Below are 57,671 nucleotides of genomic sequence, written 5' to 3'. Positions count from 1 at the left end.
GAAATGATGCCGAAAGCTTTTTTGATAAATTTCTGTATTAACAAGTGTATGAAACATATGAATAATTTGAAAATGGAATCTAATACAAAAATTTTATTTGTATCCCAACGTTTATCTGATTTTGTCGAAATGCGCCGGGCGGCTGTTGGTTTAAAAAAATACGGATATAAGTGCATCATGCTTTTTTGTGGTGTCGGATCTCAGGTTCATGATGATATTGTGATTCATGAAATAGAAAAGAGCATTGGTGCTGGAGAGTTTGATGATAAAATAATTTATAACGAGATTTCTGTTAATTCCAACACACTTGTTCAGAAAGCAATACGTTACATCACTTTTAATAAAGTAGAGTCTGAACCGATCTGCTTATCTACAGTAAAGTCCAATCTCCAAGGCGCAACAGATACAGGAATACAAATTAACGCAGTTAATATTAAACCGTTGAGATGGTATAAAAAACTTAAGGTAGTTCGATTTTTAGATCGCATTTGGGATAATTCTTTTAAGCCATTTATAAAGTCCTGTATTAATTTCTGTTTCAATATTTTTAATTCTAATTTCAAACCCTTGAAATCTGTTTACAGAATTCTGAATCACTACAAAGCAAAAATAATAATACAAATAAAATTGAGAATAATGAAAACGATTTATGCTCTGAATCGATTATTTTTATCCTCTTTTTATTTAATTCCACTCAGCTATAAAGTGAATTATAAACGGTTTTGTAAAATCCTGACCAAGCATCAGATTAATTTAATTATATTACCCGAAGATGTTGTGGGAAAAATAAGCCCTGTGCTTATAAGAGCTGGCCATAACGAAAAAATTCCAAGTATGGTTCTGCCCTATACCATTTGTAATCAGACCGAGGCATTTCAGGCTTTAAAATCACGAAATGAATTGAGCATTCATAGTACATTGATCAATAAAGTTCTGGGTATTCTTTTTAAATCCTGGGTTATGAAAGACGAACAACATGCAGTGCTTCGTATGCCCGCTGAGCATGTTCTTGGTCATATTTTCGTTCGAAGTTCTCCGCCTGATCCCTGGATGATGAACAGTGGTTACGCTAATGTTATAGCAATTGAAAATGAACAAATGTATGACTATTATCGAAAAAGTGGTATCCCAGCTTCTAAAATGAAAATCACCGGTGCATGTTATGATGACAATCTGGCCAGCTATTATCTGGATAAGGAACATCAACGAGCTGAATTGTATAAGCAGCTCAATATTCATAGTGACAAGCCCTTGTTTTTAATAGGAGGATTTCCAAATCAAATTCTTGGAAATCCTCCTGGCTTTGATTTTAAAGATGCTGAAGACGCAGTGAATTTCATCACTGAATGCATCGATAAATTTAAAAATGATTATGAACTGATTTTCCGTCCACATCCTAATTATTTGGATCTGTCTAAATTATTTGCCCAAAAGAATATCCATGTGACAGAAATAGATACAGCACGATTAGTGGCTGTTTCTGATGTCTATCTGGCATTTGCTTCATCAACTATACGCTGGGCTATTTCATGTGCTGTCCCAACAATTAATTACGATATGTTTTATTATGATTTCTCAGATTTTAAGCATGTTAAGGGGGTGCTTAATGTGTGCACGCAAGACGAATTTAAATCTGCAGCTCAACGCATGAGTAATCCTGAAGAGTATCGGATTTTGAAAAATTATTTGGAAGTAGAGAAAAAGCAATGGGGTAATCTCGATGGCCAATCAGTACATCGCATTAATGGGTTGGTTAACGAGTTGGTACAACTTAAAAAAGTACGTCGCAAGGCGTCTTGAGTCTATTGGAAAGGTTAATTATGCACGATTTAAATGTAGCAGTTATTGGCGCAGGAAAAATGGGGCGAGAGCACATTAAAGCATTTCAGGCAATTCCGGGGGTTAAAGTTACGGGATTATTAAACAGAACCTACGAGAAAGCAGTAGCTATGGCAAAGGAATTCAATATACCCTGCGTAGCTGAATCTGTTGATGAACTGTACCAAAAGACTCAAGCTGATTTGGTGGTCGTTGCTGTTCCTGAACTTGAAGCAAATCAGGTTTCTAAAAAATGTTTTCAGTATCAGTGGGCTGTTTTGTTGGAAAAACCTGCCGGTTATGATTTGAAAGATGCTCATGATATTGCTGAGGCTGCTTTAACAACAAACAAACCCGTCTACGTAGGCTTAAACCGGCGTTTTTACGCAAGCTCGATGGCCATTCTTGATGATTTGAATTCACGCAAGGATGACAGCCGATACATCCATATTCAGGATCAACAAAGTTATGCTGAAGCACGCGCGTGCCATCACCCAGAGCAAGTAGTACAAAAGTTCATGTATGCAAATTCAATTCATACTATCGATTTAATTCGTTATTTTGCTCGGGGTGAAATAACCAAAGTTGTTCCTGTTCTTCCATGGAAAAAAGAAGATACCCAGATTTTTGTCAGTTTTGTCGAGTTTGACAGTGGTGATAAAGCACTATACGAGTGCATTTGGAAAGGCCCAGGGCCATGGGCATGCGCTGTAAGTACGCCACATAAACGCTGGACCATGCAGCCCCTTGAAAAAGCCAGATATCAAAATGCTAACGAACGTGTCGTACATGAAGTGGTTTTGGACGATATTGATCAACAGTACAAAGCTGGTTTTTATAAACAGGCCCTGGAAGTATGTAAGGGAGTTCGTGGTGTTCCCAATCAGGCCATCACCTTGCAGGACAGTTTAAAAACTATGGAATTGATTTATCAGATGTATGGGGTTTAATTGCGGTAAGAGCACTCACTAAGGATTCTATGCACTTATCAATCACATGCCGAATCAAGGGGTAAGAGATTAGGTAGGTGCACTGAATCGAAAGGGTCTTGATAATTCATCATATGATGTACAACGTCGCGCGATTTCTTGACTGGCTCCAGAAACCAAGCGTCATTTGTGGACATATTATACTGAGATGAATCAAACAGGCTCCCGTTTATGATTCGTGAGGTGTAGAAGTTGGAATTGTTAGCGCACTCTAATGATTTTGATAAAAATATGAAATATACTCCACACAAAGTAATTGTGTGTTGATAGACAGGCTTACGGATAGGATGGTTTAGTTGATCCATCAAGGCTCAATTAATCGATCGTTACTGTAAATAGTGTTCAAAAACATCACAGATGCGATTAATAAGACGCATCAAAAAATAATGGATAAAGATTTTATTGGAGAGTCAAAGTAATGATTACTTACCCAGGTGAAGTTAATTTAGATAAGTACAAATTGGATGCTCAACCTGAAGAAGCATTTTATGGTTTACCAACGGAAGTATCATTCTGCAGCAAGTGCACCTACAGCAATCAAAAACCCAATTCTGAAAAAGAATACAAACATACAATTAATGCCAAAAAACCTACTATCAATTTTGATGAAGAGGGTGTGTGTTCTGCTTGCAGGATTGCCGAAAAGAAAAAAGCAATTGATTGGGATGAACGAAAAAAGCAACTTAAAGAATTGTGTGATAAATACCGCAGTAAAGATGGTCGTTATGATTGTTTGATTCCAGGCTCTGGCGGAAAAGACAGTTTTTATACGGCTTATATTTTAAAATACGAATATGGAATGAATCCCTTAACAGTGACTTGGGCGCCGCATATCTATACGCCTTGGGGTTGGAAAAATTTTCAATCCTGGATTAATGCAGGATTTGATAATTATCTGTTCACGCCTAATGGTCAGGTTCATCGATTGTTGACTCGTTTGGCTCTTGAAAAACTGTATCACCCCTTTCAACCGTTCATTCTAGGGCAGATGTATTTCCCTCCCAAAATAGCCATGGATTTAAATATTCCGTTGGTTTTTTATGGGGAAAATCCTGCTGAATACGGCAATAATGCAAAGGAAGATGATAAAGCAACCAAAGACTTATCGTATTACACTGCCACTGACAGTTCCCAAATCTATCTATCCGGTATTTCTGCTTTGGAGTTGAAAGAAGATTTTGGTTTAACAGAGGTAGAACTTCAGCCCTATATTCCGCCGAATCCCAATAAATTGGCTGAAAAAAATATTGAAGTTCAATACTTGGGGTATTATTTACCCTGGCATCCTCAGGATTGTTATTATTTTGCAGTGAATAATGGGGGATTCATTCCATCTCCAGAGCGTACTGCTGGAACATACAGCAAGTACAGTGGAATAGATGATAAAATAGATGACTTACATTACTACACAACCTTTATCAAATTTGGCATCGGTCGAGCTACTTACGACAGTTCTCAGGAGATTCGTAATGGTGAACTGGTACGGGAAGAAGGAGTTGCTCTGGTTAGACGCTTTGATGGTGAATACCCGGAACGATTTGAGAAAGAAAATTTTGAGTATTTAAGTATTGATGAAGTGAAATTACCTCAGGCCGCAAAACAGTTTGAATGCACCAAAATGGATAGGAAATATTTTGAGCGACTTACAAATCATTTCAGATCTCCTCATCTTTGGGCTTTTGATCAAGGTCAATGGGTATTAAGACATAAAGTCGTTTAAAAGCTGAAAGGATGTGAGTTGAACCATACATCTAGGGAAATGCAAAAAGGCAGTATTCTTGCTGTCATTCCTGCGCGTGGCGGATCGAAGAGGCTGCCACGCAAAAATATCCTGAAATTACGGAATAAACCCTTAGTGGAGTATTCCATTGACGCCGCGCTTCATTGCGATCTGATTAGCGATGTTGTTGTTACAAGCGAAGATCCGGAGATCTGTAGCATTGCTTCAAAAACAGGGGCAATGGTTATTCATCGTCCTTTAGAATTAGCGGGTGATACCGTTTCTAATGAACACGTGATCAAACATGCGATTGAGGTATTCAGTGCGGATAATTATTTTCCAGAGTATGTTGTGTTACTGCAGCCCACATCCCCTCTAAGAACCTCCGTTCACTTAAAGCAATGCCTGAATCAGTTTTTAAACTCAGGTATGAAAAGTGTGATGAGCGTGTGTAAAGTTGAACACCATCCTGGAAAATGTATTCGCATCAACCAAAGCAAAGCGGAACCGTATACCAGTTTGGAAGATGTAGAGAAAAGGACTCAGGATTTAGAGGAGGTATATCGGCAAAACGGTGCTATATATGCCCTGAAAACCGCTGATTTTCTAGATGAATTAAAATTTTATCAAAATCCTTGTTTTCCCTATGTGATGAATGCCGATGACAGTATCGATGTGGATTCCAGATTGGATTTGCAGTTCTGTGAATTTTTACTTTCTATTAATACTATGACCAGGGTTAATGAACATGTCAGCTAACTACGAAAATTTTCAACATTATATCACTGAAGGTTGGTCTAAGAACCCTAAAGAGATTTTTAAATTTATAGATTTTCATCTTGCTCAGGAACAACGAAGCTCAACCAGTTCTTTGTTGGATGTAGGATGTGCGACAGGGGAATTTCTTTATTACTTGTCCAGTCGTTACCCCGATTATCGTTTTACAGGTATAGATGTTTTTGATGATTTAATTACTCAATGCAAGACGTTACAACCTGAAAAAGAATTCATCAAAGCTTCAATATTGGATTTACCAGAGCAATTAAAAGGAATGTTCGATGTCATTACAGTAGTTGGAGTCATGTCAATATTTGATGAATCAGAGTTATCTTCGTTTTTTAATAGTCTGTTTGCAGCCTGTCGACCCGGGGCTTCTATTTATATTTTGTCTCCCTTAAATGAGTATGGCGTTGATTGTGAAATAAAACATAGAAAACGAACCCAAGGTGTGAAAGGAAATTGGGAAAAAGGATGGAACGTATTTAGTAAAGAAACTATCGCAGAGTTGATAGAGAATAGATGTACTCATTGGAGCTTCCATCCTTTTAGAATAAATTTTGATATAGATCCTAAAGAGGACCCAGTTAGAACCTGGACTTTAAAAACTGAAAACAACGTCAGGCAACTGACAAATGGTCTTAAATTATTAGTAGATCATTATTTACTAAAAATATCATTATAATTATTTAAGGATAATATCGTGGAAAGACAATTTAAACTCGGTCCTTTTGATGTCAGTACAAAAACGCCACCTATTTTTTTAGCTGAGGTAGGAAGTTATTACAATGGAGATTATCAATTGGCTAAAAATATGGTTGAGTCCATTATCAAAGCCAGTTCAATGGTTCCTAACCAGCCAGTGGTTCTAAAGACAGAAATTCTTAATGATCCTGAAATTTGTCTTCCTGGCTCCTTACAGGAAACCTATACCTGTAAAAGCGGTCAAATAAAAATTGAAAATTACAGGGAACTCATTGAACGTAAGTCAATGCCGCTAGATAAATACGCGCAGTTGTTTGCGATTATCAGAAAAGCATCAATGCCATTTATTGTGTCTGTTTATGATTTTACTGCAGTAGATTTTGCAACAGATCATGGTGCTTGTGCTTTAAAGATTGCATCAGCGAATATCGTACATATTCCTTTAATACGTTATGCCGCCTCCAAAGGCCTTCCTATGATTATTGATACCGGCAGATCCACCATTGCTGAAGTATTTAATGCCGTGAATACAGCACGAGTGGCCGGATGTGAAGACATTATTATCCAACACAGTCCGGATGGACATCCTGCTTTACCTGAAGCACATAATCTTCGTTTGTTACAAACGTATTCCCATGCATTTAATCTGCCGGTAGGATTATCGGATCATCACAATGGTTTGGAAATGCTTTATATTTCTGTTGCCTTGGGTGCTTCTATTCTGGAAAAGGGAGTGCATGTTTATCCTGATGAATTGGATCAGGACATCTCTCACTCAATGAGTCTGGACGATTTACCTGAAGTATTGCAGAAAGTTTACGATGCCTGGGTATCTTTAGGGAGTACTGAGCGAAATCCACGAAATCAGATTAAAGGGGTAATAGGAAGTTCGCAGCGACAATGCGTCGTCGCTAAAAGAGACATTCAACCTGGAGAGATACTCTCTCTAGAGAATGTACGGTTTGCTTTTCCTTGTCTGGGTATTCCTGTGCAGCATTGGGATCTTGCAATCGGTAGTTCTTTTACAACGTCAATAAAAGCCAATACTCCTGTCCAGTGGTGTGATATTAAAAAAAATGATTCTTAAAAATCCAACCTGGCAGACTCTTAATCCAGGTCTGCCAGCTTTTAAATCTGTTGATTCTGTTACAGCAATGGCTTTGCAATCTAAAGCCAATCTCCTTGGAACAGTCTATCAAGCCAGCTTTGATGGGCAGCCTTCCAGCTTTTATTTAATCAAAGCGGAAGAGAATCAAAGGCACTATTTCATTAAGTGTTTTGATGCAGAACATTCAGTTCATTATCATCGAGCGGAACATGTTGCATTATGGCTACAAAGCCAAAATATTAAGGCAAATGCAGCCTTAAATAAGCAATCAGATGGATGTTTTATTTATCCCTTTCTTGATGGACATCGACTACCCTCTGACAGCAATACCTTGAAAGGTCTGGCCAGCTCTCTTGCTCAAATGCATGAAGCCCTGAGGGCTTATCCACTTCAAGATCAAATACAGGAACAGACTGACTATAGAATCCATTTACTTAATGAGATTCGTGACGAGATTGCTAAAGGGAAACTTAAAATTGGACCTTTTCCCAATTACGTCAGAACACTTGCTCAGAATGAATGTTTGGATTTTACGCAAGGTGTGCATACTCAGATTTTACATGGCGATCTGCATCCTGGGAATATAATGCAGATTGACGGTATTATTTATTTTTTTGATTTTGAAGATACATTGCACAGTTATCTGCCTCTGGTATATGAACTTGCCTTAGTTATGGAGCGTTTGATTTTTGTACGGCATGATTCAGCAGATACAATTAAAAGACTCGGACAGGATTTTATAAAATCTTATCGAACATATGGTGGTCTCTATCAATTTCAAGAGTCTGATGTTTATGCTCAATCAACATTAGCTTTGCGCTCCCTTTGCGTACTGACTTTATGTGAAATTGAGGGAAATACAATTCACTCAGAAGAGTGGTATAAATTTCGAAATTTATCTGAACTTGCGGCTAATACTCAACCTATTTTAAGGGAAATTTTACAGGCTTAATAACTATGTCAAGGAAAAAAATACTGGTATCTTGTAGAGATGTGGGCGCGGCAATTAATATTATTGAGATAGTTAAACTGGCGCAGCATGACGTAAATTTAGATCTGTTTTTGTATATACAACCCCCGGCATCAACCTATTTTCAATCAAATAATCTGGCTTTTGAACTAGTACCTCCTGTTATTGTAAAACATTCAGAATATGAGAAAGGGAGGGCATTATTAAGCTATGCTAAAGAAATTCTGGATAAAATTAATCCAGATGTTATTTTATGCGGATTATCTACTCCAGGCGATGCCGGTATTGATGAAGCTTTAATTTCTGTTGCTAAAAACAAAGTGCCTACAGTAGTGATGCAAGATTTTTGGGGCGAAGTAAATGATTTTTTTGGAGTTTGTGCTGATTATTATTTTTGTTTGGATCAAGAAGCTAAAGAATTAACTGAACAAAGAAATAATTGTAAAGGTATTGTAATTGGCTCACCACGCCACTCTTGGTATAAAAATTTAAACCTTCGTCAACTTAGAATTAATTTAAGGGAAGAATCAGATCTATCAATAGACGATTTAGTCATTGGTTTGTTTGGACAGTCTCTACATCATATACCTGGTTATAAAGAGACACTTGCTGAATTGTTAAGTCTCATATCTCAAATCCAGCCCAAGGCCAAGATTGTGTATAGACAGCATCCTCGAGAAAGTGAAGAAAATGCAGAAGTCACTAAGCAATTATTAGAAAATTATAATTTTTCATTTATGTTATTAAATCACAAGAAAGTAGAACATTCATTAGTTATTTGTGATGTTGTTTGTAGTATATTATCTAATTGTCTCTATGATGCGAGTTATTTAAATTTTTTTTCAACCACTCCATTCATTACTCCAATAGCATTCTGTTATAAATCAGATATCCTAAATCATCTAAATAATTATAATATGATTAACGCATCACCTTATAAACATACAAATATTGCTTGTATGTTTGATACAAATAAGCCTGACGTCGAACAATTAAATTATTTATTTTCTGAGCTTGGAAAAAAAGAATATTGGATTGCGAGTAAAAAACTAGAGAATCCTGAAAAAGCTGCAAATAAAGCTTTAGAAAGTCTATTAACATTAGCTATCTAAGCTAATCAAACAATCGAACGTGACACCTCGTGTCACGCTATGAAAATAATTAAATTTTTCCCGATTCGTTTAATAGTAATCTAAATTAATTCTGTTCCACTAAGCTAAATGCCATTGTGTTCAATCAAAAGATAATATTTACAAAATCACGAATCATTAAACTCTTAGCTATTTGATAAATCTCTGAAATGTGTTTAGGCAACTTTTTAAATTTTAATCTAGCTAATAGTTTCTTCCATGATAGGGATTTGGATTGAGGTTTGATCATTTACATTTGCTTTATTAGTATGCATTAGGTTAGGGTTTATTGCACATGGTTTTACCTTTGAGCCCCTGATACAATTCCCACATAACGTACCATCCAATTTGTTTTGAATGTGTTTTTGTCGTAACTCTTGGAAAAGCTTACTGTGCCATGCCTCTTTTATTGACATAACGTTTAGGTCTTCTACAGCTAATAAATTTTCATAATCATTGCAACAGGCTTTTATATAACCTTCTCTGCTGATATGTAGTTTATTGAAGGGGAGGTGGCAATCACGATAAGGGGGTAATGGTAAGTTGTCCATTTGTCCGGATTGATTTGAAGCTTCATAATAAATTACTTCATCAACATAATTACTAATTAGTTCTTTTAATTCCTCAAATGAATGTTTAGAAGATTCCATACCAACAAATGACACCCCTAAAAAGACATTTTGCTTAACTTCTTCACGATAACGGCTAACAAATTTAATGTTACTAATGACTCTTTCAAAATGGTCATTTCCATGAATTGCTTTATATATTTCCCTATTTCCACCGTTAACAGAAAATTTTATGGAATTCAAACCTGCATCAAGTATTTTTTTGAATTTATCTTGATCGGGAATTGAACCATTAGTAGATATATACATATAATCATAACCAAGGTCCCTGCAATAAGAAACATATTCGACTATCCATTTGCAAGTTAGGGGTTCTGCTCCTGCGAATAAACCAATCTCACGAGCCCCACAGTCATAGGCTTCTTTTACAAGACGTTTAAAAAGGTTGGGATCCATTTGTCTTTTGGGGCGATCCATTAAAGTATAAGCACAAAATTGGCATCCATGGTTGCATATATTTGTTGTCTCCACTTGGATCTGTCGGGGAAAAGGAGGCGTTTCTATTTGCTGACTTGTCTGAATCATATTTAAAAGACGTTTACCTATATGACTGTTTTGAGCATCCTCATCAGTAAATATATTTGTTAGTTTTGCAATTACCGGGTCTTTCATTGTCACATTCATCCCTTTTATCTTGATTACCCAATTTTAATAATCAGGGCAACAATTTTTGTGAAATTTTTTGATCTGTTATGTAAGTTAAACAATCTAATGTCAGTAATTAAAGAATCATCAGCTTTATTTAAAAATACTTCATCTGCATTATTTTAGTATCAACCAACATATATATAATATGATTTATAATATTTTGAACTGCTTTAAACCAATTTTAGAGATTATCAAAGGAATGATAGATCTCCATTCTATGCAATTTCCTTTGTTTTTTTATTGTGTTCTATCCATTCCATCAATCCATCTTTTGAAAAACGACTATATACTTTTCCATACAGTTCCCAATTCTCACCTCTAAGCCATTGTCTTGAGTTATATCTGATTTTATCCCCCATACCTAAGGCTCTATAACCAGGGCAAGCATGCCCTCGTATGACTTTTCTTTCAGCCCCTCGTTTCAGATAACTACCTCGATGATATACATCTGTATTAAAAATAATTAAAGTACCTGCGGGGGCTAGTATTTCAACAGCATTATTCAATTCAGAAGGGATTTCTTCATTACCCATATTTTCATAATAAGAGTTTGTACCAATTTCAACAGCTCCATTAATAGAATTTGCGTCAAACCAATTTCGAAATTTCTTTCTCGATATTATTTGACTACCTGGGTGTACCGCAAAAGCTCCATAACCTGAATCTAAAATATCCTCAAGATAAATCATAAATTTTAGATTCCAAGTTTTATCGAAGTGTGAAGCAGCTATTTCCGCGTCTTTACCGATATCAAGGGTAAGATATATTTCCTCATTTAATAAGTTTGGTTTACCTATAACTCGATCTATAATCTTGACAATTTTAGGGTGACTAAATATTTGATTCACTGATTTAAATTGTTCCGAGTCTGGTCTATTACGATATAAAGCAGCATAATCGGCAATATTTCCTCCGGCTTTCTGAACACATTCGAAATTATTACTGTTTCTATATTCACGAATTGAATACCAATCATCAAATAATTTATTTATGTTTTCGTTATCAAGCCACTTTGGCAGAACAGCTGCTCCATATTTACGCAAAACACTTTCAACTTCCTGTAAATCAAATTCTGAAGATACCGTAATATCTTTAAGTCCTATTTCAAACATATGTAACTCCAGTTAATCCATAATAGCCTAACTAAATCAAGAGCGTAATTGTTTTAATTATAATTAACAACCTCTTGGTATGTCATAATATTTATTAGATTATAAATCCGCTCAAAGTTTTGTCCATCAAGCATACCCCAATCAGAAGAGCTTTTCTTCTGCGCTAATGCTATCTGATGATAATATTGGTCATCATTAATTAATTTATTTATTAATAGATTAAAATCATCATTTTTCTCTGCTCTTAATACGCCAGGTACTGAGGAGTAGTCTTTGAGATTAAAATTATAAAAATCATAATTTATTACAGGTTTTCTTGCAGCAATTGCCCATCTTATTGTGCTTGAATAACAACTTATATAAATATCATGTTTGGGGATTTCATCGAGAATGTACTCTTCACTTATGTTAATATCAGTTTTTTCAATAACGGGTAAGAATTGAGATTGTACCGCTGGATGAAGGTTGAGAGTAATTGTAACATTTTTAATTTTACCTAACTGGTTAAGTACCATTTTTGTTAATTCTTCATAACTGGAATATTCGCAAAAATCTCCTCTTTCATTATGATAACTTGGCGGCCAACATATCAGTATTGAAGTAGTATTGTTATCAATTTTTTTTGATTTTAAGTAAGCTTGCAGATATTTTTCATCGGAATCAATTATATTTTTTAAATAATCACAATATAGCGTTCCTGTTAAGTATATCTTTTCCTTTTGTATCCCTTCATTTATATAATGATTATACATCGCTATACTCTCAGCGGTTAATTTATCAGCATAACCTCCATGGATAGTCCATGCATTTTTGACAGATATCCCTAATTCTTCAAGCGCTAATATAAAATGAGGATTAAATAGTAGCGTTCCTTCATAATTACCCTTTTTTTCCCATTGAGGATAATATTTTTTTACTAACATCCCTATGCCATTTTTTGTATGATATAAATCATTATTTAATTGTTTTTCATATACGGCATTATCAAGATCACGATGACTTCCATAACCATACGGTACATCTAATATAGGAATTTTAAGGGATAGAGCAGCTTTGATTAATGAAAAATTAGCAGAGATACCATCTTCTGGTATAACAAGTAATTTAGGATTATGTTGACTTAATATTTTCATTGAAGTATTTATTTCATTCAGCATGGTGTTATATAAAGCGCTAAATGTGTTTAAAGAGAAGTCATTTTCGTTGTATTTTTGAGCTATTTCTTCAAAATATAATTTGTTACCACTTAGTGTAGGAGTAAATTTTTGAGCTTCTTCTTCAATCACCAGAAACTCATTCGTAAATCCCGGTGCAAATTTTTTAATTTTTTTAAGTAAGTTCTCATCATATTTTTGTATAACAAAAAAGACTTTTTCTTTTGAATCAATCAATCTTGCTGCTAACATCGAAAGTACAGGTGCGCTAGTGTATGAAGAAATAAATATTAAGATTGGCTGCCTGTTTTTCAAATTTTTATTAAGATTATTTAATGTTTGAATTATTTTTTTTATTATGGTTAAACCCATCAGAATTTCCTTTTTCTTTTTAAACAAATTTCCAGCATCAATTATATATTTTTTAAAGCTATTTGTTTATTTAACTTAGGGGCTATCGACAATTACTCTATAATTTCATCGTGGTGGGGCTTATCCGCAGTGCTTAGGCAATTACGATTAATTAAAAAGTCAATTGTCAACAGACCCTAATAAGATATGTAATATTATTACAAATTAATATTTTGAATTTTATAATTCCTATTTCCGCGAAATTCATTTCAAACATTCGATCCCAAAAACGTCTTATTAGTTATCATTGAGTTTTTGGGAATAACAAATAAAGCAGAATTTTTTCTTCATAAGTTAAACTCTGAGTCAGATTAAATTTAGATAGATGCTGAATAATATTTGCTTTGTAACATAGTGATTAGGTGATATCAATGGTTTATTAGAAAGAAAAATTAGATTGATTGAAATCATCTAAGAAAACTACAAATAATCATTAAATAAGTATGGGCTTAAAAATGAAAGGCAAAGTTATACTACCTAAAATAAACCTAAAGGTGTCATAAATAAAACAATTATACATATAAAATTGTTACCAACAAGTAAACCCACCATCAACTATGATGTTTTGTCCTGTAACATAGGTTGAGGCATCAGAGGCTAAAAACAATAGGGCGCCTAGTAGTTCATCAAATTTACCCATACGTCCTAAAGGAACTTTTCGTGAGTAATTGTTAACAAATGTGTTGTTTTGCCCGCTTTCTATCCCACCTGGAGTCAGGGTATTGACTCTGATATTGTGCTTGGCCCAATAAGTTGCGAGATACTTTGTTAAGCTGAGAACCGCGCCTTTAGAGGCGGAATAAACTGCTGGAGTATTAATCTCTACTCCAAGAAATTCAGATCCGGCATAAATGCTTTGATCGGGTGCTACTACGCCATAGATGGAACTGGTTTGGATGATGCTGCCACCTGTATTTTGTTGAACCATTTCCTTACCTACTGCTTGAGCAACTAAAAACATTCCATCGAGATTGACCGACATGACCTGGCGCCAGGTATCCAATTCATATTCTTCGAATGAAGTAAAAAATTTTTTCAAATCATTGGTTTTTGTGGCCGCATTGTTTAAAAGAATATCAATGGTGCCAAACTTGGATTTAACCGTTTGCACCATATGCTCAATATTCACTTTGTCGGTGACGTCGCAGCGTAAAGGAAGTAATTCTGCGGCAGGATTATCTTCTAATATGGCACCGCATACTTGTTCTGCTTTATCGTAGGATACGTCAACTACAGCAACACGAGCTCCACTTTGTGATAATGCTCTGCTGAAACCTTGGCCAAGAATTCCCGCTCCACCTGTTACAATTGCGGTTTTATTATTGAGACTAAACACAGAGCACTCCTTAAATTAATTAAAATTAATTATCTCCATTGGATTAAGCAATTTTGCTCTTCTAATTAAATTCATGTTATTAATAGTTTCGTCAGGTGAAATCACTGGTGTTTTGTTCTTTACCATATCAATCATTTCGCCAATTGTTCTTTTAAATGCAGTAAAATTATCATACAAATCATAATGAAAATGATTTTTAGTGCCGTAAAACGAAAGATGCAGCGTTTTATTGACTGAGCCTAAGCACGAGAGATTGAATCGAATATCATTTTCTATTTCAATGCTGTAGGATTCAAAGGAAGAGGGAAGTCGGATTATTGATTTAACCTTTTTAAAGCCCAGACCGTTAATTGCATCGAGTAGATGAATACCGTATTTTTCCAGACTGTTTAAAATTACACCTTCGATTAATTTAAGTTCACCCAACTCAGCGTTGCTGTTTCTGATTGAATCCAGTTCCTTGGCATAACGCATTCCCGATGTACTCATTAATAGACCATTATTAAGATACTTTTCAAAGTATTTTAATTCATCTTCATCCAGGGTTAATGGTTTATCAACAAAGACGGGAGTTCCATGTTCAAGGAACGGTTTGGCCATCGGAAAATGGCTGTGGTAATCGTCTCTTGCAATAAATACGAGATCAACCTTCCCTATCATGTCGGTGAATTCTTCTACAGCATTGGGTATTTTACTCGCTGCGCATAAGCGGTTCGTCAGATTGACGTCCTGAGTCCATGCATGACTGACTTCAACATCGTGAAAATCAAAAGCATCTCGTGGTTGCTTTTCAAGATAGTCAAGAATAACCTTCCAGCCGGCATTAACAAACTCTTCTGGTTCGTATCCGTTAATTATGGCTGAAAATGAGAATGGATGACCATTTCCTTCACTGTAACCCAGTATTCCTGCTTTCATTACCAGACACCCCATCCACCATCAACACAGATATTTTGACCAGTAATATAGGCTCCTGCATCAGAACACAGCAATGCGGCTGCTCCTTTTAACTCGTAAGGTGTCCCAATTCGATTTAATGGGTTTTTACCGCATAAACGCTGAATAAAATCCGGATTTTCTTTTTGAGTGCTTTCAAATGGGAATGGCCCTGGGCTAATCGCATTAACACGGATTCCGTCTTGAGATAAAAAGCTAGCCAGATATTTAGTTAATTGAATTAAGCCTGCTTTGGCAGCCCCATAACTTGGGGGATTAGCAAATCGTTCACTGTCGTATAAACGATAATCAGGTGCGACATGACCGTACATGGACGCAATATTAAGAATGGTTCCTTTACGTTTTTTCAACAGAGGATGAAAGCGTTTAATGGTTCTGAAAACGCCGTTTAGACAGACTTCAATATCCTGATTCCAATCCTCATCTGAAATGGATTCAAAGGTGTTTTTGCGCCCAGACCACCCACAATTGACCAAGATATCGAGACCCTGCGGTGACAACTCTGTAACTGAGTGTAAACACAAATCTATAGATTCTGGATTGGAGATATCTATGGCTAAAGCCGTGAATTTATTATCTGGAAACTGGTTTTTTATGGTATTTACAAAGTTTTGACATTTATTAATATCACGACTTGCAATGATAAGATCTGCCCCAAGTTCAGCCAAGGCATAAGATAATTCACTGCCTAACAAGCCTGCCCCACCGATGACCAGGGCTGTTTTATTTTTTAAGGAGAAAAGCTCAGACAACCTCGGCGCTGTTTCTGGTTTCGAATAAGACATTTGCCACCACCAAATCTTTTTTAGTATCGATATCAATTACAGAACTTCCATCAAGAATTTCTGCACCCATTTTTCCAAAAAGCACGTTAGGTCCTTCTTCCGGGAAATTTTTTAGATTAAAAGCATAAACCACTCCATTTAATTGATATGCTTTGGGTAGTTTTTGTCTGGGCAACCAGGGGATCGCTCCCTGTATAAATGGTTGGGGTTGCCCTTCTTCAATTGACCAGGTTCTGTGTGGATTAACCTCAGCTTCATTAAAAGTAGCAATGGAATCAAGCTCTTCATGAACAAGCCTGTAGAGGCATTTTTGAATGATCTCTGCAGTTCTGAAAGGGGATGTGGCTTCTAATAAAACCAGATAATCGGGAAGATTATTTTCGGCAGTCAGTACGGTACGGCAGTATCGAATTGCATCAGCTACAATAGCGGTGTCCGTTGCCAAATAATCGGGTCTGTTTTGTATGGTGGCTCCATAAGATTCTGCTGATTTGGCTATATCCTGATTATCGGTTGAAACAATGATCTGATCGATTTCTGGTACTTGGGAAGCGACTTCGATTGGCCATGCAAGTAAGGGTTTTTCACCTAAGAGGGCTAGGTTTTTATTAATAATTGATTTACTACCACCGCGTAGAGGTATAAAAGCAAAAATCCGTTTCTGATTAATCATTATCAATTCATTAGTTTAAAACTATTTTGCCGGATTATAATCCTGGAGTTTGTATAAAGCAATAATAAGAAAATTAATTAATAAGAAGCTACTTAGCTTAATTTGTATGATATAATTTGGGCTATGTGATAACAATAAATACGTTTAATTTTTTTGCTTTATCAGAAGCATCATCATCTAGATGAACCAGGGTTTGTTGACAATTGACTTGCTACATTACAGACAAAAGTCTACATAAAACTGCTTGTCAGCTGCAAAACAGGCCTCTTATTGATGTGTACCAAGTAGGGATTACAGAGCGATTTTAAACAGATCCTAGGGGCTGTTGACATTTCATTATATTCAAGCCTACTTTCCGCGACTTGTTCGCGGAATCGATAGATCTTGCTCAAAACAAGAATATATTGCGCCAATAAAGATTGAATTTGATCCCGTTAACTAGTCGCGGGACGTCGAAACATGAATTGTCAACAGCCCCTAATTACTTAACCGTTTATTATTTTTATTTATAATCATAGAAACTGATCTCAATGATTTTTTAGCAAGCACGATGCTGCTCAAAAGAAGGAATCGAGTAATTATTCCTGTTCTAACTAATGCGGTTGTGACTAGAGAAGAGTTTTTTTTAAAAAATTTATTATAGTATCGCCACATGCCTTTGGCTTTATATCCAAGAACCTTAAGAGGAATCTGCCGGGTGCTGAAACTTTTGATATGCATTACTTTGATCTTGGGGTTAAATATGATGTTCCAGTTGCCAGTAATAAATCTGTAGAACCAATCATAATCTTCACAATAGAGGAAATAGTTATCATCCAATAGACCTACTTGCTCAATTGCTTCTTTGCGAACGAACATGCAGGATCCTGAAATTAATTCTACTTCAATTGGTTGAGTGGGGATTTGTTTGTCGGACAGAATATATCCAGAACATTTGGGATTGTTCGGGAACAGTTTGGCTAATTTGAACATTTGATTAAATACTCGGGATGGGGTAGGAGTTAATCCCCTGCATCCAGTTTGTTCTGTTCCATCTGCATTGGTCACCAGGCAGCCTACCATACCCGCATTTGGAAATTCTTCCATAGTCTTGATTAATTGTTCTATAGTGTCTTTTTCAACAAAACAATCCGGGTTTAGATAAAGAATATATGGGGTTGTGATGTGTTGATATACGGCATTATTTCCCGCTGAAAAACCACGATTGGCTTGGTTTCTGTGAATGGTAACATCACTATTGGATTGAAATACCGTTTCTACCAAATTCAAACTGTTATCGGTGGAAGCATTATCTGATATGATAACTCGAGTAGGTACTGTGCTGGTTAATACCTGCTTAATGCAGTTTACCAGCATTTCACCAGAGTTATAATTGACGATGACTACAGTGACTGAATAATTTACCATGGTAATCCTTTATGGAGGATTTTAAAAACTTGGAAGACAGTAATAACGCGGGTTTTCTGCACCATTTTGCGTTGTTTCCAAATACGTTGTAATCCTTTTAATGCATCAAGCTTCGATTTTAAGATAGTTGAGGTCTGCCCTCTTTTAAGAAACAGCAAAATCGTGGCTAAATTTAATAACAAATGCAATGGAAAAAAGAGTACGAGCAATCCGGTGGGCATATTCTTAAAGTAAGTCCATACCAGATTTCGATGCCCGTGATAGGTATAGAAGTCACTGTGCCTTTTGGTAGTAGCAGAGCCAGTATGCTCTGCGATGGAGGTAGGAACATACCCGCCTTGATAGCCAGCTAACCATAGCCTAAAGGCTAAATCAATGTCCTCATAGTAACAAAAATAATGTTCATCAAAACCTTGGACGCTTAAAAACGCATCTCGCCTATACAGTGCGGCGGCCGCGCATGGAGAGAAAATGTTTTCCACTTTTGTGGATGCTCGATTAAGAGGTTTTCTGTGATGATTTCTCCAAGCTTTGCCACTGATGTGGTAGATATCTCCTGTACCATCAAGTAAGTGTGGTTCTCTTTCGCAGATGAGTTTGGAACCGAGGAAGGCATATTGTGGATATGTTTTTATGGTGGTAACCATTTCAGATAACCATTCTTTATAAGGGTAAGCATCCGGGTTTAATAGAGCTATCCAATTAACCTCAGGATCAAGATATTCAATTGCCTTGTTGTTCCCTCCAGCAAAACCCAGGTTGGTTGGACTCTTAATAAGCGTCAAAGGCAGATTCAATTGATGAATTTCTTCAGGAATTTCTTCAGTGCTGGCATTATCGAACACGATGACTTGATGGGGTTTGTAGAGTTGAATGGCTAAAGCATGGAGCGCCTTCAAAAGATAGGTTGATGAATTATAATTGACGATGATGACGCCGATGTTAATTGGCGTGTTAGCTTGTTCATTAGATGGGTAATTCATGATCCTGGGTCCAATGTTGAAGGGCATTAATCATATTGATATATAAATTATTGCTCTCGATGAACCAGCTCATTTTTTCAATCGAGAAATATTTGTTAATCAGTTCCTGAGTTAGCGCGTGAGTTACTTGTTTCTCATAGAGATAGGGTAAAGATATGGATGAATACGATACGGATAGTACTTCGCAACCGTGAACCAGACTTGCAGCTAATTCGATTGGTAAATGGTAGAAGTCTTTATCAATTATTTGAATGGTGTAGTCTCTGCTCAATGCTGCAATGATTTGTTGAAACATTTCCGGATTATGCGCTGGATGCGGTTTGATAATAATAAGGCTGTCTATTGTCGCATGTGTTTTGAGAATTTCTTTATAGAGCGCGATTTCATTTTCTAACGTGGTGAGTCTGGATTCGGTAAAATTACTGAACATTAATAAATAACAGGGTTTGGAGCTGTTGTTGATCACTTCGTGCATGTGATTTTTAAATTCAGGCAGGGTTGTCGCTAGTTCTTCCACGCAGTGTTTTAAATCTTTTTGATTGATAATTGAGAGATGGCACTGGTTTAGAAAGTCTTTTCCAGGATCACACGGGATGGCTAAAATAGCTTGCTGCGGAATTAGTTGATTATTTTTAGAGGGATATAAAAATTTTCGTTTTATTCTGGCGATAATATTATGTACGATAATTTTGTTTTTATTTTTAATACGGTACATTAATTGAGTGAAATAATTTTGTGTATAAACTAATCCCAGCGCATCCCCATAGCAAATTCGTTTAGCATCAGGAAATGCGTGCATTATGGTTTGATTCCAAAAATCACTACTGATGTCATGTGAAAAAAAGAACTCGTCAACCGAATAGTTTTTTAGTTTACGGTACAGTAATCGTGATCTAAGACGCACGGGTATGTACGTCATGAGTTTTGGGTATTTAAACAAAGAGTAACCATGAATCACAGTGGCATGAGCTTCGTTACTCATCATTGCCTTAATATGGGCAATTTTTAATGAATTAAATGGAATATGAGGTTTTGTTAAAATAACCAGCGGTTTTTCAGTCAGTTTATTATGAAGCCTGGCATATTTTAAGGCAGCATAGGCCGGAATCAATTGATTGATGTGGTCTATGCTGATTAAAGAGATGTTTTTCACAGACTGCTCGGTGCGTTGATTTGTTCATACCATTTAAGCATATTCACTTGTTCATCAATGCTAGGTAATTGAGCGGGGTTGTTGATGAAAGCATGAGTTTGTTTATATAGACCTGGTTTAAAATCATAGTCCAGAGCATCATCCAGCACCACATCTTCAAGAGCCACACTCCCTAATTTCTGGATTTGTAGTTTTTCCATAGGTCTAAAGTACAATCTGTGCTGTTTGGTTAGAAACTCCAAAGCCCAACGGCCAGGAGCTTGCCAGTTGGCCTGATAGGAAAATAGAGCCCCTTGCTCTGTAATGCCCGAGCCGGCATAAATAGCCGCTCTTGGATGCCAGGCGAGAGAGCCCGCTGTTTGCGCATGTAACACTCGAGGTGTTCCACCAAGATGAAATGCCAGATCAATGACATGTGATGAGTTCGCTAAAAACCAGTGTTCTTTGACGCCTTCTTCTTTTTCAATGTTGGCGATGACATGCCCCCATTCTGTAAACTCAAAATTGAAGGACAGTAATCCACCATCCTCGGCAATAATGGATTTGGCTTTTTCAACTGAAGCATAAAATCTTCTGTTGTAGCCAACCAGAACCTGTGCATTATTGGTTTTAGCTGTTTGTGCGACAGAACGAATGTCTTCTGCGTCGATGCCACCCGGTTTTTCAACCAGAATGGTTGCAACACCGGCGTTTATTGCAACTCGAGTTGCTTCACCCAATCGTTTTTCACCTACAGCGATAATGGCATGAGTAAATGAGTGCTTGTTTGTTGCGAAGTACTGTTCATAACCACCGGCTATTGCTTTAATTCCGGTAGTATTTTGAAAGGTATTGGTCGATTGTTCACTTCTGCCAATCACTGTAAAGGGTATGTTCATGGCTTGCAGAACTTTGCTGTATTCACATGCCATTGGTCCTGAACCAAAAATTACAACATTGATCATTATTAATTCCTATACTGTTTTTAGGTGAATGGATAATCCATATGGCTGGTTAATTTGTTTTCAGCTACAAATGCTTTAAGTGGTTTCAGTAATTGCAGGTGAATTTGCTTGGACGTGGTGAAGTCGGTAAGCGAGCAACGATCAGTTGTTAGGAGCGAGTTAACCAATTCAGCAGTTAAAGTACTTTGGAAGGGAATGGGCGCATTGACTTCTTCCCATTTCCAATCTTTTTCTACGCTGGTTTGCCAGGCTTTTTGTTCCCATTCTTTTGAAATAATACGGTGTTTGTGATTGTAAATTTCAATCTGTATTGGAGCGAAACCTTGTTTATCACAATTTATAAAGGCTTGGCTGCCATGAGCAAACCGAGCGACCAGAGTTCCGGTTAATTCATAATATCCTGCTCTTTTGCTTTCAATTACATGTTTATCAAGAAGATGGGTATCCAGTTCAAATTCATTGTCGCCAGTAATGTACGCTACATGATCCAGATAATGAATGGCATTGGTGATCAGGCCGTATTGGCTGCCTGAAACATGATACTGAACGGCTTCGTTATAAAATATTGTGTTTAGATTTTGGTAGTAAGGCATCATCCGCATGGTGCAATTAACCCATGTCTTTGTTTGATGTTTGGATAAGAGTTCTTCTATATCGTAATAGTCCTGCTCCTGGGTAAACAGGATTTTTTCCAGAACCAGGTGTTTTATTTCGGCTTGTTTGAACAGTTCTTCGATGATAGCGCGTCGGCTTTGAGCAGTACTTGCAATGATTGCTACATCAATAGAATGACCCTCAGACAATTTTTGGGTGTAACTGATTTTATGTTTAACTTGTGCAATAGTCGCTTCAAAACGTGATTGAGCTGTTTCAAGAGAAGCCAGGCTTGGATCGACAACGGTAATATCCAGTTCTTGATTGACCAGATTGAGCGATTGCAGATGACGGCTGCCTAATTGTCCTGCGCCAATTATTAGTATTTTTTTCATGATTTAAAAAGAGGTAGTTAGTTTGCTGAGCATTTTAGCTGACCGGCTCATTTAAATCTACCCGGGTCAGTTGATGATCCTGGGTTTTATTTAATTGTTCTGCCAGCCACTTTGCTAAATTACGGTGACCCTCTTCATTAAAATGGGAGAGATTCATAAAATTACTCTCAGAGTAGTCGAAACCGGGATTTAAACAATGAATTTTAGGAAATTGCTCACAGATTTTATAGATATCATTGAGTTCGTTCTCAATATCACTGACTTTAAATTGAGTTTGCTTGACACCGTTAATATAGATGGGTGATATAAAGAAATAAACATTTTGAGCTACTGACGATGATGAAGTGAATAATGAATTTAGAAAAGAAGTGTAATTAGGCAGTTTATCTTTAAATTGATTATAAGGTTCTGAATACGCATCTGGAAGTGCTACTTGTTTGTATTTATTGTCTTCAGTTTTTTCCAGTGTGTACAGGCGGTTAAGATCCAGGTTGATAATACTATGAATTCCGTGAGGATGAAGGAAATAAAAATCAAAATAAGAATTGTATGCAAGGTCTTTAGATGTAAATTCTTCGTCCTTGATAAAATAAGAATTTGTGGAAATAAAATTAAATAGATTTATTTCAATGATCAGAGTATCTATAGATATTTTTTTTGCTTTAAGGTAGCTGAGGTTATCCAGATAGGATTGTCCGCTTTCTCCAATTACTGATGCATTCATGACAAAATAATTGGGAAATGTTTTTATTATATAATTGGAATATGTATCTCGAGCAGATAGCGAGTTTCCATAAGAGAACGAGGATCCCATAATGAGCATGACAGGTTTTTGGGAAGATTTTAAAAAGTGTGTCAGATAAGATCTTGACAATGGTTTTGCTTCGTGACCATCAAAATTACGTACATTAATCAATGTATTATTATAAAAACTATTTGTCGCCAATCCCATGATGTAACTGAAAAGACCATGCGTGAGCAGAACCCCGGTAATAATCGCTATGAAATAGAGATATAAGCTTTTTTCTTTCATATTGTGATGGTCTCTATTAAAAATTAAAATATAAAAATGAACTGGGCGTTTGCGAAATAGTAGCTAATGAAAAATACAGTGCGGCACCTATAATTAATCCATAAGTCATGCTCGGTTTCCAAGTCCAAAGAAGCCCACTTGATTTATCAGCAGTCATTTTGCTCACTTGTTGCGAATCAAGTATCGCATTGGCACTATTCATTAGCTCAATGGTATTAGGTAAAAAAGTGCAAATGATCAGTCCTGCCAAAAGAAATAAGCCAAAGAAAATATAGTTTAGAAGAGTCAGAAGTCCGCTAGAACCGTAGTAGTAATAATGGTAATGAAACATGCCTTGATAAAAATTTTGCGCGGTGGCAAAGTCATTTGCCCTGAACAGAACCCAGCCAATGACGACACAAAAGAAGGTCACAGCTATAGACATAAACTTGATTAGTTTTCTCATAAAACCGGATGTTATTCTTAAATTAAGTCGGGTTGAACATTGGTCTCTAACCGCGTGCCAGCCATGATTTAGGATAAGTAAAGTTCCATGATAAGTACCCCATAAAATAAAGGTCCATCCTGCACCATGCCAGAATCCCACAATAACCATCACGATAAATAAATTGAGATATTTGCGAAAAGCTCCTTTTCTGCTGCCCCCAAGAGGAATATACAAATAATCTCTGAAAAAACGGGATAAGCTCATATGCCAACGACGCCAGAAGTCAATAATATTCACCGCTTTATAGGGTGAGAAGAAATTAATGGGGAGTTTTATTCCTATCATGAAACTGAGACCAATGGCCATTTCAGAATATCCGGAAAAATCAAAATACAACTGTAAGGTATAACCAATAGCCCCCATCCACGCGTCAAGAAAGGACAGATCGTATCCTTTACCAGGCAAATCAAAAATGTAATTGACTTTGGGTGCCAGGGTATCGGCCAGGCAAACCTTTTTAAACAAACCGATGCTAAAAATCGTTAGGCCGATCATAAAGTAGCGCATCAGTGGAAATTCTTTAGTATTCAGTATTTGATTAAATTGGGGCATGACATCTTTATGATGAATGATAGGGCCGGCAATTAAATGAGGAAAATAAGTAACAAACAGAGAGTAATTAAAAATTCCAAATTGTTTGACTTTTTCATAGTAAGCATCAACTAAAAAAGCAATTTGAGTGAAAGTAAAGAATGATATTCCCAGTGGAAGAATAATATTATAAAAGTTAAAGTCGGTATGGGCGAGTGAATTGATATTCTGAATAAAGAAATTCATGTATTTAAAGTAAAAAAGAGCACTTAAGTTTCCTAATACACCCAAAATTAAATAGAATTTTTTATACAATTGAAGTTTACAATTAATAATTGCTTTACCGATAACAAAATTGAAACCAATGGATGCTAATAATAAAACCAGATAATTAGGATTCCACCAACCATAGAAAATGAGCGAAAAGGTTAATAGCCATGGAACTACCGCGGGTTTATAAAAATAGATTAGGAAGTAGGTACCGAGTAAAGCAATAGGAAGATAGAGAAACAGGAACTGGTATGAATTAAAAAGCATGGGATTTTTTTATATAAAAATAGAATTGAGTATATGTTGAAATGGTGTGTTCAACAATAGTTTTTTTTGAGTATAATAGAAGGTAACATATTGAGTTAAAAATGATTTAAGCGTTTTAATCTTGATTTGATCGATATTATTTTATTCTATTTCCGGCCATGGAGTCATGAATGTTATTTCACCAGCTTTTTGATCATGATTCATCGACTTACTCTTATCTCATCGGTTCACCTAACAGTAAGCATGGAATTATCATAGATCCGGTAAAATCCCATGTTGATGAATACCTTCATTTGATTAGGCAATTGGGTCTGGATTTAGTTGCTTCTATAGATACTCATACACATGCGGATCACATTACCGGATCTGGTGACTTAGGTAATTTAACTGAATGTCAAACTATGATGGGTATTGAAACACAAGTTCAATTTCTGAGTTATCAATTTCATGACGATGAGTTATTAACATTTGGCGATTTGATCATTAAGGCTTTGCATACTCCTGGACATACTCCTGATTCCTATTCGTTTGTTTGGAATGACAGTGTTTTTACAGGTGATACTTTGCTAATTAACGCAACGGGCCGAACTGACTTTCAGGGAGGGAGTGCCAGCATGCAATATGAGAGCTTGTTTCATAAATTATTAACGTTACCAGATACAACCAAAGTATATCCTGGACATGATTATAACGGAAAAAAATTCAGTACCATAGAAATTGAAAAAGCGCATAATCCCAGGTTGCAGGTTCATTCCAGAGAGGAATACGTTGCTATTATGAATAGCTTAAACCTGGCGCCGCCTAAAAATATGCATTTTGCTGTACCGGCAAATTTGCTGAATGGCTTGAGCAACCTTCCTGTTTGATTGCCTATTTAATTTTTCTAAAATTTTAAGAATTTATTTGTTTAGCTCTGGAATTAGAGCAAATTTACATGTAAATTACTGTTCCTTTTTAATAATATGATGTTGAATTTACTGATCCAAATCGTGTAGCAATACAGGTTATTTTGATTAATTTCAGTTCAATTGCAATAAAAAGAGGAACGATGCAGTTCGTATCACTATCTTCCAGGATACTCGAACTGTGCGTTTAAATGTGGAAATTATTTACAAATTTTATCTTGGCCTTAATACTCCGTTAATAATCAGAGTGTACAATATAATCCGAGTAAGAAAAGTTGTTTAATTTTTAGTCAGTATGTGGCTGCCAAGAACACCATGGAAGCGTTCTATGGAGAAGTAGGTGGCTGCCTCATTAGGGAGATTTAGTCATGTTAATTTTGACTCGGCGTATAGGTGAAACATTAATCATTGGTGATGATGTAAACATTACCGTGTTGGGTGTAAAGGGTAACCAGGTTCGTTTGGGTATTAATGCACCGAAAGATGTTTCAGTTCATCGTGAAGAAATTTATTTACGTATACAACAAGAAAAAGAATCTGATGATTCTGAACAAGAAGTATAAATCGATTTCCTCGCAGTTCATCCAGTTCCGAGCAATTAAAACGGCTCGGGACGAACCTTCAGTCTACTTCTAATCCTCCTTCAATAATCTCAAAATATTCAAATAATTTAATAAAATAACAGTATAAAAATAACTTTTATTTAAAATACCTTCCCAGGTTCTGTGAACAAATTTTTAATACAGTGCAAATAAGGTGTCGTTGCGAACAAAGTGAAGCAATCCATTACTGCAAGTTAGCGTAGAATTGATCTGGATTGTTTTGCTAACATTCGAAATGATGTTTTTTTGTGCGCTAATTAAATTTTGTTTACGGAACCTAATAACCTCTGTTAAACAGTGTTATTGGTGGTATCAGTCCAGAGCAAAATTTGGCACTAGGTGCTTGGTCCACTAAGTGCAGCGCCAGTTAAAAATACTGTAGGCGTTGACTCAGATCTGCTTTTATTTGTAATGGGGCAGGTTTGGAAAAAATATTGCATGTAGGGTTTCTCTTGGGCTGGTTTTTTTACTTCTTTTAACAGATCGGGGATGAGCTTATCTAGATCGGAAATTGCGTTATAAATAGCTTTTACTCTATCGGGGTTCTGACATTTTTTTATAGCTAACAGAAGGGGATTGTATTCTTTATTACTAATGATGATTTTTTTGCATAATATGTCCGCCTGGGTGGTTGGTGGCAGTAAAGAGATGATTGGCAAAAGAAGAGGTATTGCTTCTTGACAATGTATTGCTGCCAAATGCATCACGTTATATCCACTTTTATTTGTGCTTGCAAATAATCGGGCAAAAAGAGCAAATTGCTCTGTCTCTGGCAGGGAAAGTAATTCTTTTAGCAGGATTTCTAGTGTATTCGGACTGTGCTGGATGGCTATCATGAAAATATGTTCACCTTGATTGTTTTCCTGAACTAACCAGGGCACGAGACTGGATGGTTGAGTGTTTTTGGCTAGTGATAACAATGGCACTATTGCTTCCAGATGATTATTCTCGACCGCGAGCATCAAGGCATTCATCTCAGTTTGGGTATTTTGTAACAGTATGGAGCGTAATTCTCCTTGCATCGAAACAGGAATTAATTGCAAAAGTTTGAGCACCCAAGGAAAAGCAGGGTTCGGCGACTGTTGGTGTGATAAGGATTCCGTCAGTGCGTTTAAACCTGAAAAATTGGTCCGTTTCAGCAGTTTTAAAAGCGTATCGGTGTCGAGGATGGTGTGCTCTGCATCCAGATAAATGACTTTGAAGATAAAATTAAATAACGCTGTTAACTGTTTGGGTTTAATTTCATTTAATGCCAACAGTAATGCAGTGTCACCCCAATGCTCAGGTATATCTTTTTGGGAAATAGATTGCACCCATCCAACATTGGAATGCAGCAATACAGACACTTGTTTTTCACGCGGCATTTGGTCAACATAGGCCAGATACCATTCAAGGGACTTTATATCCCAGCTGACAGCTCGCATGAGCATGTTGATTTCTGTGACATCAACCTGATCTAAAATTTTAGTTATTATTTCTGGGGGTAATGAATCAATTTCTGCCCTAATTCTGGCCATGTGTATACTGTCAGCTGCCCCTGCCTCTATCAATACATTTCTGGGTGACATTTTAGGAACATGAGAAAATATTCTCGCTTTTACTTGAGTGGGTAGATCTGCTTGTGCATCCAGTACCATTTTGACCAAGTCAGGGTCATATTTATAAATAATCACCTTTTCCAATAAGGTGTACCCAGTATGATGACTGATCTTCCTTACCAGGAACGGTTCTTTATATTCAGGGGGAAGATCTTTGATTAAGTTCATAATGTCAGAAAAAAATTTACAATCATTAACTATTAATTGAAATAAGTTTGAATTATTTTTTTCAGCTTGGTGCAATAATACTCGAGTCCAGACCAGTGGTGACAAAAACGGTTGTAGTGCCATAAAACGCACCACGGCATGATCGATATTAATATCGTGGAGAGGAGTTTGTGTTGATAATGTTTTTAAATCGAAATTATAAACTCTCTCAATGTACGAGCCCATGACTGCGCAATGAACCAGCAGAATTTGTTCCTCTAAATCCAGGCGGCTCATGGTGTGTAATAATTCTTCGATAGAGTCGGGAGCATGTTGAAGCGCGTAGCCTAAGACACTTTGAATACTAAATGTATTTGTCCAACGAGCTCTGGATGTGACTTTGTTATTCCAAAAGAGGAGTGATAAATCAGAGCCCAGAAACTCACACAGACGCAATAGAGATGGAGGAATCTGCTTAAGTTGAACTATTGAGTGAATTAATAAATTATCATCAGTTAGAGCTGGTAACTTTCTTAGCCTTAATGTGTTGCTGTTGGTTAGCAGACGATAGAGCAGGATTTGATGAGCAGTTTGAACCTGAGAATTGTCTATTGACTGTGTTACCTCAAGCAGATTGCACATAAATGCCAGTAATTTTTCAAAATGAGTAATGAGTTGTTCTTTCTTTGAAAGGGGGAACTCAGATTCTTGAGCAGTTGCTATTGCAATCAGTAACGATTTTCTAAAATAGTATAAACCAGTTGCATTAAATAGCTGGATTTGATCAATAGGATGCAAGGTATTGATTCTGTCGAGCAGTTCATCTGTGTAATGAGGTTCTGTATATAATTCGAGCACATCGAAGCCAGATTTTCTGGCATCAAACAGCATCTTTTTGTGCATCTCTTTAATTTGTTCAATTAGACCAGGCAGTAGATCGTCGAAATGAAAAATAATTGGGACTTCATCTGTGATTAAAAGATCTAAATCACGAACCAAATCGGAGAATTTTGAATAACTATGGCTTCTAATTTTTTCAATGATTTGTGTTACTGCATCGTAGCGAGGATTACGTAATAAAACTGAGTTCATCAGGCTTCGATATTCATCAAGCATGGCTGCTGTCTGAATGTAAAGATCCATGGATAATACAGGATAAAAATTGGGCATGTTACGAAGTCCTTTTGATGTGTTGCACCGATTCTTACTTAAAATGAAAAAATGTCAATATAATATCTGGCGTTAAATGGAATCAGTTGACCTTTCATCTATTTACCCTGCTTCCGGGGCTTTGTGCACGAGATTTATAGGTTATTACTGGAATGAATCTGCTTTTATTGAGACCATTTCCAGATTCCGCGATTAAAGAGCGGAACCTGGACGCAACGGGAGCTATGGTCAACAGGCCCGGGTATTTTTCAATGATGTATCACCTGATGAGAGAATGTGTTGAACTCCTTGAGAGTCGCGTAAAATTAATTGACCCATTGAGTCGATCCCGCAAGCGATTCCTGAAAAAGAATGGAGGGATTGCGTTACGTTGATGTGTTTTCCTGCGAGATAATCGTATTGATTCCATTCATCCATAAAACTATTGAGGTCACTGGTTAAAAACTGATTTATCTTACTGTGTAAATAGTATATTAGGCTGGCTATAAGTTCATTGCGGTTGAAGTGTTGATTAGCCATTGTGTACAATGAACCCCAGGGTTTATCTGGAAGGGGATGTTTTTGGGTATCGGTATTCACATTCAGACCAATACCAATAATGACCTGGGCATTTCCATTTGATTCAGCAATAATTTCAATTAAAACCCCGCAAATTTTTTTATCACCCCAGAGTATGTCATTGGGCCATTTGATTTTAATGTGTTCGGTTGGTACAAATTCTTTTAATGAATGGAGTATTGCTAAACTGCTTACCAGACTTAATCCGGAAAGACGGCTGAGATCACAACTCAGGTTCCAGCGACTGGAACAGTAAATATTTTCACCAAACGGTGAATGCCAGGATCTGCCAAAACGTCCTCTCCCTTGGGTTTGTATTTCAGCACAGCAAATATCCAGAACGGAACTCGTTGGTAGTTCTTTCAGAAAACGATTCGTGGAATCAATTGATGTAAATAAATGCAGTTTGAAAGGTTGTGTAAACATTCGTTGTTTCAGATGACTTGAAATTTCCAATTCTTCTAATAATTGGATTGGTGTTGTTAATTGGTAGCCTTGGTGGGGTATCCGGGTAATTGGGATTCCCAATTCAATCAGCTGATTGATGTGCTTCCAGATAGCAGAGCGAGTGATGCCCAGAGCATAACCCAGCTCATTGCCACTATGACAGGAGCCATCGCCAAGTATTTGAAGCAGAGTGCGCTGCGTAGGATTAAACTGGATCATAGGCTTAAAATTGCAAACTGACGTTTTGATGAAGCTGGATCAAACCATGGCGGATTTCCCTGATCGTTGGATGGTGGCATAGAGCGCCACTGCAGGCCACTTGAGGCATAAACGTACGTAAGTGCCAGGTCAGGTTATGCAGGGGGTCATCTACTAGTTGCTTCGTTGGCATGGTCGTGGGGACGTGAAATTCTTTAGTCGGGTATGAAAGTCCAAGACCACTGGCCTTTATAAATGCTTCCTTTTGTGCCCAGACATGGAAAAACAATGCCGGTTTCATTGAGTCTGGAGCCTTTCTAAATTCAATATATTCCTGTTCAGAAAATAAATTTTTAGCAATGCCCTGATAGGGGCGTGCTGAATATTTTTCAATATCTACGCCCATAGCATAACCTTTGCCCACAGCAAGCAAGGCCAGATCACCTGTGTGACTGATATTGAATTGAAGTTTTTGGGAATTAACAACGGCTGGCTTCCCATGTGGGCCATAAGTAAATTCGAGCCGCTCCGGAGCTGTATTGAGATAACGGGAAAGAATGATTCTTAAGGTGGCTCGGGCTGTTGAAAAGCGTCTTTTGTGCCGGCTAAAGTAGAAACGGTCGGCTCTGGCTCGCTCATCTGCATTCAATAATTGATCGGCGACATGCAGCTCGTGCTCCAGGGAGAACTGCCAAAGGTCGATACGCGACTCATTTAAGATGCAATTTTGCGTATTTAATGGGGTAAATCCTGTAATTATCATATCACGTGTTTTGAATCTGGCGTCAATTAGCGGTTAAGAGTATCATATACCATGATATTTAATTCAACAAAGAGTAATCAATGAGCCGACAATTTTTGGATTTTGAGCAACCAATTGAAGAGTTGAATCAAAAAATTGAAGCACTCCGCATGGTTGGTAGTGATAATGAAGTTAATTTAAGTGAAGAAATTGCCCGTCTTGAAGCGAAATGCTCTGAGTTAACGGCAAATGTTTTTTCCAATCTGGAGCCTTGGCAAGTCGCACAAATGGCGCGACATCCGTTAAGACCTCAGACTACAGATTATATTGAGCATATATTTACGGATTTTCAGGAATTGCACGGTGACCGCAGCTATTCTTCTGCTCCTGCCATTATCGGCGGAGTAGCTCGATTGAATGATGAACCTGTAATGGTATTGGGTCATCAAAAAGGCAAGCGAACCAAAGAAAAGGTTTATCGAAATTTTGGTATGGCTCGGCCTGAGGAATACAGAAAAGCTTTGCGTCTGATGAATATGGCTGAAAAATTTAAAATGCCAATCTTTACTTTCATTGATACAGCTGGAGCATATCCGGGAATAGGTGCTGAGGAACGAAATCAGTCTGAGGCAATCGCCCGTAATCTGTTCGCCATGGCCCGTCTGAAAACACCAATTATTTGTACTGTAACAGGCGAAGCTGGATCCGGTGGTGCTTTGGCTATAGGTGTGGGAGATAGGGTATTAATGCTTCAATTTGGGATTTATTCTGTAATTTCTCCAGAGGGGTGTGCGTCCATTTTATGGAAAGACGCAGCTAAGGCAAGTGAGGCTGCTCGAGCTATGGGGATTACTGCGGAACGAATATATGAAAATAAATTGGTTGATATGGTGATACCTGAACCCTTAGGCGGCGCTCATCGTAATGTTGAAGACATGACCCAAAGATTAAAAAAGATACTCATCAGCGAACTCCAGAAATTGAAGGGTATTCCCTTGGAACAACTGATTGAAATGAGGTATCAAAAGTTTATGGCTATGGGGGCTTGTGACTAAAGCTTTATTCAACTCCAGGTGGGTTTCCCATCTGGAGCAGTATAAGAAATTAATTGTAGGGTTTAGTGGTGGACTGGACTCTACAGTGTTATTGCATGCGCTTTATTCTCAATCTTCATTACGTAATAAATTACTGGCCGTCCATATTAACCATGGCATAAGTCCAAATGCCTTATTCTGGCAAAGCCACTGCGAGGCCTTTTGTGCTCATTCCGGTATTTCATTTAAATCTGAATCAGTTGAATTCGATCGCTCTGCCAATATTGAAGAGGGAGCAAGAAATGCCCGCTATGCAGTATTTAATTCCCTGTTAACCAATCAGGATTGTTTGCTTCTGGGTCACCACATGGATGATCAGGCCGAGACAGTCCTTTTACAGTTGTTTCGAGGGGCAGGAGTAGACGGATTGGCCGCGATGATGGAATCAGGAAATTTCGGTTCCGGGCGATTGGCAAGGCCATTATTAACCTGCACTCGTCAACAACTGGAGCATTATGCCGATCAGCATGATTTAACATGGATAGAAGATGAAAGCAATCAGGACGTACATTTTTCTCGTAATTACATTAGACAAGAGATAATGCCCGCATTAATTGCCAAATGGCCAGGCGTAGTGGGTAATATTGCCAGAGCAGCTAATCATTGCCAACAGGCACGAACTAACCTTGATGAGCTTGCGTTCATGGATAGTCCCCAATTATTATCCCAATCATCAGTCTTGTGTGTTGAGTCATTAAAATCTTTAAGCATTGAACGGATTTCTAATGTGTTACGTGTTTGGCTGAAACAAAATCAAGTGCAATTGCCTTCTGCTGCTACTTTTCAGCGGTTAATCCATGAAGCAGTGTTTGCAAGTGCAGATGCTATGCCATTGATTCGCTGGGATGAAGTACAGATCCGTCGTTATAATGACTCTCTTTATATTGTGCCAGTCAATGAAATTAAATTAGCTCAACGCATTGAGTGGAGTCAATTTCCTCAACCTGTACAGTTGGGGGAAACAGGCTCCTTTCTGGTTGCTCAAAAAACAGAGGAAGGTATACGAGTTTCCAAAGGTGAAAAAATCCATATTCAATTCAGAACAGGCGGGGAGCTGTTCGTTTGGCATGATCAGACGAAACGATTGAAAAAATTATTCCAGGATTGGGGTATTCCCCCCTGGTTAAGACAGAATGTTCCATTGCTTTATATAAATGATCAACTCGCTGCAGTTATAGGCTATGCGGTAAGTGATTTATTTTTTACAAACAATCCAGAAGAGGCCTGGTCGATATCGATGAATCGATAATTTAATATGCGGTGCACTCATGTTGTTTTGCTTGTAACAACCACTGATATGCAAGACCAACACTGTTGAACAAAATAGAATCAATGGCCTTGGGGCTGTCAAAAATTTCGTTTATTACACATTCAGCAACATACCTTGTTCGGGTTTAATTAAATTCACACCCAGGTCATTTTCCTGTGATAATTCATGCAGGATCTGATGTGCTGTATCTTCCTTGGAAGGTGCAATGTCATCAGATTTGGGTTTAATGTGAGTCACTATGACTGACAGTCCACGTAATGAACTTCTAAAGTCTAAAGGATCAACCATTGATGCTAATTGGCGCAGTTCTGACATAAACAAGCTTGGTTTTAAATGACCAAATAATTTGTCATTGGGTTGTGAGTTTAAAAAAGAACACTCGAGCATGATGGCATGAAGCTGTTTTTTTCTAACGAGTGGTGCAATTTCTTTCCAGATATTCTTCATATTGGACGATTGTTCAATACTATCAGGGCCAGTATCGCCAAAATATAGGAGGTATTCGTTTTTATATCGTATTAAGAAAGCACTAGATGCCATTCCACTATGGCTTAAAGGGAACGTTTTTACCTGCAGATCAGTATTTGGAATCGAAATCCATTCAAGTAAGGGTATTGATTGGTATTGTTGATAATTTAAATGTGGAATCTCTCCTTTATCTCCAAAATTGCCCCAAACAGACCAATTAAAAATATGATTTTGCAGTGCTTGCATCGTTTCATTGCGCGCCATAATGGTTTGTTGCTCCCTTAATTCGGGTTGCGCCATAACAAGACCCATTAGATGATCAAGATGTGCATGAGAAATGAGGTACGTTGGAATATGTTTTTGCAGCAAATCCCCAACACTTTTGTTGTGTATGGATTGTTTTTCTATTGCAATTTTAAGCCCATTGACCAAAGTACCCCCATCAAGGGCTGTGTAGTGTTCGCTCTCGATGCTCTTTAATAAATAGGCTGATAAATTTCCATCGGTTAATCCACCATAGACTCCAAGAGGGATAATTTCAAAGACGGGTGCAGAAGATGCTGAAATGGTCATTGTAAAAATAACAAGGGCTATAAAAAACTGACACATGATTTTATCCTTAACATGAGTTGAGCATTTTTGCGCAATAATACACTATTCTGTTGAGCTGTAATCACCGTATTTAAAGGTAATCAAAGCCTAAGTACTAATACTTAAAGTCAGTTGATAACCGTCACCTGGTTTAGCCGAGCAGGGAAGTAACGGAGATCACCATTTCAGATGGCTGTTACCCGTGCTTCAACTTTATTTATGCACTTAAATTTATTTTTATCCTTCATAATTAACTAAAAGTTAATATATGTTAATCATTTATTATATTTATTAAATTATATTTAATTATTAAACTCTTTATTTAGAGGCATTACTATGCTTTTTCTGGAGAGATAAAATGGTTTATTTTCATATGGTCTGGTTATTAAGTTATATTTCAATCGCTTCCTTTTCTGCGACAATAATTACACCGGCACTGCCTGACATTCAGCAACAATTTGGCTTACAGCAAGGGCAGGTGGAATGGATGGTATCCGCTTTTTTGGTGGGCTATGTCATCGGTCAATTAATTTATGGTCCCTTGGCAAATCGCTTTGGACGCATTAGTGCATTACGCACCGGACTGGTAATTAATATTTTAGGTATTATTACCTGCCTTTTGGGTATAAATCATCATTCATTCCTATTATTGCTTATCGGTCGTTGGATTAGCGCATTGGGGGCGGCCAGCGGATTGTCTTGTACTTTTATGCTCATTAATGAATGGCTTCCTGCTGAACACAGAAAAACAGCAATGGCCTATACGATATTATCTTTTACTTTAGGCATCGGTTTAGCCGTGATTCTAGGCGGGATTATTACTGAATACAGTTATTGGAAATACTGTTTTTATCTGCTGCTCGGTCATGGAATAATCATGTTTTATGGGACCAGAGTGTTCAGCGAAACTTTGAAAACTCCACAACAATTAAACTGGAAATTGATCCTGAATGGGTACCTGGAATCGTTATCATCAATTACATTAGTCATCTACTCTATATCTGTGGGTCTTTGTTCTGCAATCGGATATTGTTTTTCTGCCCTGGGTCCGCAAATTGCTAATGATTTATTTCATTTGACCCCTGCTGAGTATGGTTACTGGAACCTGTTTAATATGGCTGGAATGCTTGCTGGTGGATTGATTGCTCGTTCCATGTTGCATCGGTTTACTGCTGGAACAGTAGTTCTGATTGGAATGGTAGGTACTGCTTTGGGATTGGCTCAACTATATTTGATCTCTTATGCTCCAAATCATTCAGTCGTCTGGTTTTTTACCAGCACGTTAACGATGTATTTATTCAGTGGATTGTTATTTGCTGGTGGTTCCCTGATCGCATCAAACTCGGTTATTGATAAAGCCAGTGGAGCGGCAATGATGAGTTTTCTGAATATGGTGACAGCGACGCTTTCAGTAATATGCTCGGGATGGATCAGTGATAATCCATTGATTGGTTTTATCTCAGTATTGGCTGGATTATGGATGATGGTGTTGTTTTTATTATTCGTCCGAAGTATTTGGAATAAGTGGCTTGTGTCCTGTTAATGACGTTAAGGATTATTGGTCATTAATTCGAATGATTTGAAAACGAGCGTATGAGAAGTGACAACACAGGCGGTTAAGTTCCTTTGTGTTGTCGCAGCATGTTGATGATATTTTCAATGAGTGGAGATTTAACACTCAGGCAGATTAACCGCTAATCCACCCATGGATGTTTCTTTGTAGATGCTTTGCATGTCCATGCCAGTTTGTTTCATGGTTTTAATCACTTTATCCAATGAAATCTGATGCTGACCGTCACCGATCAGGGCCATTCGTGTTGCATTTACGGCCTTAACTGAACCCATGGCATTACGTTCAATGCAAGGTATTTGAACCAGACCAAGCACGGGATCACAGGTCATCCCCAAATGATGTTCCATAGCAATTTCCGCTGCGTTTTCTACCTGGGCAACTGTACCGCCTAACACAGCAGTCAAGCCAGCAGCTGCCATTGATGAAGCCACACCGACCTCGCCCTGACATCCTACCTCTGCTCCAGAAATTGACGCGCCTTTTTTATAAAGTATGCCTATGGCTGCTGCGGTGAGGAAATATACGTACACATCTTCATTGCTCATCTTATCATGAGCTTGCTGACAATATTTCAAGACAGCTGGAATAATACCTGCGGCGCCATTGGTTGGCGCAGTGACTATGCGTCCCCCAGCGGCATTTTCTTCGTTAACGGCCATCGCATAGAGATTTAAGTGATTCATTATATCGGATTGTTCGAAAACGCTTTTGACCCCTTTTTGATCCATGAGCTTTTTATAGAGATCTGGCGCTCGTCTTTTTAAATTAAGACCTCCAGGTAAGATGCCATCATGATTACAGCCACTGGTAATGCAATCATCCATTACTTTGGCAATAGCTAAAATTCCCTGTTGGATTTCTTCTGTACTGCGCCAGGTTTTTTCATTAGCCATCATTAATTCAGCTATGGTCAGATTATTGGACTGACATAAATTTAATAGCTGTTCCGCTGTAGAAAAGGGATAGGGTGGTGGGTCGGTATCTTCGCTGGGTTGGTCAAATTCTTCTTCGGTAGTGATAAAGCCACCGCCAATAGAGTAATAAACCTGACTGAATAATTCAGTTCCCTGATCATCAAAAACTGAAAATCTCATTCCGTTGGTGTGTTTGGGCAGTAATTCTTTTTGTAAAAATAACAAGTCAGTAGCTTCGTTAAATGGGATATTTTTCTTTCCTGCAAGATTAAGAGTATGGGAGCTTAGTATTTCATGCATGCGAGGTATCATGGACTCGGGTTTAACCGTTTCCGGTGCTTTATTTTCCAGTCCGTTCAGAATGGCTTTATCAGTGCCATGACCTTTACCAGTTAGAGCCAGTGAGCCATATAATTCAACTTTGACTCTTTGCGTTTTATCAAAAAGGTCGCGTTCTTCCAGTAACAACAAAAAAGCATTGGCAGCAGACATCGGGCCAACCGTATGTGAACTTGAAGGGCCAATTCCAATCGAAAACAAATCGAATACGCTAATGTTCATATCGTTTCTATCTCTTGCTCTAATTAGTGCCAAGTTTAGAAGGATATTATCTGTTTGTCTATTTGTAATTAATTCATTGTTTATGACTGGTATTTTTATGGGAATTTAGGCAGAATGGATGAGCTATTTTACAATGTTCTATATCTTTCTAATTCAATTAGGGAAGATATGTACTTAAGAAAGACTAAAAGGGGATTGTTTATGAAGATGAAATTGGTCACTGCGGCCGTCTTGGGGCTGGCAATGTCTAGTGCAATGGCAACCGATGCCACATCCTTACCAACAGACAAAGATAAATTGTCTTACAGTATTGGTGCTGATTTAGGAAAGAATTTCAAAAATCAAGGTATTGATGTAAACCCAGAGGCATTAGCTAAAGGTATGCAAGACGGTATGAGTGGAGCTCAATTGATCTTGACCGAACAGCAAATGAAAGATGTTCTTAATAAATTCCAAAAAGATTTAATGGCAAAACGTACATCTGAATTTAATAAGAAAGCAGAAGAAAACAAATCAAAAGGCGAAGCGTTTTTAACTGAAAATAAAAGCAAAACTGGTGTTGTAGTATTGCCAAGTGGTTTGCAATACAAAATTATAGACGCTGGCACAGGTGCTAAACCCGGTAAAACAGATACTGTAACAGTAGAATATACCGGCCGATTGATTGACGGCACTGTTTTTGACAGTACTGAAAAAACCGGCAAACCAGCAACATTCCAGGTTTCACAAGTAATTCCTGGTTGGACTGAAGCCCTGCAATTAATGCCTGCTGGATCGACCTGGGAAATTTATGTTCCTGCATCGCTGGCTTATGGCCCACGTAGTGTTGGTGGACCAATTGGACCAAATGAAACTTTGATCTTTAAAATTCATTTGATTTCAGTTAAAAAATCCGCATCTTAATCAATAGTTAATTCACCCTGAATTCATTTGTTCAGGGTGAACTCTGTTCCTTATTTACTTCGCTTCGAGATATCTTAATAATGAACAAACGTCTTTTTATCGTTTTCATTTTAGGTTTTTCTTCAGGTCTTCCCTTGTCTTTAATCAGCAGTACCTTACAAGCCTGGTATGCTTACAGTGGGATGTCGGTATTGGTAACCGGTTCTTTAAGCCTGGTAAGTCTTCCTTATGCCTATCGAATTTTCTGGGGACCTATTTTAGATCGTTATTCTTTATTTAATCTGGGAAAAAGGCGCAGTTGGATTCTGACCATGCAGTTTTTATTGCTGGTTGGATTTAATCTTATGGCTTGGCTTACTCCTGAGCAGCATCCTAAATTTTTAGCGTTTCTTGCTTTGATATTAGCCTGTTTTTCTGCGACTCAGGATGTTGCGATTGATGCGCACCGAGCTGAGTACCTTCCTGAATCAGAACATGCACTGGGTGCTTCTCTCGCTGTTTTCGGATATCGTCTCGCTTTGTTACTTTCTGGTGGTTTGGCTTTAGTCATGGCCGGGCATTTTGGCTGGGCATTCACTTATCGATTTATGGGTTTTGTAATGATAGTCGGTATGGCTGCGACTCTAATTAGTCAGGAGCCTTCAGTTGAAATTCAGGAAAAATCCAATTTTGCGTTTTCTTTTGTTGCTCCGGTTAAGGAGCTTTTTGGTCGACCTAAAATCATATATCTTTTGATGTTTGTTTTTTGCTATAAATTAGGTGAAGCGTTTACCACTACAACCAGTGGAATTGTAATGCCATTTTTAATTCAGGGATTGGGTTTTTCTCTGGATACTATCGGTTATATAAATAAAATGATGGGAATAAGTTCCATTCTGCTTGGAGGATTAACAGCAGGGTTCATATTACTGCATTGTTCTCTGTATCGCTCTTTGTTATTTTTTGGACTACTGCAAGCAGTGACCAATGTTTTTTTTGTGGCGTTGGCCATGATTGGAAAAAATACAATTTTATTAGCTGTAGCTGTGGTTTCAGATAATTTTGCAGCAGGCATGGGCTCCACTGCTTTGGTTGCTTTATTCATGCGATTAGTGAATAAGCAATTCACCGGAACGCAATTTTCAATTCTGGTTGCTTTGTCGACTTTACCAAGGATTGTATCAGGTCCTGTAGCTGCAAGTATTCAGTTGAATATTGGTTGGGTTGGCCTGTATCAATTATCCATATTCTTTGCTTTAGCTTTTATACCATTCCTCATATTAATTAAAGATCAGACAAATGGTAATCAGCCACAGCAAGTCATTGTAAATGAGGAAGAGGGATTGAAGGTTGTAAGGGAATAATGAATTACAAACTATAGAATCATCTTGCCTCAATCAACTCTTTCTACCGCACAAGGAATTTGAATACAATGCCTGTTCGCGGGAAGAGGGTTGGGGACACTGCCATTAAGTTAAGAAAAATTCACTTTAAAATGTAGGTTGGGCCTTGGCCCATAGCCGTCAGGCTAAGGAATGAATAAGTTGTTTAACTTATTGATTTAATATTAAAAAAATCTAGAGTACCCTTTAAATTTTTTCCTGACGGGAAACAAAAAAGGGACTCTATGCTGTTGGCTACCATATCAAATATTCCGCAAAAAATCTTTAATTTTTTTACTTTAGAAGCAGAGCGTCTAGGGAAAGAAACTCAGTATAAGCAACGTCGCTCAAAGTTGGCACCTAGTACTTTTATTAGGGCCTTACTCACCGCGTGTCAGTCCGGACACTTTGGTGTAGAGGTATTTTGTTGCATAGCGCCCTTGAGAAGCTCTTTAAAGGGAGTGGAGGAGCCGCGTCATCTGCCGCTTTAAAAATACAATTGATGTTCGATTACTTAGAAGGTCAGATCAAGGAACTGACGCTTACTTCCGGCTGTGATAATGATCAGAGCTTTGATTATTATTTTAACTCAATACAAGAAGGAGCTCTTTATTTAATTGATTTAGGCTATTTTAAACTTAGTTCATTTAGCAAAATTATCGAAGGGCATGCTTTTTTTTTCAGCCGATTACTTAGCGGAACCAAATTATTTACAGTAGAGAAACAACCTTTAGATTTACTCACAACATTATCGGCGGCGGGGACAGCATCTGAAGGCAGAAAATCAGTCCATATTTGATCAGTTTTATGGACTTGCAGCCTAAACTCGTCCAGCGTTTCTTCATTCTGCATTTGAAAAAATTTTCGCAACAGAGCCAAACTGATCTATCTTCTTATATGTTGAAGGGTGACGTTACATTCTCCTCGAATTGATCAGAAGGTCTTAAATTAAGTTCAGTTACAAAATATTGATTCTCCCATCTAGGATGCAACGTATTGATGGGGATATTTTCTAATGGTTTGTCTAAGGCCAGAGTATAATTTTTTACAACAAAGGCAATTAACGTTTTAAAGGCCACATTAACGAAGATTCCTCCTGCAGGGCAAGAACGAGGTCCTGCTGCAAAGGGGAAAAAGTGAGGGCCGCTAAAACGCGGAGACGGAGTTGTTTCAAAACGTTCAGGTTTAAATTGTTCAGGGTTAGGCCAATACTCTTGATCAAAATGTTCACGTCTGATGGCACTGAACAAATAAGTGCCTTTTAAGATAGGAACACTGCGTTTTACTCCATCATTACCTGTTACTTTAGATAAAACAGCATCTTGCCCCACTCTACGAGCAATCACTGAAGTAGGTGAGACAAAGCGTAAAGTTTCAGCGTAGAGGGCATTTAAATAAGATAATTTATCTAATTGCTCAAAATCACTTATATCTACACAATTTAATTCGTGGATTAAACGTTCTCTAATGGATGTTGTTGCAAATATTTTTGCCAGAGCCATGGCGCAGAGAGCAGATAAGTTGCTTTCTACAATAAGTGCACCTCCGCCATGCGTTTCTTGTAGTATCTTCAAGCGATCGGCACTTGATTTATCGGTTAGATTCTGATCTGCAATTTGATCATAAAGATATAATTGGTCTTGAATTATTTTATCAGCGGAAGCATTAATAATTTGCTTTGATAAGGTTAATAAATCAGCACTTGCTTGCTCAAAATCAGCTTTTCCTGGTTTACTGTGTACTATCATCTCACTCATCGCTTTGAGTACTGGAATGGCTTCGAGTTTCACAGGATTTAGACCAAATATGGAGCGAGCAATAATATTGGTACATATCCAACTGATTTGTGTTTCAAAATCTACTGATAATTGCCACTTATCAAATTGATTTTTAGCAAACTTTAAAGTTTCAGCACTGACTCGGGCAGTCACACCCAAATGTTGTTTTATCTTCTGGCGCTCACTTAGAGCCTCCTCAGCAGATAAATTTACAATAGTTTCCTTTATAATCGCCGCTTTCATTACTAAAAAAGGTTCGCGGGCTTGAGTATCTACAGGATCTTCACCATAACTGGCAATCGCAGGAACTGGTCCCATTACTAAAGTGGTAATTTGAAAGCTTTTTATTGCATAAGGACCAATAACAAGCTGTCCTATGCCATTAGGAGTTGCTTTCATGCGCGGATAACATTCGTCTAATATCCAGTCTCTATTAAACGCATGTCAAGCCATTTCCGGAAGATCGCCAAAAATATAAGATCTGCCAAAATTAAATGATTTTGTTAAAGCTCCGCTTAAGATTCCTATAGTTCCATTATAAAGTTGTGTTAGAGGGGTTGTAATAAAGGAAAGGTATGCCATGGCAAGAACCCTTGTAGATGAAAATTACATTATGGTTGCTTTGAAAGTATTATTAAAGAGCTATTATTTATTTGTTACTATTTTTTTGAGATTTTCATGTGGTATCGTCAAGTTAACTTTTGAGTGGCTCTGTTGCGAAAATTTTTTCAAATGCAGGATGAAGAAACGCTGGACGAGTTTAGGCTGCGAGTCCATAAAACTGATTAAATATGGACTGATTTTCTGCCTTCAGATGCTGTCCTTTTCGGAGCATATGATGGAGCTCAATGCCAGCCGCCAGCGTAGCTTCAGCTGAATGAAAGGCTTTAAACCCTTTCATAGGTTTTATAATTTTCTTGATGAACCGATGGTCCTGTTCCACGATGTTATTGAGGTATTTGACCTGTCTCAAATGAATCTGAAAGAACAACCCACCCATTATAAAAAGCAGCGCCAGCTGCAGATTAATGGTATCAATACCTGCTTTATTGGCACCACTTTTATCCATGGTCACCTTCTCTGGAAGACTGTTCGAACCAATCGCCTTACTGAAAAAGGCCCGTGCTGCTGGTTCAGCACTCTTTTTTGACAGCATGAAACCAATGGCATTGCCTTCCTTATCAACTGCACGATACAGATACACCCACTGCCCCTTAACCTTTATATAGGTCTCGTCCATACGCCATAAAACACCAACAGGACACTTGCATCGTTTGCGAAAAACTTCTTCCAGCTGAGGAGCGTATTGGATTACCCAGCGATTGATTGTAGAATGATCCACACTTAGTCCGCGCTCCAGGGCAAGTTGGTATTTTAAATGAAAACAACCTAGTACCTACCGCTGCAATAACCCGAAAAGAGTCATAGGTTTGGGATGGATAAGATTTTTATATAGTCTTTTATATCCTGAATAAAATATCTCTTTTAAATATGTAGATTTGAGGTAGATAAGATTGATTTGAGTAATTATTATTCAATTATAGGTGTCTATTAAAATCCATAGATTGATGCAAAACCCGAATAATAGCGATGCCATAATCGGTAGTTTTAAAAAAAATAATATGAGAGCCAACATTAAATGCGCGTAAATCTGGACGAATATAATCACACTTTCGAGAAATTAATGGATCATCTGCAAGATGCTGAAAGCTTGATTCGAGCGCCAAAATATAGTCCTCTGTTCTTTTGATGCCAAACTCGTGTGTACTATATAAATAAATTGACTCAAGATCCTCTATTGCTTTTGGATAAAGGCGATATGTTTTATTTGGCATGGGATTTTTTCTTCATTCGCTTAAGAAAATCATGAGCATCCCATACGAGAGGATCGCCGCTAGTTTCACTTTCATCTATAAGATGGCGCAATTGCTCCAGCTTTGATTCAGCTTGTTTTTCACGAAGTAAACGCAACGATTCTCTCAATACTTCGCTATTACTTCTATAATTCCCTGATTCTACCAGTGATTCCACGTAATGACGAAGTTCATTACCCAAATCAACAGTCATTGTGCGAGTCATAGCAACCTCTATAATGTAAGAATATATCTTATATAAATTATATAAGACATTGTCTTACAATTCAAATGAAGTGAATATGATCTCTGAAATGGTTGAACATTTAATGTAGTTTGTTGTTAACTGCATCCATTTGCCCTATGCCTCCTAATCCTAATCCTAATCCTAATCCTAAGGCTGACATTTTAAGATTGGATAGTTCAGTGTGCGATTTTGCATGATGTAAGGTGACTCCAAACCAGGGTTAAATTAATATCGCTCAAGAAAATATTTTCCATCTTGACCTAAATAATAGATCTGTCTTTGTTTTAAATAGACACTCACATATACAATTCCAGCTCGAGCAATTTCCTTATGAAATTTTACAACCGATATTTTGTGGTGATCGAACTTATCCAAAGCATTTTTGAGTATGTCTAAGTCTAAAGATTCACCGAAGGTAAACGAATTTTTATCTATGGACTTATCGATTTCTGCTGCGGGCAAATGGTACAGCATAGAGTCTTTAGAATAAAAAGCAAGTTCATCATTAGTGACATCATAAGCTTGTCTAACAACACCTAATTTCATTAATTTATCTGTAAATTTAAGAAAGTCACCCGGCGCTCGATATCTATCAACGCAAAGCGCTTTTATTTGTTTTTGGACATTATCGCCACGAGCAAAAAGTGTGGTTGAAATGAGTAATAAAATTAAGAAACACCCTTTTAGAAGTTTAGTGAGCATCATGTGTTTTTTATTTGGACTAATAAATGTTAAGTGATGGTATCACAATCCATCTAAAGAGTGTGCGCAGAAAATAGGGCTGGCATTCCATTAAACGATACTTTTTAAACCAGCCTCAGAAAAGCCTCTCCTTCAACATGAACTGGATCATTTTAACTGTGTGGATTAACTAGGATGTCATGGTCACGATTGAGGCGTATTGCAAATGGAAAAATGAGCCTATCGATTTATTTTATGCGAATGCGGCAGCTCTTATTTTTACCAAAGATAAAGACTGGGTCGCTTATCAGCGTAGGTTGAAAAAATCCACTAAATCTCACCAATTGAAAGATGGTGAAAAGGGGTTCTGCTGATAATTTATAAAAAATTTACCATAGATAGTTTGTTTTGTGAGCAAAATGACTTATAATGTTCTCATTTTTTTAAATTGAATATTAGAGAAAATATATGATATTTCAAATGTTGAGAGCTGCGATTGAAGGTGTTTCTGAAAACAATATTGGTCGAGCTAGAACAATTAATAAAATATTATCAATGATAATTGCAGAGGAGAGATTGGGAAACTGCTCTTTAGAAGATAAAGAACTTATATTTGATGGGGTAAAGTTTTTAGTCTTACTAAATGAAAACGAGAGCGATGAATTCACTAGAACTAATGCATTACAGATGCTATCAAAACTCAGTCTTGAATTTCAAAATTATTCTCTAATAAATTCCATTATTCTTAAATTAAAATTCAGTCATAATCACTCTCTTATAGTTAAGGAGGATTCAGTTGATGGTCATATAATGAATCACCTAAAAATATGGTTTCCTAAAAAGGGCACTCATCCTTTAGGCGGTATTGTAAATGAATTAAGACTTATACGGCAAAGCAGATTGTATCTCAAGAGAAATGAACATATTACTTTACTAACTAATTTTAATACTAAAGATGATGAAAACTACGTTCATTCATTTTGTAAAAAACATGGGATTTGTTTTGTTACACCGAGTGATATTCAAATAGAATTAAAAAATCAAGGATGGGAAGATAAAGCTGTTCAATTAAAATTGTTTGATATTGCTATGGCAGAATTAACTCATCCTGCAGGTCATCCAGTTATTGCTTCGGACATATTCAGATTATTATCGCCTGTATTGAAGCTTGGAGCTTATTCAGATATTGACCGTTTGGTGAAACACATTGATACATCAATATCTCCAAATGAGTTGCCAGCTTTAGTACTCAATTTCCAATTTGAAATAACAGGCTTATCTATGCTAACAGTTAAATCTTTGAATACAGATTTTATGTGGGCAAAAAATACGGAGCACCCACTATTAGTAAAACATCGAAGAAATATTTACTCAAACTATTGTAGCCCTAGTTTTATTTATAACATAAATATGAACTATAAGGTTACACAGTTTGGCGAACCTCTTGATTTTGACCAGGCTGCTATTGATCAATATAAACAATTTTGTCTGGAATATTCTTTTACTAATTCACCGGAGAGTATTTTAAAATTTAGAGAAGAATTAAGAGAACGGTTTCCTCAGCAAATAGAAGCTTATTTTTATTATTATGTTATGTCTCTCACAGGTCCTATGTCTTTAGCAGGCACTTTATTTTACAACCCCAGTATTTCTCAAGCGTCATTAGATGAAATTTCAAAATACAGGGTTAGTGAAATTCCAATCCAATTAGTTAATGAGGATTCTAATAAATCCAGTGATCTTTCTTGGTTAAATGTAGGTGTTACTAAACTGATGAATGAAGAGAAACGAATTATTGAAAGTGCTCGAATAATTCAACGATTTTGGCGCAATGCTGAAACACGCCTCCCTGCAGCGGAGGTTGATTCTGAGCAATTTCGTTTCTGCAATATAATTTAATTGTCAGGATCTCTCTTTATTCAGATCCCTAGAATCAGCCAGTAATATAGCTGGTCTCATTACCATCAAGAAGGTCAGGTCTTGCTTTTTGCTCCGAAGCAATATATCAAGCAAAAAGTAAGGCTTGCCCCTGATGAATCCCGGTTACCTCTATAGAGTCACAGATTCCAAACTGACTGTTTCCATGGTAGAAATTATTGCTGGCTTTAATTGTTTAAAAAAGAATAGGCGTGGGTTGCCATCATATTTTACAATCGGCTCATACTCTATATTTTTCAATGTTCTTTGCAAAATAGCACGCGAGGCTATATTGTCAGGGTGAGCCGTAGCTACAATTTCCTTTGGTAAAGGACTTCCATGCTCAGCAGCAATAACTCCAACAGCATGTTTAATATATTTTTTTGCAGCAATCGCGATTTCAGTGCCATAACCTTTACCCCAAAAAGCTTTATCTATGAAAAATCCAATTTCTATAACATTCGCATGACCGGCACCAGTTGTATGATAGGTTTCCAACTCATTTTTGATTGAAACCGAACCAATAAATTGGTCTGTGTCGTTTTCATAAATTGAAAACAGACTGAATGGATCGCCGTTATTCCAAGCAGAAGTTTTCTGATCAATTACAGTTTGAACCTGCTCAAGAGACCAAGTTTTCCCATCATTAAGCAATTTAACAATTTCTGAATCACCAAGTAACTTTGCATAACTGTATACCAAGTCTGCTCGCGAATCTTGATTCAATGATTTGAATGTGAGTCGATTTGTATGTATTGAGGTAATATATGTATCAGATTTAATTGATAAATCACCAATTTTTTTTGAATTGTAATTATATGTTGTCATCAGCAATCCTTATTAATTCCAATTGATGTGAGTCGTTTCAAAGTCTTATCGGTATGTCTAGTGCCATTCGAGGCTTTGTAGTTGACAAAGTAACGCCTGTTTTGATAACAATAGATTTTTGCGCTCATCAATAAGATACCTCATGTGTCCGAGCTTCTAAAATAAGAGAAACAAGTTTGCCAAATTGCTCACTGGTAACTTTTCGGTTAGGAATATCTGTGTTTACGCGATGAACAATTACAAGATCCCATGATGGTACGATAAGAATGAAATGTCCTCCTGCGCCGCGTGCGGAGAATGAGCTTTCTGGCAAAATCACGCCAGGTAAATGCTGGCCGTTCACGGTCACCCACCAAAGATAACCGTAACCTCCTGCATTGTAAGTATCGTCAATAGACTAGGGGATTGTACTTTCCTTTACCCAGTCGGAAGGCATTAGCCTGACTGTGAATCAAAGCACCTTTCTTAAAAGTAAATTGGTATAATTTGTATATTCGTCACAGCTTACGCCTGCACTGGAGACAACCTCTTTTGTCTATAAAAGGATGTATTTGAATTGTTGTAAATAAGTGATTAAATTTTATTCTTTTACGTTAACAAAAAAATTTTGTTTCAGTGATATTATGTGAACATATTTAAGGATAGATAAAAAAAATTGATCATGAATATCCGAGCAACTGAAGAATCAGATTGGCTAATATTAAAAGAAACTCGATTGGCAGCACTACGTGATACCCCGACCGCATTTGGTGTAAGTTACCAAACAGCTATCACTGATAGTGACGAACAGTGGAAAGAAAGAGCATCAGCAAAAACTCACCCAAAATTTTGGTTGGCATTTAAAGGTGATCAAACGATAGGAATGATTGGCGCTGGAGTGGATCAAAGCGATCGATATAATTTGATTGCAATGTGGGTTGAACCAAAGTCGCGTGGATTGGGTGTTGCAGAATACTTAGTAAATACAGTGAAGTTTGATTCAATTAAAAAAGGATTTAAACAAATTTTTCTAGATGTCTCACTTAAAAATTTAAGGGCTTATAGATTTTATGAGAAACATGGCTTCGTTTTTAATGGGGAAGAAAAGCCACTTGCGAGCCATCCAGAAATTATGGTTCAGACCATGGAGTGGCAGTCAAAAAAGTAAGATATTTTTAGTCATCTCTAAAATGGGATATCTAGATATTTCATTTATTTTCAATTTGCTTTTCCACAAAATGATAGATTTGCGTAAAAGCAAATGGAACTATATAGTGGAGCAACAATTAATCTGTAATGTCACGAGTTCTAAATTTATCCCCAAGGATTAATTTATTATTCAAAAGCAAACCCTAACAGAATTGTATATTTTTAGTAAAGGATAATTAGCTTAGACTGTGCAAGTCAATTAGACCACGTCATAATTACCCTACTGAACCCTATTAAAAACAGGTATAAAATGTACATTACTCCACCCCGCTTTCTTCCTGGTGATGAAATTAGAATTATCGCCCCTTCTCAAAGCATGGCAATAGTTTCAAGTGATTGTCAGCAACGCGCAACACATCGTCTTGAACAAATCGGACTCACCGTAAGTTTTGGAAAAAACTGCGCATCCATAAATGATTTTAATTCAAGTTCTATCCAAGAACGTATAGCGGATCTGCATGACGCTTTTGAAGATAAAAAGATTAAAGGAGTGCTTACTGTGTTGGGCGGATATAACTCCAATCAACTGCTAGACAACATTGATTATTCACTAATTCAAGCGAATCCTAAAATATTTTGTGGGTATTCTGACATTACTGCTTTACAGAATGCTTTTTTAAGCAAAACAGGATTAGTTACCTATTCAGGACCACATTATTCTACATTTGGTTGTAAACTAGCTGTTGATTGGATAATAACGCAGTTTCAGAAGGCTACCTTCCATAATCAACTTAGTGAAATCACACCCAGCCATCAATGGAGCGATGATCTGTGGTATTTAAACCAGGATAACCGGAAATTTATCAATAATGAAGGTATTTGGGTTATTTCAGAAGGTGATGCAGAAGGAACTATTGTCGGTGGTAATCTTTCTACGTTATGCCTGCTATGTGGTACAGAGTACTTTCCTAATATGGATAAAACCATATTATTTTTAGAAGACGACTTTGAAAGCCATGTGAACCTTTTCGACAGACAACTCCAACAATTAACTATGCAGCCAAATTTTGATAAAGTTCGGGCATTGGTCATAGGACGCTTTCAAAATGCATCAAAAATTACACGCACTCTTTTAGAGCAACTAATTAAAAGCAAAGATATATTAAAAAATATTCCAATCATTGCTAATGTTGATTTTGGGCATACCATGCCCTTTTTTACCTACCCTATTGGAGGAGCGGCCAGGGTGTCTGCAAATAAAAAAGGAGCTCATCTATTTATATAGTACCTTAATCAACTTGTAATGACTTGACGTGGTTTAATTAGCGATTGGGATTTATTGTCTTACCCCCTCTTATTCGAGAAAAATCACTTAAAAACTCATTTGAAAATCAAAACTAATTTTGGTAGCGTCTACTTTTCTTCAGGGTACAAAAAAATTCGTCCTTTTCCATTAAATGACGTCTTAATATAACTTATTCAAGATTATTTCCCGATTTTGATGGCTGTGCTAAAGAAGCGGGTTAGAAAACGCAATAGCTGAGGTAACTAACAAACGCACTGACAAAGTCAACACTGTTATCTATTCAGATGATTTCATTATTACTGGAGCCACAAAAGAAATTTTGGAGGAAAAAGTAAAACCAGTTATAGAGGAGTTCCTTTCAAAGCGGGGCTTGAAACTATCAAAAGAGAAAACCACTATTACCCATATTGACCAAGGTTTCGATTTCTTGGGATACAATATCCGTAAATATAAGGAAAAACTCTTAATCAAACCGTCGAAGAACAATATTAAGACATTTCTGGCTAACATCAGAGACATCATAAAACGCGCTAAAGCTACAAGGACCGAGGATTTGATCAACATCTTAAATCCCAAAATAAGAGGCTGGACAAATTACTATCGGCATGTGGTTTCTAAAGCGGTCTTCAGCAAAGTAGATAATGATATTTTTCTTGCCCTTTGGACTTGGGCAAAGCGACGGCATAGAAATAAAGGTCGGCTCTGGATAGCTAAGAAATATTTTTGTGCTGTGAACGGGGACAACAGGGTGTTTTACGTTGGTTTAGTGACTCATCAAGGACAATGCAAATCACTAAAGTTGCTAAACGCCAACGCTACTCCCATAAAACGTCATATCAAAATCCGGGCAGAGGCCACACCCTATGACCCAAAGTACAAATAGTACTTTGCAGAAAGGGAAAGGCTTCAGCGCTGGGCGAAATCGACAAAAGTACGAACAGCTGGGTCAGAGAGACTGGCTTAATAAAGGCTTGAGCCCACTACACGGAAACGGGTACGGTGGGTTCTTAGAGGAGCTGGAGGTTGAGAGGCCTCTAGCTTACTTGACTATGCTAGTTACCAATACCGCAATTTATTAAAGAGCAAGGGATATATTGGTAGCATGAGCAGAAAAGACGACTGCTGGGATAACAGCGTCGTTGAAAGCTTCTTTGGCAGCTTAAAACAAGAGCGAGTTCAATGGCGAAATTATCAAACCCGATGGGAAGCTCAACAGGACATTTTGAATTACATCACCATGTTCTATAACAGCCACAGATTACATTCATATTTGGGATATTTAAGCCCAAATCAATTTGAAAAACAGAGCGATTTATTAATGAAAGTTGCTTAACTGGGGTGTAACATTTTGGCTGACCACGTCAGTTCAAGTGTGGCCTCTTTTTTGGATAAATAAATTAAATACTCGCGTTCGAGCGCATGAAATAATTTTTTATTCATGGAGTATTCCTTTGCAGCCAGCCCTCAATATAGGTGATGGTTTCTTCTATAGTACTTACTGCCTGATGATAGAGGGGTTTAAATAATTCGCGTTGGCCAGACTTCCAATAGCGCTCAACATACTGACAGGCGTATTTCATACGGATGGTTCCTACATAAACCGCTCCACCTTTTATTTTATGAGCTGTTTTTTCAACTAAAGGATAATCATGAGCTGTGAACGCTTTTTTCATGTCGTCCAAATCAGTAGGAAGCTCCTGGGTCATTAAGGTTAACAATTCTTTTAACATCTCTTGAGTCGCACAGTTCTTCAATGCTTCGTCACTGTTTAAGATAGGGAACTGGTTTAATTGAAACATCTCATCATCACTGTCAGGCAAGTCTTTTCTTGCTTTGGAGAGATCAACAGCTGGCGTTTCATGCCGCTCTGGGATGAACGATTTAAGAATATCTGTGGCATGATCCTGAGTTAGTGGCTTGGTTAAAACCGCATCCATACCTGCCTCAATGCAGCGCTGTTTACTTTCATCACCACCGTGCGCGGTGAGTGCTATGATGGGAATGTGTTTGGTTGGACTGGTTTTAGATCGGATAAAATGCGTGACTTCATAGCCATCCATGCCCTCACCTAAGCCGATGTCCATAAAGATTAAGTCATAATCGGTTTGCTCATAAAGAGCCAGTGCATCAACTCCACTGGATGCGACATCAACGTGACAGTCCATTCCTGATAAGAGTGTTTTGGCTACAGTTTGGGCAATGAAATTATCCTCGACAACCAAGATTTTGCTTGATGCTTTGGTGTTCGATTGTGGTGCATGTTTTTGCTGATTTAATGGAATCATCAAGGTAGTTGGACTTTTTAGTTTATCCAGCGTATCAACACCTACATCATTATCAAGTAAGGGGATTTGAAGGGGAATAAGACAAGTAAATACCGTTCCTTTATGAGGTTCACTATCGACATAAATTTCACCACCTAACTCATTAATAAATTGCTTTATAACATAAAGTCCTAATCCAGCCCCTTTGTAAATTCCTTGATAGGATGGAGTGAGTCTTTTGAACTGCACGTAAATATCTTGTTGCTTGTCTTTAGGTATTCCCATACCCGTATCAGTCACAGTCAGTTGAAGAATCAGAGATTGCTGTTCTTTTTTAGCGTGACTTGCATGAATGGTAACGTGGCCTGAATCCGTAAAATTGAGCGCATTACCTACCAATTCAAGAACAATCCGGTGAATGCGGACTCGATCTCCTATTACAAAATGAGGAAGTTCTGGATCATAACTAAAAGATAAGGCCAATTTTTTTTCCGCAGCTTTTGAAGAATAGAGTTTGATCACGTGTTCCAATGTTTCGGCTAAACTAAATTTCTTTTTTAACAGAGGAATTTCACCAGAACTAACTTTGATGGCATCTAACACCTCATCCATTAAATCCAGCAACGCATGACTTGATGCAATTAAATTGTCCGCATATTCTTTAATTCGCAGGTCGGTTGCTTCGGATTTTAAAATTTCACTAAACCCTACTATACCCGACAATGGGGTTCGGATGTCATGACGCATGTTGGCAAGAAATTCTGTTTTTGCCTGGTTGGCTAATTCCGCGCGCTCTTTGGCCTGTTTTAAATCTATGAGTAATTGTTTTTGTTCTGTGATATCAACGGATATACCCACTACTCCTATAACTTCTTTGCGCTCGTCATCAAATAGTGGTACACGACTTGATGAATAGTAGGTTAGTGTTCCATCTGGATTGATAATAGGGGGATCTTCACTATTGAGTTTCGGTGTTTTGGAAGCCATAACCTCTTGGTCATCATGCTTGTATAACTGGGCGTGTCCTTGAGTCCATCCAGCAATTTTACCCATCTGTTCATAAGTGATTCCTATAAACTCTTCTGGTTTTTCCAATCCTACAAACTTAAGAACGTTGGCATTGCATCCTTGAGTGATGCAATTCTTATCAAGCCAAAAGACATTATTAGGCATGCAACTGATGATTTTTTGATAATAGTCATGTACTTCTTTAATGGTTTTCATTTGAGCAATAGCCGAAGGAAGTGAATTGTGATCGGTTGTCGTGTCTGGCACGTTGTCCTTGGTTTTCTTGCTCACTAAAATATCCTTTTTAAGTCATTCATTTAAAATTATATATTAATTTTCGTCAGATGCTCATGCAACATGCGGGACAAAGTGTCTACATGAGGTTCTTGAAACATGGTTTCATGATTACCTGGTGCAATAAACCGACTAATTTCATTATTGGAAAATTGTTCCCAATGATTAAGTGGTGCATCAATTTCTGCAAAAGCAGGTAGTAGATCTTGTGATTTAAATAAAGCGATAGGGGACTCGATGAGCTGCATTTTAAATTTCCACAATAGATTAAGACGAAACCATTGAATATCTAATAAGATTTCAGGTTTTGGTAAACCATATTTTTTAAAATCACTAATAAGTTCTGCGTGTTGTCGTGCCATTGAGGTTTTAAAATAGTGATCATCAAGTAACGTATTGGGATATACGCCCCATCCATCGAGCACAATAAGTGATGCTACCTCTTCATTTTGAAGTTTTAACTCATGTGCTATGTGCGCTGCAACACTGGCGCCGAAAGAAGCACCTCCAATCAAATAGGGTCCATTGGGTTGAATTGCTTTGATGTGTTTTAAATAAAAAGAAGCCATTTCTTCTATAGAATTTAAAACAGGTTGTTCCATATCAATACCTGGGTCTTGAATTCCGTATATAGGTCTTTGTTTCTCTAAGGCGCGAGCCAGTTTAGTAAACCAAAAAACAGTACCACCGATTGGATGAATCAAAAATAAAGGAGTTTTATGCCCATTAGGTTGTAAACAAATAACTGGGTTTGGAATATCGCTTTGAGTTTTAATCGGTGTGACGGTGGTTTGTTGTCTTAGTTTGATTAAATTCATTTGTTCTTTAAGTGTTGCATGAGTATACAAATCACGAATTCGAAGCGTTACCTTGAACTGGTCTTGAATCAGAGAAATGAGTTTAAGCGCTAAAAGGGATGCGCCACCTGCATCAAAAAAATTATCGTTAACACTGATTTGATTGGTTTCCAATACTTTTTGCCATAACAGCATCAGCTCATGTGTTTCTTCGCTGGTATTCGGTGCTTCTAGTACTGTTTGAGTGAAATCAGGTTCTGGTAGGGCATTGACATCGACCTTCCCATTCAAGGTTAGAGGAATGGTGTCAATAATGATAAACACCCGAGGCAGCATAAATGCAGGAAACTTTGCTTTTAAATCTTTTTTTATAGTCGCCAGATTAATGTGAACTTGCTTAGGCTTTAAGTAGCATGCCAGGTAGTCGTGTCCATGCGTGTCTATTTTCTTTACCACAAGACAATCTGAAACGTCTGAGTGGTGAAGTACGGTTAATATCAATTCTTTAGGTTCAATGCGAACCCCATTAATTTTGACCTGGTCGTTGTTTCTGCCTAAATACTCCAGAATTCCTGGTGCGAGCCATCGTACCCAATCCCCTGTTTTATAAATAAGTTTAAAACGATGGGGTTCAAAAGGATTTGGAATGAAATGTTCTTGAGTCAAGAGTGCTCGGTGATGATATCCTATAGCCAAACTCAAACTGCCAATGTAGAGTTCACCTTCTTCACCTAGTGTGGCGAGGTTTCCGTGGCTATTTACGACATACAAACTGGTATTGTGAATAGGGCCGCCGATAATGTTCGTGTGCAAATCCTTATCGGAGGTAGAAACCTCGTAGGCAGTAATATCAATAGTGGCTTCCGTGGGTCCGTATAAATTAATGAGTTGGCATCTCAATTGCTCAAAGAATAACGTTTTAATTTCAGGGCGTAGTGATTCACCACCAACAAAAACATAACGTAATGAGGAACAGGTGCGTATCCGTTTGTTTTGCAGCATTTTTTTCAAAATGGAGGGAACCAGTTGCAGGGTGGTGACTTGGTAGTGATTAATTAAGTCAATAAGCAATTCGGGATCTACATGAGTACCTTGTTGCGCTATGACTATCTGTGCACCTGTAAAAAAAGGTAAAAATAGTTCCCAGACTGACGGATCAAACGACAGTGGCGTTTTTTGAAGAATGATGTCTTTTTGCGTCAAATCAAACCGTTGGCTTATCCATAACATATGATTCAACAGAGCGAGATGCGTTATTTCAACTCCTTTAGGCACACCCGTACTGCCAGAGGTATACATCATATAAACCAGATTTGATGATTTGGCGCGAGCAGTAAACAAAGGAGATAAACCTGCCAGCTCATGGGTTATTGTATCCAATACAATCAGGGCTAAATCTAAAGAACCAACCTGGTCTTTCAAAAGAGTCTCGGTAATGAGTAGCGTTGCTTCACTGTCTTTCACCATAAATGCGATTCGTTCTATAGGGTAATGCACATCAAGAGGTACATAGCAACAGCCCGTTTTAATGATGGCAATAATGGCAATGAAGGTATGAATCCCAGGTTCTAAATACACCGCAATTTTATCTTTAGGGTGAACACCACATCCTAAAAGGTAGTGTGCCAATCGATTGCTTTGTTCGTTAACCTCTTTAAAGGTTATTTGGGATTCTTTAAAATGAAGCGCTATGGCATCGGGTGTTTTTTGGGTTTGTTTTTCAATAAAGGTACATAGGGTATCCTGGTGATTAAACCATGAGCTATCACCATGACCTATGTATTGGCCATTCTGTTTGACAAAATTTAAGGTGGTCATGGATTATTATCCGATTTCCAGGGAAAATAAACCGTAGTGCTGCTCCCATTGTTTCAGATAACTGGAATATCCTGTTCCTTTAATCATCATGATGGTATCCTCTTGTGGCGCTCTAACCGCATGAAACGCATTCATGCAATGAATTCCATGTGGATTCGAGCTAGGTACATCAATAAATACAGGAGCACTTTGTGCCAATACAAGCAGCTCTGCAATTAAAGTCTGGGCAATTTCTGGTGTGTCTGCAATCAATGCGCCAATGCGAAACCCACGAACACAAGGGCGTATAAAACCAAACCCTTTGATGACGTTATCGTCCATAAAGACAAAACCATTAGTTTTTGGTTTTAGTATCAATTCTTTAAGTAATAACTCTCGGTTAGTAACATAATGATTTTGGTAATATTGGCTTATGGAAGGAATTAGCTTATTCGTTATTGAGGTGCACTGGTCGCTCATAGAGGGGGAAATTAATTGGCTAGAGTCAATATACCAGCGTTGAATACTAAGAACAGGTATAAAATCTGCTTTTTTATAGCGATCAACTTGTTCCGAGACGGCACATAATGCAATGTGTGCGTCAGGATATTCTCTAATTATTCGGGTCATACCCACATTCCATAGGGCTTCTCCAACTCCTTGTCCGCGATATGACTTATGTACAATAAATGGTCCCAAAGTAAAAAAAGCAGGGCTATGTTTGATTAAAGAAAGGGAAGCTACACTCTTGTTTGTTTTTGCAATATAGTGGTGAATAGGGTCTATTTTATAATAGATCTCACTGTCGTGGATGCCTATATTCCATCCTTCATCAATACACCATTGATTAATTTCCTTAAAATCGGTGGGCTGCATCAAGGTTACTGTTATCGTTTTTCCAAATAGTTCAATTATGGAATGATTCATATTCTGATCCGAGTTAAAAATTCTTATTTGAATTTAAAAAATTAATCCATCATAGTGATGTATTTTATTTAGTCAAATGTATTCTAAGATTCGGCTCATTTAATTTTAGAGAGATTTTTTTGTTACCTTAAGTGTCACTTTTAGTCGCGTGGATTGGGTGTTGCAGAATACTTAGTAAATACAGTGAAGTTTGATTCAATTAAAAAAGGATTTAAACAAATTTTTCTAGATGTCTCACTTAAAAATTTAAGGGCTTATAGATTTTATGAGAAACATGGCTTCGTTTTTAATGGTGAAGAAAAGCCACTTGCGAGCCATCCAGAAATTATGGTTCAGACCATGGAGTTGCAGTCGAAAAAGTAAGACTTTTTTAGTCATCTCTAAAATAGGATATCTAGATCTCTCATTTATTTTACTGCTGTAATGACAGAGTAGTATCCAAATGTTTTTTTCATCTTTGGATCTTTGAAACCAATAGTTTTTAATAGGTCAAATAATTCATTTTTTGTGAATTGCTGCGATTTGTGATTTATAAACATTAATAAGTCAAAGCATGCTGTAGTTAGTGGCGATACTTTATCATCATCTAATAACATTTCGTGTATGTAAATTTTTGCACCTGGCAGCATTGACGTGGTCAACCAAAATGTTACACCCCAGTTAAGCAACTTTCATTAATAAATCGCTCTGTTTTTCAAATTGATTTGGGCTTAAATATCCCAAATATGAATGTAATCTGTGGCTGTTATAGAACATGG

At 37.4% G+C, this 57,671-nt stretch carries 49 protein-coding genes and 2 pseudogenes; 22 read left to right on the top strand and 29 right to left on the bottom strand.

Annotation, left to right across the window (positions count from 1 at the left end):
- The first annotated feature begins 57 nt into the window (after positions 1-57).
- The 8 genes from ELY21_RS01600 to ELY21_RS01565 all read left to right on the top strand — a co-directional run bounded on the left by ELY21_RS01600 (position 58) and on the right by ELY21_RS01565 (position 9,199).
- Positions 58-1,800 carry a hypothetical protein gene (locus ELY21_RS01600; protein ID WP_127106272.1) on the top strand — a complete coding sequence of 581 codons (1,743 nt, stop codon included), beginning with the start codon at positions 58-60 and terminating at the stop codon, positions 1,798-1,800.
- Between the two features lie 20 nt (positions 1,801-1,820).
- A complete protein-coding gene (locus tag ELY21_RS01595) occupies positions 1,821-2,768 on the top strand; it encodes a Gfo/Idh/MocA family protein (RefSeq protein WP_127106270.1) in 948 nt (315 codons plus the stop codon).
- A gap of 457 nt (positions 2,769-3,225) precedes the next feature.
- Positions 3,226-4,527 carry an N-acetyl sugar amidotransferase gene (locus ELY21_RS01590; protein WP_127106268.1) on the top strand — a complete coding sequence of 434 codons (1,302 nt, stop codon included), beginning with the start codon at positions 3,226-3,228 and terminating at the stop codon, positions 4,525-4,527.
- A gap of 18 nt (positions 4,528-4,545) precedes the next feature.
- Positions 4,546-5,286, top strand: a complete 741-nt coding sequence (locus tag ELY21_RS01585; RefSeq protein ID WP_127106266.1) for a cytidylyltransferase domain-containing protein — start codon at positions 4,546-4,548, stop codon at positions 5,284-5,286.
- Positions 5,276-5,989 (top strand): class I SAM-dependent methyltransferase, encoded by a 714-nt coding sequence (locus ELY21_RS01580; protein ID WP_233588633.1) that lies wholly within the window; start codon positions 5,276-5,278, stop codon positions 5,987-5,989. The genes ELY21_RS01585 and ELY21_RS01580 overlap by 11 nt, the downstream gene beginning before the upstream one ends.
- A gap of 18 nt (positions 5,990-6,007) precedes the next feature.
- Positions 6,008-7,096 (top strand): N-acetylneuraminate synthase family protein, encoded by a 1,089-nt coding sequence (locus tag ELY21_RS01575; RefSeq protein ID WP_127106262.1) that lies wholly within the window; start codon positions 6,008-6,010, stop codon positions 7,094-7,096.
- A complete protein-coding gene (locus tag ELY21_RS01570; protein ID WP_127106260.1) occupies positions 7,086-8,069 on the top strand; it encodes a phosphotransferase in 984 nt (327 codons plus the stop codon). Before ELY21_RS01575 ends, ELY21_RS01570 begins: the two co-directional genes overlap by 11 nt.
- 5 nt (positions 8,070-8,074) lie before the next feature.
- The gene (locus ELY21_RS01565; RefSeq protein ID WP_127106258.1) at positions 8,075-9,199 is read left to right on the top strand and encodes a hypothetical protein; all 1,125 of its coding nucleotides are present in this window, start codon (positions 8,075-8,077) and stop codon (positions 9,197-9,199) included.
- 218 nt (positions 9,200-9,417) lie between these two features.
- Here ELY21_RS01565 and ELY21_RS01560 read toward each other — a convergent pair whose 3' ends face one another.
- The 14 genes from ELY21_RS01560 to ELY21_RS01495 form a co-directional block, all read right to left on the bottom strand.
- Positions 9,418-10,458: a radical SAM/SPASM domain-containing protein gene (locus ELY21_RS01560; protein WP_233588632.1), complete on the bottom strand. Its 1,041-nt coding sequence runs from the start codon at positions 10,456-10,458 to the stop codon at positions 9,418-9,420.
- 251 nt (positions 10,459-10,709) lie between these two features.
- On the bottom strand, positions 10,710-11,606 hold the full coding sequence (locus tag ELY21_RS01555) for a hypothetical protein (protein ID WP_127106254.1): 897 nt from the start codon (positions 11,604-11,606) through the stop codon (positions 10,710-10,712).
- A 53-nt stretch (positions 11,607-11,659) separates the two neighbouring features.
- Positions 11,660-13,132 (bottom strand): hypothetical protein, encoded by a 1,473-nt coding sequence (locus tag ELY21_RS01550; protein ID WP_127106252.1) that lies wholly within the window; start codon positions 13,130-13,132, stop codon positions 11,660-11,662.
- Between the two features lie 568 nt (positions 13,133-13,700).
- Positions 13,701-14,507, bottom strand: a complete 807-nt coding sequence (locus ELY21_RS01545; protein WP_127106250.1) for an SDR family oxidoreductase — start codon at positions 14,505-14,507, stop codon at positions 13,701-13,703.
- A 15-nt stretch (positions 14,508-14,522) separates the two neighbouring features.
- Positions 14,523-15,425, bottom strand: a complete 903-nt coding sequence (locus ELY21_RS01540) for a Gfo/Idh/MocA family oxidoreductase (RefSeq protein WP_158618491.1) — start codon at positions 15,423-15,425, stop codon at positions 14,523-14,525.
- Positions 15,425-16,249, bottom strand: coding sequence for an SDR family oxidoreductase (locus tag ELY21_RS01535; RefSeq protein WP_127106246.1), 825 nt, complete (start codon positions 16,247-16,249; stop codon positions 15,425-15,427). The genes ELY21_RS01540 and ELY21_RS01535 overlap by 1 nt, the downstream gene beginning before the upstream one ends.
- Positions 16,209-16,922, bottom strand: a complete 714-nt coding sequence (locus ELY21_RS01530; RefSeq protein ID WP_127106244.1) for a cytidylyltransferase domain-containing protein — start codon at positions 16,920-16,922, stop codon at positions 16,209-16,211. Before ELY21_RS01530 ends, ELY21_RS01535 begins: the two co-directional genes overlap by 41 nt.
- A 477-nt stretch (positions 16,923-17,399) precedes the next feature.
- Complete coding sequence (locus ELY21_RS01525; protein WP_127106242.1) at positions 17,400-18,329, bottom strand: glycosyltransferase family 2 protein; 930 nt, start codon at positions 18,327-18,329, stop codon at positions 17,400-17,402.
- The gene (locus ELY21_RS01520; RefSeq protein WP_233588631.1) at positions 18,323-19,312 is read right to left on the bottom strand and encodes a glycosyltransferase family 2 protein; all 990 of its coding nucleotides are present in this window, start codon (positions 19,310-19,312) and stop codon (positions 18,323-18,325) included. The genes ELY21_RS01525 and ELY21_RS01520 overlap by 7 nt, the downstream gene beginning before the upstream one ends.
- Complete coding sequence (locus ELY21_RS01515; RefSeq protein ID WP_127106238.1) at positions 19,296-20,465, bottom strand: hypothetical protein; 1,170 nt, start codon at positions 20,463-20,465, stop codon at positions 19,296-19,298. Before ELY21_RS01515 ends, ELY21_RS01520 begins: the two co-directional genes overlap by 17 nt.
- On the bottom strand, positions 20,462-21,409 hold the full coding sequence (locus ELY21_RS01510) for a Gfo/Idh/MocA family oxidoreductase (protein ID WP_233588630.1): 948 nt from the start codon (positions 21,407-21,409) through the stop codon (positions 20,462-20,464). The genes ELY21_RS01515 and ELY21_RS01510 overlap by 4 nt, the downstream gene beginning before the upstream one ends.
- A 20-nt stretch (positions 21,410-21,429) precedes the next feature.
- Entirely contained in the window at positions 21,430-22,398 is a 969-nt protein-coding gene (locus ELY21_RS01505) for a Gfo/Idh/MocA family oxidoreductase (RefSeq protein ID WP_127106236.1), read from the bottom strand.
- A 34-nt stretch (positions 22,399-22,432) separates the two neighbouring features.
- The gene (locus ELY21_RS01500; protein WP_127106234.1) at positions 22,433-23,431 is read right to left on the bottom strand and encodes a hypothetical protein; all 999 of its coding nucleotides are present in this window, start codon (positions 23,429-23,431) and stop codon (positions 22,433-22,435) included.
- 16 nt (positions 23,432-23,447) lie between these two features.
- Positions 23,448-24,986, bottom strand: coding sequence for an MBOAT family protein (locus tag ELY21_RS01495; protein ID WP_127106232.1), 1,539 nt, complete (start codon positions 24,984-24,986; stop codon positions 23,448-23,450).
- A gap of 170 nt (positions 24,987-25,156) precedes the next feature.
- Between ELY21_RS01495 and ELY21_RS01490 the strand changes: the two genes are divergently transcribed.
- Together ELY21_RS01490 and csrA are read left to right on the top strand one after the other, a co-directional pair.
- The gene (locus ELY21_RS01490; RefSeq protein ID WP_127106230.1) at positions 25,157-25,852 is read left to right on the top strand and encodes an MBL fold metallo-hydrolase; all 696 of its coding nucleotides are present in this window, start codon (positions 25,157-25,159) and stop codon (positions 25,850-25,852) included.
- 407 nt (positions 25,853-26,259) lie between these two features.
- On the top strand, positions 26,260-26,454 hold the full coding sequence (csrA, locus tag ELY21_RS01485) for a carbon storage regulator CsrA (protein ID WP_028385081.1): 195 nt from the start codon (positions 26,260-26,262) through the stop codon (positions 26,452-26,454).
- Between the two features lie 374 nt (positions 26,455-26,828).
- On the opposite strand, the gene ELY21_RS01480 is transcribed toward csrA, so the two are convergent.
- From ELY21_RS01480 to ELY21_RS01470, 3 genes are all read right to left on the bottom strand, one after another.
- Positions 26,829-29,408, bottom strand: coding sequence for a hypothetical protein (locus ELY21_RS01480; protein WP_127106228.1), 2,580 nt, complete (start codon positions 29,406-29,408; stop codon positions 26,829-26,831).
- 228 nt (positions 29,409-29,636) lie between these two features.
- The gene (locus tag ELY21_RS01475) at positions 29,637-30,632 is read right to left on the bottom strand and encodes a biotin--[acetyl-CoA-carboxylase] ligase (protein ID WP_127106226.1); all 996 of its coding nucleotides are present in this window, start codon (positions 30,630-30,632) and stop codon (positions 29,637-29,639) included.
- Positions 30,633-30,636: 4 nt separating this feature from the next.
- Entirely contained in the window at positions 30,637-31,374 is a 738-nt protein-coding gene (locus ELY21_RS01470) for a 4'-phosphopantetheinyl transferase superfamily protein (RefSeq protein ID WP_127106224.1), read from the bottom strand.
- A gap of 80 nt (positions 31,375-31,454) precedes the next feature.
- Here ELY21_RS01470 and ELY21_RS01465 point away from each other — a divergent pair, with 80 nt between their 5' ends.
- Positions 31,455-32,408, top strand: a complete 954-nt coding sequence (locus tag ELY21_RS01465) for an acetyl-CoA carboxylase carboxyltransferase subunit alpha (protein ID WP_028385085.1) — start codon at positions 31,455-31,457, stop codon at positions 32,406-32,408.
- Positions 32,401-33,696 carry a tRNA lysidine(34) synthetase TilS gene (tilS, locus tag ELY21_RS01460; protein WP_127106222.1) on the top strand — a complete coding sequence of 432 codons (1,296 nt, stop codon included), beginning with the start codon at positions 32,401-32,403 and terminating at the stop codon, positions 33,694-33,696. The genes ELY21_RS01465 and tilS overlap by 8 nt, the downstream gene beginning before the upstream one ends.
- Positions 33,697-33,810: 114 nt before the next feature.
- Here tilS and ELY21_RS01455 read toward each other — a convergent pair whose 3' ends face one another.
- Positions 33,811-34,794 (bottom strand): MBL fold metallo-hydrolase, encoded by a 984-nt coding sequence (locus tag ELY21_RS01455; protein ID WP_127106221.1) that lies wholly within the window; start codon positions 34,792-34,794, stop codon positions 33,811-33,813.
- Between the two features lie 340 nt (positions 34,795-35,134).
- Between ELY21_RS01455 and ELY21_RS01450 the strand changes: the two genes are divergently transcribed.
- Entirely contained in the window at positions 35,135-36,319 is a 1,185-nt protein-coding gene (locus ELY21_RS01450; RefSeq protein WP_127106219.1) for an MFS transporter, read from the top strand.
- A 128-nt stretch (positions 36,320-36,447) separates the two neighbouring features.
- Here the strand turns inward: ELY21_RS01450 and ELY21_RS01445 are convergent, their stop codons facing one another.
- Positions 36,448-37,824 (bottom strand): L-serine ammonia-lyase, encoded by a 1,377-nt coding sequence (locus tag ELY21_RS01445; protein ID WP_127106217.1) that lies wholly within the window; start codon positions 37,822-37,824, stop codon positions 36,448-36,450.
- Between the two features lie 201 nt (positions 37,825-38,025).
- On the opposite strand from ELY21_RS01445, the gene ELY21_RS01440 reads away from it, so the two are divergent.
- From ELY21_RS01440 to ELY21_RS01430, 3 genes are all read left to right on the top strand, one after another.
- Complete coding sequence (locus tag ELY21_RS01440) at positions 38,026-38,727, top strand: FKBP-type peptidyl-prolyl cis-trans isomerase (RefSeq protein WP_028385090.1); 702 nt, start codon at positions 38,026-38,028, stop codon at positions 38,725-38,727.
- A gap of 80 nt (positions 38,728-38,807) precedes the next feature.
- Positions 38,808-40,070, top strand: a complete 1,263-nt coding sequence (locus ELY21_RS01435) for an MFS transporter (protein WP_127106215.1) — start codon at positions 38,808-38,810, stop codon at positions 40,068-40,070.
- Between the two features lie 445 nt (positions 40,071-40,515).
- Positions 40,516-40,887, top strand: a complete 372-nt coding sequence (locus ELY21_RS01430; protein ID WP_158618490.1) for a hypothetical protein — start codon at positions 40,516-40,518, stop codon at positions 40,885-40,887.
- Between the two features lie 94 nt (positions 40,888-40,981).
- Here the strand turns inward: ELY21_RS01430 and ELY21_RS01425 are convergent, their stop codons facing one another.
- From ELY21_RS01425 to ELY21_RS01405, 5 genes and pseudogenes are all read right to left on the bottom strand, one after another.
- Entirely contained in the window at positions 40,982-42,265 is a 1,284-nt protein-coding gene (locus tag ELY21_RS01425) for a cytochrome P450 (protein WP_127106211.1), read from the bottom strand.
- A gap of 361 nt (positions 42,266-42,626) precedes the next feature.
- Positions 42,627-43,235, bottom strand: a pseudogene (locus ELY21_RS01420) (IS6 family transposase); the annotation flags it as partial.
- A 169-nt stretch (positions 43,236-43,404) separates the two neighbouring features.
- On the bottom strand, positions 43,405-43,701 hold the full coding sequence (locus ELY21_RS01415; RefSeq protein ID WP_127106209.1) for a type II toxin-antitoxin system RelE/ParE family toxin: 297 nt from the start codon (positions 43,699-43,701) through the stop codon (positions 43,405-43,407).
- Positions 43,691-43,945, bottom strand: coding sequence for a type II toxin-antitoxin system ParD family antitoxin (locus tag ELY21_RS01410; RefSeq protein ID WP_127106207.1), 255 nt, complete (start codon positions 43,943-43,945; stop codon positions 43,691-43,693). The genes ELY21_RS01415 and ELY21_RS01410 overlap by 11 nt, the downstream gene beginning before the upstream one ends.
- A 246-nt stretch (positions 43,946-44,191) precedes the next feature.
- Positions 44,192-44,671: a DUF1398 family protein gene (locus ELY21_RS01405; RefSeq protein WP_127106205.1), complete on the bottom strand. Its 480-nt coding sequence runs from the start codon at positions 44,669-44,671 to the stop codon at positions 44,192-44,194.
- Positions 44,672-45,115: 444 nt separating this feature from the next.
- Between ELY21_RS01405 and ELY21_RS01400 the strand changes: the two genes are divergently transcribed.
- Positions 45,116-46,546: a hypothetical protein gene (locus tag ELY21_RS01400; protein ID WP_127106203.1), complete on the top strand. Its 1,431-nt coding sequence runs from the start codon at positions 45,116-45,118 to the stop codon at positions 46,544-46,546.
- A 150-nt stretch (positions 46,547-46,696) separates the two neighbouring features.
- Here ELY21_RS01400 and ELY21_RS01395 read toward each other — a convergent pair whose 3' ends face one another.
- Positions 46,697-47,392 (bottom strand): GNAT family N-acetyltransferase, encoded by a 696-nt coding sequence (locus ELY21_RS01395; protein WP_127106201.1) that lies wholly within the window; start codon positions 47,390-47,392, stop codon positions 46,697-46,699.
- Between the two features lie 661 nt (positions 47,393-48,053).
- Between ELY21_RS01395 and ELY21_RS01390 the strand changes: the two genes are divergently transcribed.
- The 4 genes and pseudogenes from ELY21_RS01390 to ELY21_RS01375 all read left to right on the top strand — a co-directional run.
- On the top strand, positions 48,054-48,539 hold the full coding sequence (locus ELY21_RS01390) for a GNAT family N-acetyltransferase (RefSeq protein ID WP_127106199.1): 486 nt from the start codon (positions 48,054-48,056) through the stop codon (positions 48,537-48,539).
- A gap of 291 nt (positions 48,540-48,830) precedes the next feature.
- Positions 48,831-49,805: a S66 peptidase family protein gene (locus tag ELY21_RS01385; protein WP_127106197.1), complete on the top strand. Its 975-nt coding sequence runs from the start codon at positions 48,831-48,833 to the stop codon at positions 49,803-49,805.
- Positions 49,806-50,055: 250 nt separating this feature from the next.
- Positions 50,056-50,709: a group II intron maturase-specific domain-containing protein gene (locus ELY21_RS01380; protein ID WP_255411159.1), complete on the top strand. Its 654-nt coding sequence runs from the start codon at positions 50,056-50,058 to the stop codon at positions 50,707-50,709.
- A gap of 165 nt (positions 50,710-50,874) precedes the next feature.
- Positions 50,875-51,159: pseudogene (locus ELY21_RS01375) on the top strand (IS3 family transposase); the annotation flags it as partial.
- Between the two features lie 103 nt (positions 51,160-51,262).
- Here the strand turns inward: ELY21_RS01375 and ELY21_RS01365 are convergent.
- Genes ELY21_RS01365 through ELY21_RS01355 form a run of 3 tightly spaced genes read right to left on the bottom strand, consistent with a single transcriptional unit; the run spans position 51,263 to position 56,913 of the window.
- On the bottom strand, positions 51,263-53,389 hold the full coding sequence (locus tag ELY21_RS01365) for an ATP-binding protein (protein ID WP_233588629.1): 2,127 nt from the start codon (positions 53,387-53,389) through the stop codon (positions 51,263-51,265).
- Between the two features lie 32 nt (positions 53,390-53,421).
- The gene (locus ELY21_RS01360) at positions 53,422-56,007 is read right to left on the bottom strand and encodes an amino acid adenylation domain-containing protein (RefSeq protein ID WP_127106193.1); all 2,586 of its coding nucleotides are present in this window, start codon (positions 56,005-56,007) and stop codon (positions 53,422-53,424) included.
- A gap of 6 nt (positions 56,008-56,013) precedes the next feature.
- Positions 56,014-56,913 (bottom strand): GNAT family N-acetyltransferase, encoded by a 900-nt coding sequence (locus tag ELY21_RS01355; protein ID WP_127106191.1) that lies wholly within the window; start codon positions 56,911-56,913, stop codon positions 56,014-56,016.
- Between the two features lie 153 nt (positions 56,914-57,066).
- On the opposite strand from ELY21_RS01355, the gene ELY21_RS15975 reads away from it, so the two are divergent.
- Positions 57,067-57,276 (top strand): N-acetyltransferase, encoded by a 210-nt coding sequence (locus ELY21_RS15975; RefSeq protein WP_127106189.1) that lies wholly within the window; start codon positions 57,067-57,069, stop codon positions 57,274-57,276.
- A 297-nt stretch (positions 57,277-57,573) separates the two neighbouring features.
- Here the strand turns inward: ELY21_RS15975 and ELY21_RS15970 are convergent.
- On the bottom strand, positions 57,574-57,671 hold a 98-nt coding region (locus ELY21_RS15970; protein ID WP_370272436.1), incomplete at its 5' end, for an IS3 family transposase.

This window comes from Legionella sp. km535 (genome assembly GCF_003990085.1).
GTDB lineage: Bacteria > Pseudomonadota > Gammaproteobacteria > Legionellales > Legionellaceae > Legionella > Legionella moravica.
The sequence above is the reverse complement of the archived record's forward strand: the minus strand, read 5'-3'. Positions and strand labels throughout refer to the sequence as shown.

Excerpts from the sequence above, each read along its gene's own strand:
- ELY21_RS01445 (WP_127106217.1), bottom strand. The coding sequence starts at position 37,824 with ATGAACATTAGCGTATTCGATTTGTTTTCGATTGGAATTGGCCCTTCA.
- ELY21_RS01540 (WP_158618491.1), bottom strand. The coding sequence starts at position 15,425 with ATGAAAGCAGGAATACTGGGTTACAGTGAAGGAAATGGTCATCCATTC.
- ELY21_RS01400 (WP_127106203.1), top strand. The coding sequence starts at position 45,116 with ATGATATTTCAAATGTTGAGAGCTGCGATTGAAGGTGTTTCTGAAAAC.
- ELY21_RS01505 (WP_127106236.1), bottom strand. The coding sequence starts at position 22,398 with ATGAAAAAAATACTAATAATTGGCGCAGGACAATTAGGCAGCCGTCAT.
- ELY21_RS01560 (WP_233588632.1), bottom strand. The coding sequence starts at position 10,458 with ATGAAAGACCCGGTAATTGCAAAACTAACAAATATATTTACTGATGAG.
- ELY21_RS01520 (WP_233588631.1), bottom strand. The coding sequence starts at position 19,312 with ATGAATTACCCATCTAATGAACAAGCTAACACGCCAATTAACATCGGC.
- ELY21_RS01550 (WP_127106252.1), bottom strand. The coding sequence starts at position 13,132 with ATGGGTTTAACCATAATAAAAAAAATAATTCAAACATTAAATAATCTT.
- ELY21_RS01355 (WP_127106191.1), bottom strand. The coding sequence starts at position 56,913 with ATGAATCATTCCATAATTGAACTATTTGGAAAAACGATAACAGTAACC.
- ELY21_RS01495 (WP_127106232.1), bottom strand. The coding sequence starts at position 24,986 with ATGCTTTTTAATTCATACCAGTTCCTGTTTCTCTATCTTCCTATTGCT.
- ELY21_RS01450 (WP_127106219.1), top strand. The coding sequence starts at position 35,135 with ATGGTTTATTTTCATATGGTCTGGTTATTAAGTTATATTTCAATCGCT.
- ELY21_RS01510 (WP_233588630.1), bottom strand. The coding sequence starts at position 21,409 with ATGATCAATGTTGTAATTTTTGGTTCAGGACCAATGGCATGTGAATAC.
- ELY21_RS01500 (WP_127106234.1), bottom strand. The coding sequence starts at position 23,431 with ATGAAAGAAAAAAGCTTATATCTCTATTTCATAGCGATTATTACCGGG.
- ELY21_RS01565 (WP_127106258.1), top strand. The coding sequence starts at position 8,075 with ATGTCAAGGAAAAAAATACTGGTATCTTGTAGAGATGTGGGCGCGGCA.
- ELY21_RS01600 (WP_127106272.1), top strand. The coding sequence starts at position 58 with ATGAATAATTTGAAAATGGAATCTAATACAAAAATTTTATTTGTATCC.
- ELY21_RS01530 (WP_127106244.1), bottom strand. The coding sequence starts at position 16,922 with ATGATTAATCAGAAACGGATTTTTGCTTTTATACCTCTACGCGGTGGT.
- ELY21_RS01470 (WP_127106224.1), bottom strand. The coding sequence starts at position 31,374 with ATGATAATTACAGGATTTACCCCATTAAATACGCAAAATTGCATCTTA.
- csrA (WP_028385081.1), top strand. The coding sequence starts at position 26,260 with ATGTTAATTTTGACTCGGCGTATAGGTGAAACATTAATCATTGGTGAT.
- ELY21_RS01415 (WP_127106209.1), bottom strand. The coding sequence starts at position 43,701 with ATGCCAAATAAAACATATCGCCTTTATCCAAAAGCAATAGAGGATCTT.
- ELY21_RS01410 (WP_127106207.1), bottom strand. The coding sequence starts at position 43,945 with ATGACTCGCACAATGACTGTTGATTTGGGTAATGAACTTCGTCATTAC.
- ELY21_RS01535 (WP_127106246.1), bottom strand. The coding sequence starts at position 16,249 with ATGTCTTATTCGAAACCAGAAACAGCGCCGAGGTTGTCTGAGCTTTTC.
- ELY21_RS01595 (WP_127106270.1), top strand. The coding sequence starts at position 1,821 with ATGCACGATTTAAATGTAGCAGTTATTGGCGCAGGAAAAATGGGGCGA.
- ELY21_RS01435 (WP_127106215.1), top strand. The coding sequence starts at position 38,808 with ATGAACAAACGTCTTTTTATCGTTTTCATTTTAGGTTTTTCTTCAGGT.
- ELY21_RS01425 (WP_127106211.1), bottom strand. The coding sequence starts at position 42,265 with ATGAAAGCAACTCCTAATGGCATAGGACAGCTTGTTATTGGTCCTTAT.
- ELY21_RS01525 (WP_127106242.1), bottom strand. The coding sequence starts at position 18,329 with ATGGTAAATTATTCAGTCACTGTAGTCATCGTCAATTATAACTCTGGT.
- ELY21_RS01360 (WP_127106193.1), bottom strand. The coding sequence starts at position 56,007 with ATGACCACCTTAAATTTTGTCAAACAGAATGGCCAATACATAGGTCAT.
- ELY21_RS01475 (WP_127106226.1), bottom strand. The coding sequence starts at position 30,632 with ATGATCCAGTTTAATCCTACGCAGCGCACTCTGCTTCAAATACTTGGC.
- ELY21_RS01465 (WP_028385085.1), top strand. The coding sequence starts at position 31,455 with ATGAGCCGACAATTTTTGGATTTTGAGCAACCAATTGAAGAGTTGAAT.
- ELY21_RS01480 (WP_127106228.1), bottom strand. The coding sequence starts at position 29,408 with ATGCCCAATTTTTATCCTGTATTATCCATGGATCTTTACATTCAGACA.
- ELY21_RS01555 (WP_127106254.1), bottom strand. The coding sequence starts at position 11,606 with ATGTTTGAAATAGGACTTAAAGATATTACGGTATCTTCAGAATTTGAT.
- ELY21_RS01580 (WP_233588633.1), top strand. The coding sequence starts at position 5,276 with ATGTCAGCTAACTACGAAAATTTTCAACATTATATCACTGAAGGTTGG.
- ELY21_RS01570 (WP_127106260.1), top strand. The coding sequence starts at position 7,086 with ATGATTCTTAAAAATCCAACCTGGCAGACTCTTAATCCAGGTCTGCCA.
- ELY21_RS01440 (WP_028385090.1), top strand. The coding sequence starts at position 38,026 with ATGAAGATGAAATTGGTCACTGCGGCCGTCTTGGGGCTGGCAATGTCT.
- ELY21_RS01405 (WP_127106205.1), bottom strand. The coding sequence starts at position 44,671 with ATGATGCTCACTAAACTTCTAAAAGGGTGTTTCTTAATTTTATTACTC.
- ELY21_RS01490 (WP_127106230.1), top strand. The coding sequence starts at position 25,157 with ATGTTATTTCACCAGCTTTTTGATCATGATTCATCGACTTACTCTTAT.
- ELY21_RS01455 (WP_127106221.1), bottom strand. The coding sequence starts at position 34,794 with ATGTGTCAGTTTTTTATAGCCCTTGTTATTTTTACAATGACCATTTCA.
- ELY21_RS01385 (WP_127106197.1), top strand. The coding sequence starts at position 48,831 with ATGTACATTACTCCACCCCGCTTTCTTCCTGGTGATGAAATTAGAATT.
- ELY21_RS01395 (WP_127106201.1), bottom strand. The coding sequence starts at position 47,392 with ATGACAACATATAATTACAATTCAAAAAAAATTGGTGATTTATCAATT.
- ELY21_RS01590 (WP_127106268.1), top strand. The coding sequence starts at position 3,226 with ATGATTACTTACCCAGGTGAAGTTAATTTAGATAAGTACAAATTGGAT.
- ELY21_RS01390 (WP_127106199.1), top strand. The coding sequence starts at position 48,054 with ATGAATATCCGAGCAACTGAAGAATCAGATTGGCTAATATTAAAAGAA.